Raw genomic sequence first — 55,539 nt, forward strand, 5'->3', positions numbered from 1 at the left:
CGCCCGCCGCCCGCCGCCGAAGTGTCACTTTCTGCGGTTCAACCGAGGAAAGTGCCACTCTCGCGGCGCCGGAACGGCCGGGGAGCCGGCACGGTCGCTGCGCCGGTCCGGTCGGGGAGCCGGCCGCGAGGTCCTAGGCTGGTGAGGTGACAACCTCGACCGAGCTTCCGGCCGACCTGCAGGACGCTCTGCTGGCGGCCGCCCGAGCACCGCGACTGCTGGTCGCCTCGGACTACGACGGCACCATGTCCCCGATCGTGTCGGATCCGGCGGCGGCGTTCCCGAACCCCATCGCCGTCGCCGCCCTGCGTGATCTGGGCCTGCTGCCCGATACCTCCGCCGCCCTGATCTCGGGCCGCCCCCGCGCGGTCCTGGCGCAGTTGTCCGGACTCGACGGTGACGTCGAACTGGTCGGCAGCCACGGATCGGAGTTCGCGGAGGGGTTCGTCCAGGAGATCGACGCCGACCGCGCCTCGCTGCTCGACCGGGTGGTCGCCGACCTCTATCGAGCGGCCGAGTCCGAGCCCGGCGCCACGGTCGAGGTCAAGCCCGCCGGTGCCACCCTGCACGTCCGCAACGTCACGGACGAGGAGCGCGGCGACGTGCTGCTCGACATCGTGCGGATGGGTTCGGCCCAGTGGCCGGGCGTACATCCCACCGAAGGCAAGCGGGTGATCGAACTGTCGGTGATCGACACCGACAAAGGCTACGCGGTCGACGTGCTGCGCGAACGCGTCGGCGCCGATATCGCGATCTTCTTCGGTGACGACGTCACCGACGAGAAGGCGTTCCGGCGGCTGGGATCGGACGATGTCGGCGTGAAGGTCGGTGACGGGGAGACCGCCGCGAACTATCGGGTGGCCTCGGTGGACCAGGTCGCCGAATCGCTCGCTCTGCTGCTCGACGAGCGCCGCGCCGCGATCGGGTCCGCGCAACCGCGCTGAGCGCGGCTTCGGGGACCGGATCCATCGGGTCAGGCGGCCCCGCGCAGGTCGTCCTCGAGGCCGCGCCGCAACGTCCACCGGGTGTCCTCGTCGATGACGGCGTCGATCACCGGGTCGTCGGCGCCCAGGATCCCGAGCACGATATGACCGGTGTCGATGCGATTGTCTTTCAGCCGCAACGCTTCCCGCAGCGACATCTCGAGGGACCTCTTCGCCGTCCGCGCGAACGGGAGGTGCGAGCGGCGGCGCGACCGGGGCGCCGGCCGATCGGCGGCGTCGAAGGTTCCGCCACCGAAGCGCTCGTCGATCGCGCGGCGGATGCGGTCGACGTCGATGCCGATCGCACCGAGCAGGCGCGGATCGTCGGCGTCGACATCGGCGGGGGCGGCCGCCGCGGAGCGCAGGGCCGCGGCGGTCAGACCGGCCTCGCGCAGCCGGTCGACGGTGGCGGTATCGCCCTCGAAGACGGCCAGCAGCAGGTGGATCGGCTCGATGCGCGCGGCGCCGAGCTCCACGGCGATCTCCTGCGCGTCGACGGTCAGGTGTCGGGCATCGGCAGTGAATCGTTCGAACATGCGATCATCCACGCTTTCCGTGTTTCTGGTGCACGGCCTGGCGGCTGACGCCGAGCGGCGAGGCGATGTCCTGCCAGGACCATCCCCGGGCGCGCGCGTTGTCGACCTGGATGACCTCCAGGCGATCGGCGAGTCTGCGCAGCGCTTGTACGGTCCGCAGGCCCTCGGCCGGGTCCTGCGCCGCCGCTGCGGCCGTGAACGTATCGGAATCGGTCACCCCGTCAATCTACGTTGACACCATCGGGGCGTCAACCAAAATTGACACACACCGGCCCGGCCCGGCTAAAGGCAGAGTTCAGGAGTAGGCGGGGATCAGTAGTAGGTCAGCCGCCGACCGCCCGGCACGATTCCCGTGGTCCGCCCCACGATCAGTTTCGCCGGCAGCATCTCGACGCGTTCGACGCCGGAGTGCGACTGCTGCAGGATCATTCGCCCGGCGACCCGCCCCTTCTCCAGGGAGTTCTGCCAGACGGTGGTCACCCCCGCGCGGCGCGCCTCCTCGATACCGTCGAAGCCGCTGACCGACATATCGCCGGGCACCGACAGCCCCGCGACCCGGGCGAATTCGATCGCTCCGAGCGCCAGGACATCCGAGGTGCACAGCAGCGCCGTCGGGGTGGTCGCCCCGGCGCAGATGCGCGCCGCCGCCGCACGCCCACCGGCGACCGAGTTGTCGAAACTCTCGTGGATGACGACGGCGGCCGGATCCATCCCCGCGGCGGCCACCGCATCGAGGATCCCGCCGATACGCTCACGTTGTACGTGGAATTTGGTCTGCGCCAACCGGTTCGGTCCGACCGGACCATCGCTGCGGCCGCGGGCCAGGCGCATGCACAGCACGCCGATCCGCCGATGCCCCAGCTCGAGGAGGTGCTCGGCGGCCGATCGCATCGCGGCGCGATCGTCGATGCCGACCACGCTGGCGCCGGGCACATCTCGCGGCTGGTCGCAGATCACCAGGGGAATACGGCGGTCCTGTGCGGCGGCGACGTGCGGATCGTCGTCGGAGGTCGAGTAGATCACCAGCGCATCGACGGCCGCCTGGCCGATCGTGGTCGCCGCCCGCTCGGCATCCGAGGTGCGGTCGATCGGCAGCAGCAGCAAGCCCTTTCGATCCGCCTCCGCGGACTCGGCGACACCGGCGAGGAAGGAGACCGCGGACGGGTCGCTGAACGCGTAGCCGAGCATCTCGGTCAGCATCACCCCGACGACCCCGGCCCGCCGGGTGCGCAGCGAGCGCGCCAGCGGATTCGGACCCGGATAGCCGTGCCGCTTCGCCGCGCCGAGGATCCGCTCGCGCAGGGCGGGTGAGAGCTGATCGGGGCGGTTGTACGCGTTGGACACCGTGGTCCGCGACACGTTGAGTTCGGCCGCCAGGGTCGCCAAGGTGACGGGGCGACGCGGTTGACTCGACCTCGGCATGAGTAGACGGTAGTAGCCCTCGCGAGATCACAAAAGTCGAGAGGTCTAAAATCGCTAACGGAAACGGTTTCCATTACTGATTATCTCGGGAGGATCGATGCGCACAGCGCGTCATATCGTCGGGCGGCGCGCTCTCGCAGCCCTGTTCACGGTGGGGGCGGTGACCGTCGCGGCGGCCTGCGGATCGAGCTCCGGTTCCTCCGATACCGCCGCCGACAGCGGCACCGGGGACCTGACGATCGTCGCCTCGACCAACGTCTGGGGTGCGGTCGCCGAAGCGGTCGCGGGTGACGGGGTGACCGTCGAGTCGTTGATTCGCGACCCGAGCGCCGATCCGCATTCCTACGAGGCGAGCGCCTCGGACGCCGCGGAGCTGACCGACGCCGATCTGGTGGTCGTCAACGGCGGCGGCTACGACAGCTTCGCGACCAGCTTCGTCGCCGACCGCGACAGCTCCACCGTCGTCGACGTCTCGGCGCTGGTCGCCGGTCAGGCCGGCCACGACGCGGCCTCCGAGAACTCGGGAACGGCCGCCGCCGCGGCGACGACCACCGCCGACGACCACGACCACGACCACGCGAGCGAGACCGCCGGAGCGGACGACCACGCCGAGGACGACCACGCCGGCCACGATCATTCCGACCCGTCGACCAATGAGCACTACTGGTACGACCCGACGATCGTCGCCGCCGTCGCCAACGACATCGCCGACAAGCTCGCGGGCCTCGACGCGGCCGAGGCCGACACCTACCGGGCCAACGCGGCGCAGTTCGTCGACAGCCTCTCCGCGGTGACCGCGCAGCTCGAGTCGATCGCCGCCCGTCACTCCGGCGCGCAGGTCCTGCAGACCGAGCCGGTCGCCACCCGCATGCTGCTCGCCGCCGGACTCGACGATGTGACCCCGGGCGAGTTCCAGAACGCGATCGAGGACGGCTCCGACCCGTCGGCCGCCTCGCTGGCGGAGACCGAGGCCCTCGCGTCGTCGCCCGATGTGCGCGCGCTGGTATACAACACCCAGACCACCGACGCGGTCACCACCCGCATCCGCAGCACCGCCGAGGCCGCCGGCCTGCCGATCGTCGAGGTGACCGAGACCCTGCCCGACGGCGTCAGCTTCGTCGACTGGCAGCTCGCGGCCGCCACCGCGTTGGGCAATGCCCTCGACACCGAACGGTGAACCGACTGACATGAGCGCGATCGAGTTGACCGATGCCGCCCTCGCCTACGGGCATCGGACTCTCTGGCACGACCTGAACGTCGCCGTCGAACCCGGCGAATTTGTTGCGGTGCTCGGGCCGAACGGCAGCGGCAAGACCTCGCTGCTGCGCGTCCTGCTCGGCGAGAAGGACCTCGCCTCGGGCACCGCGGCGATCGACGGCGCCCCGGTCGGGGTGGGCAATCCGCGGGTCGGCTACGTCCCGCAGCAGCGCCCGCTCGACCCGCAGACGCCGCTGCGGGGCCGGGATCTGCTGGGGCTGGCCTGGGACGGCCACCGTTGGGGCATCGGTCTGCGCGGACGCAGGCGCCGGCGCGCGGAGGTCGACGCCGCGATCGCCCGGATCGACGCCGGCTCCTTCGCCGACGCCCCGGTGGGCACGCTCTCCGGCGGCGAACTCCAACGCCTGCGGGTCGCCGGCGCCCTGATCGGCGACCCGTCGGTGCTGCTCTGCGACGAGCCGCTGCTGAGCCTGGACCCGGCCAACCAGGAACGGGTGATCGAGCTGATCGATCGCCGCCGGCGCAGCGACGGGACGGCGGTGCTCTTCGTCACCCACGAGATCAATCCGATCCTGCCGGTGGTCGACAGGGTGCTCTATCTGGCCAACGGCCAGTTCCGGATCGGCCCGCCGCGCGAGGTGATCACCTCCGAGGTGCTCAGCGAGCTGTACCACACCGATGTCGAGGTGCTCGACGTGCGCGGCCGGCTGATCGTCGTCGGCACCGGCGACAACATCGACGTACTCGGCTCCTCGGGCCACCACCATCACCACGAACCGTCCACCGAGGAATCCACCCGATGAACCAACGACTGCAGGACATGCTGTCGAGCTTCGGCGACGTCCAGGCGACGATCGACCTGTTGCAGTACGACTTCGTGCGCAGTGCGCTGCTCGCCGCGGCGGTCCTGGCGCTGGTGGCGGGCGTCCTCGGCCCACTGATCGTCAGCCGCCAGTGGTCGTTCGCGGTGCACGGCTCGAGCGAGCTGTCGCTGACCGGCGCTTCGGCGGCGCTGCTGCTCGGTGTCGCGGTCGGCCCGGGCGCGATCGTCGGTTCGGTGCTCGCCGCCGTCGTCTTCGCGCTGCTGGGCAATCGGGCCCGCGAACGCGACTCGACGATCGGCGTGATCATGTCGTTCGGGCTCGGACTGTCGGTGCTGTTCCTGTGGCTCTACCCGGGCCGCACCGGGACGAGCTTCTCGCTGCTGGTCGGCCAGATCGTCGGGGTCGGCACCAGCGAGCTGACGTCGTTGATCGTCGCGGCGACGATCGTGCTGATCGTCTCGGTGTTCATCTACCGGCCGCTGCTCTACGCGAGCACCGACCCGGAGGTCGCCGCCGCCCGCGGTGTGCCGGTCCGCAGCCTGGGGCTGGTCTTCGCGGTGCTGGTCGGCGTGGCCTGCGCGCTCGGCGTGCAGATCGTCGGGGCGCTGCTGGTGCTGTCGTTGCTGATCACCCCGGCCGCCGCCGCGGCGCGGCTGACCGCCGACCCGGTGCGCACCACGATCCTGGCGATCATCTTCGCCGAGGTCGCGGCCGTCGGCGGCATCCTGTTGTCGCTCGCGCCCGGCGTTCCGGTCTCGACCTTCGTCACCACCATCTCGTTCCTGATCTACCTGATCTGCCGGATGGTCGGACCGCGGCTGATGAATCGGCGGCGGGATCCGGTCGCCGCCGTGCCGGTAAAGGGGTGACGTTCCGGCCGGTCCCAACCCGCTAAGCTCTGGCAACACTTCTACGGAGTCGCGGGACGTGAGGAGACATGCGGTGGACGAGCTCGCCCCCGGCACGGTCTTCGCGGGCTTCACCATCGAACAGTCGCTCGGCGTGGGTGGCATGGGCACGGTCTATCTGGCCCGCCACCCGCGCATCCCGCGCAAGGTCGCGCTCAAGCTGCTGCATCGTTCGCTGACCGACGACGACTACGCGCGCACCCTCTTCGAACGCGAAGCCGATCACGCGGCCCGCCTCGACCACCCGAATATCGTCGCGGTCCTCGATCGCGGCAACGAGTCCGGCCAGCTGTGGATCGCGATGCAGTATGTCGACGGCATCAACGCGGCCGCGGCGGTCCGGGACGAACCGATGGATCCGCAGCGGGCGGTCGAGGTGATCCGGGACATCGCCTCGGCGCTCGACTACGCCCACGAGCAGGGCGTCCTGCACCGCGACGTCAAGCCGGCGAATATCCTGCTCGAACAGACCCGATCGGCTCGCCCCGGCCGGGTGCTGCTCGCCGACTTCGGTATCGCGAAGGCCCTCACCGAGACCAACCAGCACACGAAGACCGGGATGCTGGTCGCCAGCCTGCAGTACGCCGCGCCCGAACAGTTCGAGGCCGCGCAGCTGGACCGTCGGGCGGATGTCTATTCGCTCGGGTGCACGCTGTTTCACCTGCTGACCGGTCGGCCGCCGTATCCCGGGTCGGCGCTGCCGAAACTGATGAACGCTCACCTGCACGGGTCGATCCCGGCGCCGAGTTACTTCGGGGTGGGCGTGCCCGTTCCCTTCGACCGGGTGATCGAACACGCCCTGGCCAAGAAGCGGACCGATCGTTTCGACAGCGCGTCCGAGCTCGCCCGAGCCGCCGCGGCCGCCCTGGTACCGGCGACCGCCCCGGCGCCGGCCCCGCCGATCTCGGCGCCCTTCCCGGTCATGCCGACCACCCCCGCCCTGCCGAACAGCCCAGCAGTGCCGAACACCCCGCCGATGCCCAACACGTCCGTGCCGTCGACGCAGGTAGCATCCACCGCTGCGGTGCAGCCGATTCCGCCTAACCGATTCGCCGACCACGGGGTCGATCCGACCACGGTGGTCACCGTCAACGGTCTGCCGGCGGCCGCGTCTTCGCCGGTGCCGACCGGCGGGCGGGGTCGGCGTCTGGGCGCGGTGGCGGCAGCGGCGCTGGTGGTACTCGCCGTCATCGCCGGCGCGGTCTGGTTCATGAACCGGTCGGGCGGCACCGAGGAGCCTCCGGCGGTCGCCTCGACGTCGCTCCAGGGCGCGGACGGCGCCACCTATACCGTCGCCGGCGACATACTCGACAAGTACGACTCGTTGACCGACGCCCAGCGCGCGGATCTCGGCCTGCCGATGTCCGACGAGAAGGCGAATCCCGACGGGATATTCCAGTGGTTCGTCGGTGGCGTCATCATCCGGCAAACGGGCCGGGAGGCCCACGTCGTGTGGGGGGAGATCCGCAACAGATGGAACGAACTGGGTGGCAGCCAGGGGGAACTCGGCTATCCGACCAGCGACGAACTCGACATCGGCGGGGCGAAGGTGTCGACGTTCGAACGCGGCACGGTGACCTTCGCGAACGGCGAAACAACCGTCGATACGTGGGGACGGTGATCCGTTGATCGCGGCGCTGCGATCGGCCCGCGCGCCGCGGGGCCGATCGCGGCCCGCGGACCACCGATCGTCAACACAGCGGCAACTCGGATTTTCCCGGGCAGATACCTGCCGCTTGCCGATTCCGGGAACACTCTGCGCGTGCGAGTAGCCATCGTCGCCGAGTCGTTCCTGCCGACCGTCAACGGCGTCGCGAATTCCGTGGTGCGAATTCTCGACGCCCTCGAGCGTCGCGGCCATGAAGCGCTCGTCGTTGCCCCGGATACCCCGTCCGGGCTGCCCCCGGCGGATCGGGAGTACCGCGGGGTACCGGTCGTGCGATGCCGCGCGACGATGGTGCCGAAGGTGTCCTCGCTGCCGGTCGCGGTGCCGCCGCGCAATCTGCCGGCGATCATCCGCCGCTTCGAGCCCGACGTCGTCCACGCGGCCTCGCCGTTCGTGCTCGGTGCGGCGGGCGTGCTGATCGCCCACCGACAGCGTATTCCGACGATCGCGGTCTACCAGACCGACGTCGCCGGCTTCGCGGAGAGCTACGGTCTGGGCACCGCGGGGTGGGCCGCCTGGCGGTGGACCGCCTATGTGCACCGCCGCGCCACCCGCACCCTGGCGCCGTCGACCACCGCGCTCGACGCGTTGATCCGCAACGGCATCCCCAACAGCCACCGCTGGGCCGAGGGGGTCGATTCGACGCTCTTCCGCCCCTCGGCCCGCTCTCCCGAACTGCTCGAGCGTTTCGGCCGTCGGTCCGGCAAGCTCGTGGTCGGCTTCGTCGGCCGGCTCGCCCCGGAGAAGCATGTCGAACGGCTCCGGCCGCTCGCCGACGATCCGTCGATCCAGTTGGTGATCGTCGGTGACGGGCCCGAACGCGCCCGGCTCGAACGCGAGCTGCCGACCGCGCTGTTCATGGGCCAGTTGCTCGGCGAGGATCTCGCCGCCGCCTACGCGTCCTTCGACGTCTTCGTGCACCCGGGCGAGCACGAGACCTACTGCCAGACCGTGCAGGAAGCGCTGTCGTCCGGGGTGCCGGTGATCGCGCCGGACGCCGGTGGCCCGCGGGATCTGGTCACCCACTGCCGCGACGGGTTCCTGCTGCCGGTCGACCGCTTCGAGCAGCTGCTGCCCGCCACGGTGGCCGGTCTGGCCGACCCGGCGGTGCGGGAACGATTGGGCGGCGCGGCCCGGCGCAGCGTGCTGCCGCGCACCTGGCCCGCGGTCTGCGACGAATTGCTCGACCACTACCAGGAGGTGCGGGCCCTGCCGGTCCGCCGTCGTCGCGCCGCCTGATCGATCGCCGCCCCGGCGGGGGTTCAGCCGCGTCGCTGCCGGGCGATCTCCGAGAGGACAACCCCGGCGGCGACCGAGGCGTTGAGCGACTCGGTGGGGCCGACCATCGGGATCGACACGATGCTGTCGCAGGTTTCACCGACCAGTCGGGACAGGCCCTTGCCCTCGGAGCCGACCACGACCACCGTCGGGGTGGAGGCGTCGAGTTCGTCGATGGTGATGTCCCCGCCGGCGTCGAGGCCGACGACCTGGAAGCCCTTGCGCTGCCAGTCGACCAGCGTGCGGGTCAGGTTGGTCGCCCGGGCGATCGGCACGCGGGCGGCGGCGCCGGCGCTGGTGCGCCAGGTGACCGCGGTGACGCTCGCGCTGCGGCGCTGCGGGATGACCACCCCGTCGCCGCCGAACGCGGCCACCGAGCGCACGATGGCGCCGAGGTTGCGGGGATCGGAGATATTGTCCAGCGCGACCAGCAGCCCCGGAGAGCGGCTGTCGAGGGCGCGCTGGAGCAGGTCGTCGGGATGCGCGTAGCGGTACGGCGGGATCTGCAGGGCCACACCCTGGTGCAGTCCGCCGTTCGCCAGCCGATCGAGCTCGTTGCGGGAGACCTCGAGGATCGACATCCCGGCATCGGCGGCCATCCGCACGCTGTCGGTCAGCCGTTCGTCGCTCTCGGTGCCCAGCGCGACGTAGAGCGCCGTTGCCGGCACGCCCGCACGTAGGCATTCGACCACCGGGTTGCGTCCGAGGACCAACTCGGGGGCGTCGTCGTCGCGACGGCCCGCGGGCCGGCCGGGGCGCGGGCGCTGGTCGCCGGCCTGGGCGCGCGCCTTTCGGTACGCCGGATGGTTGGGCCGATCCTTGGCGGCCGGGGTCGCGCCGCGACCCTCCAGACCGCGGCGACGCTGGCCGCCGGAGCCGACGACACTGCCCTTCTTGGTGCCGTCCTTGCGGATGGCGCCCTTGCGATTCGAATTACCCGCCATCACCCACGCTCCCGCAACGACCACTTGGCGCCATCCGCGGTGTCGGTGATCTCGACGCCGGCACGTTCGAGCCGCGCTCGAATGTGATCCGCGGTGGCGTAGTCCTTTTCGGCGCGAGCCTTCGCCCGCGCGGCCAGATCGTCGGCGATCAACCGGTCCAAGCTGGCCATCTCGGCCGAGTTACCCTGCTGCCGCGGCCAATTGGGCGCGAGCGGATCGACTCCGAGGACTGCGATCATCGTCCGTACCTCGGAGGCGGCCTCCAGCGCACCGGAGGTATCGCCGGCGTCGAGCAGCCGGTTGCCGTCGCGGCGGCGGGTGTGAATCTCCGCCAGGGCCCGCGGGACGGCGAGGTCGTCGTCCATGGCGGCCCGGAATCCCGGTGTCACATCGGACAGTTCGATGTCGCCGACCTGCTCGGTCACCCGGAGCAGGAACGATTCGATGCTCTGGAAGGCCTCGGCCGACTCGCGCAGCGCCTCCGGAGAGTATTCGAGCATCGACCGGTAGTGGGCGCTGCCGAGGTAGTAGCGCAACTCCTGCGGCCGCACCATCTGCAGCACATTCGGCACCGACGCGACGTTGCCGATCGACTTCGACATCTTCTCGCCGCTCATCGTGACCCAGCCGTTGTGCAGCCAGAATCGCGCGAAGGGATCGCCGGCGGCGGTCGACTGGGCGACCTCGTTCTCGTGGTGCGGGAACAGCAGGTCCAGGCCGCCGCAGTGGATGTCGAACTCGGGGCCGAGGTAGGTGCGCGACATCGCCGAGCACTCGATATGCCAGCCCGGGCGGCCGGGGCCCCAGGGCGAGGGCCAGAACGGCTCGCCGGGCTTGGCGCCCTTCCACAGGGTGAAGTCCCGCGCATCGCGCTTGCCGACGCCCGCGCTCTCGCCCTGGTGGACGTCGTCGATGCGGTGACCGGAGAGGCTGCCGTAGGCGGGCCAGGACAGCACGTCGAAGTAGACGTCGCCGGCCGCGGCGTAGGCGTGCCCGGAGTCGATCAGCCGGGCGATCAGCTCGAGGATCTGCGTGATGTGCCCGGTCGCGCGCGGTTCGACCGACGCCGGCAGCACCCCGAGGGTGTCGTAGGCGTGGGTGAACGCGCGCTCGTAGGTGGCGGCCCACTCCCACCACGGCCGACCGTTCTCGGCCGCCTTGGTCAGGATCTTGTCGTCGATGTCGGTGACATTGCGCACGAAGGCGACGTCGAGGCCCCCGGCGTGCAGCCACCGACGCAGGATGTCGAAGACGACCGCCGAACGCAGGTGGCCGATATGCGGATCGGCCTGCACGGTGGCGCCACACAGGTACACCGAGGCATGACCGGCCACGCGAGGGATGAACTCGCGTAACTCTCCGCTCCCGGTGTCGAACAAGTGCAACGTCACGACGGGTGAGTCTACAGTTGCGCCGGTTGCTCGATGACCAGCGCGGTGGCCATCGCGGCGATGCCCTCGCCGCGGCCGGTGAGCCCCAGTCCGTCGGTGGTGGTGGCCGAGACCGAGACCGGCGCGCCGAGGGCCTCGGTCAGCACCGCCTGGGCCTCGCTGCGGCGCGGGCCGATCCGGGGCCGGTTGCCGATGACCTGTACCGCGGCGTTGAGCACCCGGTAGCCGGCCGATTCGACCAGCCGCCGCGTCTCGCCGAGCATCTCGACGCCGGTGACGCCCTTCCATTCCGGGCGGTCGACGCCGAAGACCGAGCCGACGTCGCCGAGGCCGGCCGCCGACAGGGCGGCGTCGCACAACGCATGGGCGGCGACGTCACCGTCGGAATGCCCGACGCAGCCGGGCTCGCCCGGGAATTCCAACCCGACCAGCCGGCAGGGCCGATCCCGGTCCACTCGATGTACATCGGTTCCTATGCCCACGCGCACGTGTCACTCCCGGGGTTGTTGCCGACAGACATGTTCAGACGGGAGTCGACGCCGGCTTCCACAGGCCCCGCTCCACGAGTGATTGTGCCAATACAAGATCGATCGGCGTAGTGATCTTGAACGCCAGCGGGTCGCCCGGCACGACGTGAACGGCGACACCGAGGCGTTCGACCAGGGTCGCGTCGTCCGTGGCATCGGCCGCACCGGACGCGTGGGCGGCGGCCAGCAGGTCGGCGGCGAAGGCTTGGGGGGTTTGAATGGCGCGCAGCTGCGCGCGTGGGGGCGTTCCGGTGACGACGCCCGCGGGATCGACGGTCTTGATCGTGTCGGTGACGGGGAGTCCGGGGATGACCGCCCGGGCACCGTCGACGGCGGTGGTGACCACTCGCCGGATCAGATCGGGCGGGGTCAGGGCGCGTGCCGCGTCGTGCACGATGATCACATCGGCCGCGCCGGCCGCGGCGAGCCCGTTGCGCACCGAATCGTGCCGTTCGGTGCCACCGGAGACGACGGTGATCGTCTCCGGCAGCAGCGATCGGGCTCTGTCGATCAGGTCGGCCGGGGCCGCCACGATCACGATGTCGACGCATCCCGATTCGAGCAGTCCGTCGACCGACCACTCCAATAGGGTCCTACCGGCCAAAGGCACGAATGCCTTCGGCCCGGCACCCAGCCGGGTGCCACCTCCGGCCGCGGGAACGAGGGCCGCGACCGTTGTCCGTCCGGGCATCCCGCGTCAGGACGCGGGGACCAGGACCTCGTCCAGGATCAGTTCGGCGGCGGCGTCGTCGGTGCTCTCGGCGAGCGCCAGTTCGCCGACCAGAACCTGGCGAGCCTTCGCCAGCATGCGCTTCTCACCCGCGGACAGTCCGCGGTCCTGCTCGCGACGCCAGAGGTCGCGAACGACCTCGGCGACCTTGTTCACGTCGCCGGAGGCCAACTTCTCGAGGTTCGCCTTGTAGCGGCGGGACCAGTTGGTCGGCTCCTCGGTATGCGGTGCGCGCAGCACCTCGAAAACCTTGTCCAAACCTTCTCGATCGACCACGTCGCGTACGCCGACGTATTCCGCGTTCGCGGCAGGCACTCGGACGGTCAGGTCGCCCTGTGCAACCTTCAGGACCAGGTATTCCTTCTGCTCGCCCTTGATCGTGCGAGTCTCGATTGCTTCGATCAGCGCCGCTCCGTGGTGGGGGTAAACGACGGTGTCTCCGACCTTGAAAATCATATGTCCCGTGCCCCTTTCGATAGGGTCAGTTTAACACGCACAGTTTCCGGGCGGCCGACCAACAGCGCAGGTCAGGGGCACCGCGGAGCCCAACAAGGGGGTTGACAGCCCGGGGGATCCATGCTGCGGAACCCAATCGACCGGGCAGCCGGACACCTGCCGAAACGGCGATTTCCGTTTCGCTCCACCACATCCCGGCGCACGGCGACCCTCCCCCACCGCACCGGTGGCCGGGCCGACCCGAGCGCCCGCACATCGGGCCTCGATGACCTGCGCGGAATACGCGTCCACCGGATTCGAAGTCACGGATTTCGGACCACCTCGTGCACCCAGATCCGGGCACTACTACTCTGCGTGGTACACGTACCCGGCACTTTCCGGAACGGCCGCCGCGATGGAGGAAGCCAGTGACCGTATCCCGCCCCGCACCTCGACGGGCGTCGACAGCGAAGAGTTATCGCCACATCCTCGCGACAACCGGACCGCGCATCGTGCTGGCTCTCAGCGCCGGCGCGTTGCTCGCCGGTTGCGGCGCGGGTCAGATCACCCAGACCGCCAACCAGCTCCCGGCGGTCAACGGGGCCGAGTTCAGCGACTCCGATATCGCACTGCGCAATGTGCACATCGTGCTGACCGCGGCCGAGCCGATCGTCCCGGCCGACGAGGAAACCACCTCGGCGACGACCACCTCGGAGACGACAACCGAGGCGGAACCGACCACCACGGAGGCCGGCACCGACGAGACGGCGACGACCACGTCCGCCGCGCCGGCCGCCGCCGGCCAGCTGTTGGTGTTCACCGCGGTCAACCAGGCCACGGACACCACCGACCGCCTGGTGACGATCGAGACCGACGCCGCCGACCAGGTCGTCATCTCGCCGCCGTCGGGTGACGCCCTCGAGCTGCGCCCGCAGGCTTCGCTGACCACCCAGAGCAACTCCGGCACCGGCGCCGCCCTCGCGGCGAGCACCGAGGGTTCGGCCGAGGCGAGCAGCCCCGTCACGGTGACCCTGGTGGGCACCACCGACGCCGTGCGGCCCGGCCTGACCGTTCCGGTGACGTTCGTCTTCGAGCGCGCCGGCGCCCTCGAGGTCAACGTTCCGGTCGACGGCGGCCCGCTGCTCGAACGCAACGAGGACGCCATCCTCGAGGATCACGGACCGCTCAGCGGACCGAACGCCGGAGGCGGCCACTGATCTCGCCGGGGCGAGCAGCGGTCGTCCGCTCCTCGCCCCGGCGGTGACCACACGAAAAGGCTCGGGTCGGCAATGCCGACCCGAGCCTTTCGTTTCGCCCGATGACCTCGTACGAGACGGGGTGATCTCAGAGGCGCAGCTGGCCCTCGATCTTGGTGAGCTGGTAGCGGGCCATCGCCAGGTTGGCGCGCGCCCGCGAGAGCACGAGGTACAGGAAGACGCTCGGGTCGGCCTCGGTCACCCGGATGATGTGGAACTGCTTGCCCAGGGTGATCAGGATGTCCTCGACGGACTCGTTGAGCTCGAGCTCGCTGATCGTGCGCAGCTTGGCCTGAACGACCGAGCTGTTACCGGCGGCGGCGATGCTCAGATCGAAGCCGGGGTCGCCACCAACAGCCATCGCCATGCCGCTCTTGGAGTCGACGATCGCGAATCCGAGGGCACCTTCGATGCCGAGGGCCTTGTTGGTCGCGTCGTGGTAGTTGCTCATCGGTAGGGTCACTTTCTCCGGGTTCGTTGGGTCTTCATCGGTCGTGCTCGTCTCCGGCGGCGCCGGAGGCGTTTGGATACGGCTCGTCTCCGCGGTCGGAGACGTCCGTTCGAGGTCGGAGTTGTCGCGCAGCACGTCGTTGTCGAGCAGGACGTCGTCCCGCAGCACGTCGCGCGCGACGTTGTCCCGCGCGACGCCGTCGTCCGGTAGGACGTCGTTGTCCAACAGCATGTTGTTGTCGAGCAGCACGCCGTTGTCGACCAGGACGTGGTTGGCCGGCGAGACGTCGTTGTCCAACAACCTGTCGTTGTCCAACAACCTGTCGTTGTCGATCAGGACGTCGTTGTCGAGCAGGACGTCGTCGTCGCGCAACCTGGTGGTGTCGCGCAGCGCGTTGTCGATCAACTCCGCACCGGATGTGGCCGCATCCTCGTCCGCCCCGAGAGGACGAAGATCCGCGTTGTCGGGGTCGCCGACGATTTCCGGCAGGAATCTGCGGGAATCCGGGATGACCGGGTCCCCACCCCTGCGAGCCGGTGGCGGTTCGATGGCCGCCGGCGCAAGCGCACGAGGCGCCCGAACCGATGGCAGCGACGGGTGGTCCGTGGCGACCGGGTAGCGCGGGCCACGGCTTCGTCCCGGCGGCGTGAGCACGGTTTCCCGTGCCGCGGGAATCGGATTGCGCAGGATCGGAATCTGATCCTCCGCCTCGGTGCGCAACGCATGCCGCGCCGGCCGAGCGGTACGGCGACCGTCCCCGACCGACCCGTTCGTGGGCTGCACGGACGAGCCGTTCACCCGCAGCGCTGCCGCCGCGATCCCCTCCTCCGCCTGAGGCTGCCGCCGCGGCAGCGGAGGTCGACTCGTGTCGTCGACCTCCTGCAGGGTTCGCTTCCGGTTCTCAGGACCGTCGTTATGGTCGACAATGGCGGCATTTGCCACATTGAACCGCTCTTCGTCTCCCGATTTCCGCCACCAAGCCACGAGGCATCTTCACATACTTCCTCAGGTTTGGTCAAAGGCAGGGTTCAGCGACCCCAGCAAAGGAAGTTAGCCTCACAACAGACAACTTGTTCATGTTTTTGTCCCACATTGGGCACGGAGCCCATTGTTGACCGGAATAATTCCGGGAATCGGTCCAACCTGTCGGGATCTGCCGAGTATTCGCAGGTGAAAGCCCCGGACGCGCTTCGTCGTGCCCCCGGGACAGCCGAGATCACCGTCCGGAGTACCCCGCGTAGTTCGCCATGACCACCGCCGGCACATCGCCCGCGGGCAGAATCGGGCCGACCCACCGATTCGAATCACACAAATGGCATGCGCATGCGGAACAGGGCTCCGTCACGACGTCGACAGACGCCCGGTAGTGCGACTTCACAATTCCGTAGAATTGACGTCGACTCCAATTCGGCCGGGGCCGGCGGGCGAGAGACCCACAGCGCCAACAGCAACCACCTGGACAGTTGACCGAATCGTAGCGGGACGTGCCGCGGCACGACGGTCGGAGCCGGATGTCGGACCCCGACCGTAGGGTCACCACCGTGGCCAAACCGAGAACCGAGTACCGCTGCGCCCAGTGCGCCCACACGGTCGCGAAGTGGGTGGGTCGCTGCCCGTCCTGCGGCGAGTGGGGCTCGATCGGCGAGGCCGCCGGCCGCGCACCGTCCGCCGCGACCCCGCTGGACCGGGTGGATGCCGCCGGTACGGTCGCGGTCGGCACCGGGATCGGGGAGCTCGACCGGGTGCTGGGCGGCGGGGTCGTACCCGGCTCGGTGATCCTGCTCGCCGGGGAGCCGGGCGTCGGCAAGTCGACGCTGCTGCTCGAGGTGGTGCGGCGGTGGGCCGACCGGGACGAGTCGGCCCGCGCGCTGTACGTGACCGGGGAGGAATCCGCCGGCCAGGTGCGGCTGCGCGCCGATCGCACCGGCGGAGCGCATCATCGGGTGCTGCTGGCGGCGGAGACCGACCTCGATACCGTCCTGGGCCACGTGGAGAAGATCCGCCCCTCGCTGCTGGTGGTCGACTCGGTGCAGACGATCAGCGCGGCCGGGGTCGAGGGCACGCTCGGCGGGGTCTCCCGGGTCAAGGCGGTCACCGCCGCGATCACCTCCCTGGCCAAGAGCACCGGCGTCGCGGTGATCCTGGTCGGCCACGTCACCAAGGAGGGCGCCGTCGCCGGCCCGCGGACGCTCGAGCACCTGGTGGACGTGGTGCTCAGTTTCGAGGGTGAGCGACATTCGACGCTGCGACTGATCCGCGGCATCAAGAACCGGTACGGCTCGGTGGACGAGATCGGCTGCTTCGAGATGCACGAACGCGGTATCCGGCAGGTATCGGATCCCTCCCGTATGTTCCTGCACCACCGCGGCAAACCGGTCCCCGGCACCGCGGTCGTCGTCACCACCGAGGGACGTCGGCCGGTGCCCGGCGAGGTGCAGGCGTTGCTGGCCCCATCGGCCGGCGGTTCGCCGCGGCGCGCGATCAGCGGGCTCGACAGCGGCCGGTTGGCGATGATTCTGGCCGTCCTGGGCAGCGCGGGGATCGATTCGAGCAAGCACGAGGTCTACGCGGCGACGGTCGGGGGGATGCGCACCACCGAGCCGGCCGCCGATCTGGGAATCGCCCTGGCGGTCGCCTCGGCGGCGAGCGGTCGGCCGCTGCCGGCGGGGACGGTCGTGATCGGCGAGGTCGGCCTGGCCGGTGAGATCCGGGCGGTCACCGCCCTCGAACGCCGGCTCGCCGAAGCGCAGCGCCTCGGCTTCACCGCCGCGATCGTGCCGTCCGCCAACCAATCGTCGGCCGATCGCGCGTCCTCCGATCGAGCGGCCACCCGCGGCAGCCGCGCCGGCGGGATCCGCCTGCGGCCGGTGGACACGATGCTCGACGCCCTGGCCGCCGTCGGCATCAACGGCAGACGAGGGCGGCCGGCGGCCGACTCCCCGTCCGAGGGCACCCGGTACGAGGGCACCCAGTTCGAGGACACCCGGTTCGAAGGCGCACAGCCGGGCGCGGGCGACCGGTCGGCGGTCCGCGCCATCGGGTGACCCACCGGGCGATCGGGTACCCCGCCCCGGCTACCGGGTGATCAGCTTCGACAGCACGATCGCCGAGCGGGTGTGATCGACCGACGCGGCGGTCCGCACCCGCTCGAGCGCCTCCTCGAGCGCACCGACGTCGCGGGCGCGCATGAAGACGATCGCGTCGGCCTCGCCGGTCACCGTGCCCGCCTCGACCACCTCGGGGACCCCCTCGAGGATGCGCTGCAGGGCGCGCGGCGAGACGGTGCCGCGGCAGAACAACTCGACGTGCGCCTCGATCACCGACCCCTCGATCCGCGGATCGACCCGCACGGTGAAGCCGCGGATCACCCCGTCGGCCACCATGCGGTCGACCCGCCGCTTGACGGCGCTGGCCGACAGACCGACCTGCTCGCCGATGTCGCCGTAGCCGGCGCGCGCATTGGCCCGCAGCCGCTCGATGATGCCCGCATCAACCGGATCCATGTGCAAAAAATTATCTCCATACCCCCTAACGACGCAATAAATCGCCGCTCGGGTCCGGAAATACGCGCGATTTCCCTGCGACCATGTGAGACATGAAGCCAGTTCTCACCGACACGATCACCGCACCCGCTCCCTCCGGCACCGCTGCGGTGCGGTCCGAGCAGGCGACCACCTTCTCGGTGTTGATGTGCCCGCCGACCCACTTCACGGTGCAGTACGCCATCAATCCGTGGATGAACCCGGATATCCCGACCGACACCGCCGCCGCGAACCGGCAGTGGCAGGAGCTGCGCGAGACCTACCTGCGGCTGGGCTACGACGTACAGGTCGTCGAGCCGGTGGCCGGCCTGGTCGATATGGTCTTCGCCGCCAACGGCGGATTCACCCTGGACGGCAAGGCCTACGGCGCACGATTCCTGCACGCCGAGCGGGCCCCCGAGGGCGACGCCTATCTGCGCTGGTTCGAGCAGTCCGGATTCGACGTCCACCGCCCCCGGTACACCAACGAGGGCGAGGGCGACTTCCTGCTCTGCGGCGAGACGATCCTCGCCGGGCACGGCTTCCGCACCTCCACCGAGGCACACGACGAGGTCCGCGGGATCTTCGACCGCGAGGTCGTGAGCCTGCGACTGATCGACCCGGCCTACTACCACCTCGACACCGCGCTGACCGTGCTCGACGGCCGGACGATCGCCTACCTGCCGGCGGCCTTCGACGAAGCCGGCCGCGCCGAACTGGCCCACCGCTACCCGGACGCGATCCTGGTCGACGAGGCCGAGGCCGCGGTCCTGGGGCTCAACGCCGTCAGCGACGGGCATACCGTGATCCATGCGCCGCAGGCCCGGAAGTTCGCGGCCGACCTGCGCGCCCGCGGCTTCGAGACCGTCGGAGTCGCCCTGCCGGAGCTGCTGCTCGGCGGCGGCGGTATCAAGTGCTGCACGCAGGAGCTTCGCCGATGACCACTCTGGAGGTGTCGATGACGACCGAACGGACCACAGCGGAGATCGACCGCGTCGAACGTCACGCCGCGCACAACTACCATCCGCTGCCGGTCGTGGTGGCCGAGGCGTCCGGCGCTCGGGTGACCGACGTCGACGGCAAGAGTTACCTCGACTGTCTGGCCGCGTACTCCGCGGTCAACTTCGGGCACGGCAATCCGCGGCTGATCGCGGCGGCGAAGGCCCAGCTCGACCGGGTCACCCTGACCAGCCGGGCCTTCCACTCGGCCACCCTCGGCCCCTTCGTCGAGGAGCTCGCGCGGTTGGCGGGCAAGGACATGGTCCTGCCGATGAATACCGGCGCCGAAGCGGTCGAGTCCGGCATCAAGGTCGCCCGCCGTTGGGCTTACCGGGTGAAGGGGGTGCCCGCCGACCAGGCGCAGATCATCGTCGCCGAGGGCAACTTCCACGGCCGCACGACGACGATCGTCTCGTTCAGCGACGACCCCGACGCCCGCGCGGACTTCGGGCCCTTCACGCCGGGCTTCGTGCACGTCCCCTACGGCGACGCCGATGCGATCGCCGCGGCGATCACCCCGAATACGGCCGCGGTCCTGCTCGAACCGATCCAGGGTGAGGCCGGGGTGATGATCCCGCCGGACGACTACCTGCCGCGGGTGCGGGAGATCACCGCCGCCGCGAACGTGCTGATGATCGCCGACGAGATCCAGTCCGGGCTCGGGCGGACCGGCGAGACCTTCCGCTGCGACGCTCTCGGTGTCGTCCCCGATATGTACCTGCTGGGCAAGGCGCTCGGCGGCGGGATCGTGCCGGTATCGGCGGTCGTCGCCAACAGCGACGTCCTCGGCGTTCTGACACCGGGCTCGCACGGCTCGACCTTCGGCGGGAATCCGCTGGCGGCCGCCGTCGGCCTCGAGGTGGTACGGATGCTCGCCGACGGCGCCCTACAGGCCCGCGCCCGCGAGCTGGGTGAGCGGCTGCAGCGCGGCCTCGACAAGCTGATCGGCCACGGCGTCACCGAGGTGCGACGGGCCGGCCTGTGGGCGGGTATCGACATCGATCCGGCGGTCGGCACCGCCCGCGACGTCTGCCTGCGGCTGATGGAGGCGGGCATCCTGGCCAAGGACACCCATGGTCAGACCGTCCGACTGGCCCCGCCCATCGTGATCGACGAGGACGATATCGACCTGCTGATCGAACGGTTCGGCGCCGCGGTGGGCGCCGCCTGAGCGGATTCGCTCAGGTGATGCGGAACTGCTCGGCGGACGACTTGAGGTCGCCGAGCTGACCGATCACTTCGAAGTCTCCGGCGCCGACCGGGGTGCGCGGTGCCTGGCATCCCGGTTCGGACGTCGCTCCGGACCACTGCACGGTGAACTTCGCCTGCTGGCCGGGCTCGAGAACCCGAACATCGGACTCGCCGGCCGGGAAGCAGTCGAGGCTCGACCAGAGGCGCCGATCGTCGGGTGTGTAGACGAGGACCTGCTGCATGCCCGAGCCGAGGTCCCGCTCGCAGGGCGCGTTCGCGATATTGGTGATCACGACGGTGAATCCGATCGGCGAACCGTCGGCATAGCTGCCGTTGTCCGGGATCGCCTTGATCGCCAACGACTGGTCGGTGCACGCCGCGGTGGTGCTGCCCTCGGGCGCGGGAGCCGGGACGGCGCCGTCGGCAACCGCCTGATCGGGGGCCGGCGCGGGCGCCGCGGCGGAGCCGCTGTCGGGAGCCGGTCCGCCGACCGACCCGCCGGTGATCGCATCATCCGGCGGGAAGCTGACCTCGGGACCGGCCGAGGACGTGGTGGTTCCGTCGGTCGAGTCCGTGGAGCCGCTTCCCTCGGGGGCGGTGGTGGTCGAGGTGATCGATGTCGAATCCGAGGACGAACCGGCGGCCGTGACGTCGGCGCCGCCCGCGGTCAGATAGACCGCACCTCCGACAACTCCCGCGGTGACCACTGCGACGGCCGCCAACGCCGCCGCCCGACGGCGACGGTAGATATGCGGCGGCAACGGGCCCCGAGGTTCGAGCACACCCTCACGTTAAGGCGCGGCGACCGTCGATCCGGTCATCCGGAGCCGGCGTGTCGCTTTCGGTGCCCGATTTTCCGCCGGGTCGGAATCAATCCGCCTGGATCTCGATCGCCTCGACCACGTCGGGATCACCGATGTCGCCGATCACCTTGCGCACGATCGCTCGGCCGTCGACGAGGTTGTAGGTCAACCCGACGATCGCGACACGGCCGTCGCGCACGGCGGCATCGATGATCGTCGAACGGGACAGCAGCAGCTTGGCGGTCTCGAGGACGTGGTCGGCGCCGATCTCGTCGGGATGCTTGTAGCCCAGCCGACGGGCGGTCAGCACCGACGGGGTCATGCGCTCGACGATGTCGCGGATGAATCCGCCGGGCACCTCGCCGTTGTCGACCGCGTCGATCGTCGCCTTGACCGCTCCGCAGCTGTCGTGGCCGAGGATCGCGATCAGGGAGCAGCCGAGCTCCTCGACGCCGAACTCGATCGAGCCGAGCACCGCGGTGTCGATCAGGTGACCGGCGGTCCGCACGACGAACATGTCGCCCAGGCCCTGGTCGAAGATCAGCTCGGCGGCGACCCGCGAGTCGGCGCAGCCGAAGAGCACCGAGCTCGGGCTCTGTCCGGCGGCCAGCGCGGCCCGCTGTTCGGGTGTCGGGCGTGGTTGGGTGAAGTTGCCCTCGACGAAACGAAGGTTGCCTTCACGAAGCTTCTTCCACGCCTCTGCGGGCGTCGCGGCGGACATGTTCTGCATTCTGCCTCGACCGGCAGCGGGCGGCGACCGAGATCGCAAACAACGCGCCGCACACCACCCGATGGGGCAGCACCGGACGGGACGCGGCACCATCGAGACCGTGATCGAGCAGCGAGCGGCGGGCCGCGGACCGAACCCCTCGGGGGGAATCGACGCGCGGCTGCTGATCGACTGGTTCCGCCGCACCGCACGCGATCTGCCCTGGCGCGCACCCGGCACCACCGGCTGGCAGGTATTGGTCAGCGAGATCATGCTGCAGCAGACGCCGGTGGTTCGCGTCCAACCGATCTGGCTGGACTGGATGCGCCGCTGGCCCACCCCGTCGGCGCTCGCCGCGTCGACCGCCGCCGAGACCGTGCGCGCCTGGGGCAAGCTCGGCTATCCGCGCCGCGCCCTGCGCCTGCACGAATGCGCCGGTGCGATCGCGCGCGACCATCGGGACGTCGTTCCGGACGATGTCGAGACCCTCCTGGCGTTGCCGGGGATCGGCGACTACACCGCTCGCGCGGTGGTCTGCTTCGCCTACGGTCGTCGGGCGCCCGTCGTCGATACGAATGTGCGCCGCGTGGTGGCGCGGGCGGTGCACGGCGAGGCGGTCGCCGAGGGCGCGACCGGCAAACGGCATCTCGCGGAGGTCGCCGCGATGCTGCCCGCGCGGGCGGATCGGGCGGCGGTCTTCTCGGCGGCGTTGATGGAGCTCGGTGCGCTGGTCTGCACCGCCCGCTCCCCCGCCTGCGCCGAATGCCCGATCGCCGCCGACTGCCGGTGGCTGGCCGCGGGCCGACCGGACGCGGGCAAACCGGCTCGCCCGGCCCAGCGGTACGCCGGCACCGATCGTCAGGTGCGCGGGCGGCTGCTCGACGTGGTGCGCGGCTCGAACGAGCCGGTGACGAAGACCGCGCTCGACGCCGCCTGGACGTCCGACCCCGGCCAGCGGGAGCGGGCGCTGGTGTCGCTGCTCGAGGACGGCCTGCTCGGCCAGGACGACACCGGGCGGTTCACCCTCGCCGGCGGCTGACCCGCCGCCGGCGTCGGGCTCGGATCAGCGGTCGAGGACCTGCGAGATCAGCCACTGCCCGTCGACCTGCTCGAGCTGGGCGGCGACCGGGGTCACCACGAAGCCCTGGTCGACGCCGTCGATCACCGCGTTGACGGTGACGCTGGCCACGATCTCCGCGCGGTCGCCGTCGAGCAGGGTGATCGCGGTCGGGTCGACGATCGCGGTCGCCGATGCCTTGACCTGGTTGGCGAAGTCCTTCGTGGCCTGCGCGGTCACGTCGTACTGCTCGCGCATATCGCCGGTCAATACCCCGCGGGCGTTGTCCTGGTCCTGGTCGATCGTTTCGTAGTTGTAGGACAGCACGGTCGCGAGGCCGTTCTTGGCGGCGTCGAGGACCTCGCCGGTAGCCGCCGAGTCCACCCAGGCCTGGTTGCCGGTGTGCACGCCGGGTCGGATCGCGGCCACGACGATCAGTCCGACCAGGACCGCGGCCACCGCGACGAGCGCCCAGATCGACCGCCGGATCGGACCGCGCTTGGTGCGCGAGACGATGACGGGTGGGACGACCGGCAGGTCCGGCTCGTCCCCACCGGCCCGTTCATCCGCGCCGGCGATCCCGGACTCGGCGATCCCGGTCTTCGCGAGGTCGACCGCCTTGTCCTCGACCGCCTTGTTCTCGACCGTCTTGTCCTCGACCGACATCTTCGTCTCGACCGGCGGGACGACCGTCTCCGGGGCGACGGGCGACGCGGGGGCCGCGTCGACCGGCGAGGTCGTCACCGTGGTCTCGGTCCGGCGGCTGCCGGCGACCCGCGGACGACGCGCCGGATGGCCGCCGACCGGACGTCGACGCTCGGGGGCGAACCGGGGGTTCTTGCGGTCGGACTCGGTCACGGTGTCCCCGTTTCCGCCGGTGCTTGCTGGTCGGTGGGGGCCTGCTGATCGGCGGGCGCCTGCTGGTCCGGGGCGGCCGCCGCGCCGGCCGGGTTGTTGAGCGAGATCGCATTGCCCAGTTGAGCGATCTGCGAGGCCCGCCAGGCACCGTCGACGTTCTGCATATCGAGGCTGACGGTCAGCCGCGTCATCGCCGGCTCCGCCAGTTCGGGACGAGCCGTGGACACGTCGAGCACCACGAGGGCCTCGGCGGTGCCGTCGTCGTAGTCGAACGCCGACAGGCCGGCCCGATGGGCGGTAGCGGTCACGGTGACCCCGCTGCCGGAGAACATCTGCTCGAACTGACCGCGCGACTCGTTGAGACCATTGGTCAGCTCGTCGCCGGTGATCGACGACGCGATATTCGCGAAGGTGTCGTCGAGGTTGTTCGGATCGACGGAGTTGAGGTTGATCGCGGCTTGCCTCGCCCCGGTCAGTGCCGCATCGCTCGCATTGGCGATCCGCGTCTGCTGCAGCGCCTGGACCCAGCCGAATACGAGGAATCCGGCGACGACGGCAAGAACCACGACCAGCGCGGCGAGCGCGACCAGCGGCCACGCCGAGCGCCTGGCGCCTGTCCCGGATGTATCTGTCACGGATGCCTCCACCACCGGATCGACGGTACCGGCCTCGTCACCGGTGTCGGCCGGTGCCCCAACGACGGTCATCGGGTGGTGACTCCCATCAGGAACGCGAGCTGCGCCGCGATCGGTCGCAGGTCGAGCTTGTCCGGATCCCGCTTGGGGGTGTTGTCCCAGGGCTGCGGAATCTCGGGATCGGCGTAGATGATGCGCGAGGCCGACCGCACGCCGGTGGCCGAGCCGAACGGAACCCGGCAGTCGGCGTTCAGGTTGATCGGATAGTCCTGCAGGGTCGGATCGAAGCTCGGATCGGCGGCCTTCTGCTGGGCGATGATCGCCGCGGTGCCCTCGTAGCCGACGGTGCACGGCGGCGGGTTGTTGGTCTCGAAGATGATGCCCTGATGGATCGTGCCGTCGCCGGGGGTGACCGACGTGGCGGCCGCCAGTCCCAGCGCGGGCAGCAGGGTCAGCAGCGGCCGCAGCGCGATCGACCGGGGCGCGAGCGCCTCGACCAGACCGGCGATATTGCCGAGGCTGGTGGTCAGGCCCGGGCCGGCCTGATCGATCAACGCACCGACCTCCTGCGCGGCGGGGGTGCCGTTGTCGATCAGTCGCCGCAGGTCGGGGTCGTTGTTGCGCAGTTGCTCGGTGATCAACACCAGGTCCGAGCTGAACTGGGCGATCGACCCCGACTGCTCGGCCTGGGTGGCCAGGAATGGTTGGCCGCTGTTGATCAGGGTCATCGTCTGCGGCAGGTACTGCACGCCGTCGGCGGAGAGCGAATCGAGGGACTCGACCAGGCGGATCAGGTCGTTGTCCTTGCCGTCGAGCGCGGTGCCCAGTTGGGTGACCAGGGTGTGCAGATCGTCGACCGGAACAGAGGTCGCCAGGTTCTGCACGTCGGAGAAGAGGTCCTGGACGGGCACCGGGATCGTGGTATTCGGCTGCCCGTCGACCTCGCGCGGGATCACCGAATTGTTCTCGAGGTACGGCCCGGCATCGGTGGTCGGCACGATGTCGACGAATTGCTCGCCGATCGCCGAACGGTTGACCACGCTCGCCTCGGTCTGCGCGGGGATGTCCGGGCCGCCGCTGTCGAGCAGCAACTCCACCCGCACGCCGTCGTCGATCAGGCTGAGCTGACCGACCCGGCCGACCGGAACGCCGCGGTAGGTGACCTCGGCGTTCTCGAAGATGCCGCCGGAGTCGGTGAAGTCGGCGTAGACGGTATAGCGGCCGAAGCCCAGCAGATTCGGCAGCCGCACGTAGTTGGCGCCGACGTAGACCAGTCCGAGCACGGCGACCAGCAGGAAGGCGCCGAGCTGTACGGTGACCAATTTCGATCTCACGGCTGACCTCCCGTCGTGTCCTGTGGTGTCGGTGTCCCGATGCCGGGAATATTCAGGCCCAGCGCGCCCGGCTGGAGACCGAACTGTTCCAGGACGCCCTCGAGCGGATCGAGCGGGCTGGTGACCGGCACCGGCGCGGCCGCCTGCTGCCCCGGCGGCTGCGGGACCAGCTGGTTGATATTGGGCAGGATCGGCACCAGCGAGACCGTCGGCCAGCCGGGGCGCGGCCCATTGCCGTTGTAGTACGGGTTCGACGGGTCGATCGGCGGCTGATAGCTACCGGCCGGCGGCGGCATGTACGCCGGTTCCTGCTTGCCGACACCGAGGTTGGACAGCAGGTTGCCGATCTGCAGGTCGACGCTGATGAACAGGTTGACCGAGTTGCCCAGCACCGTCTTCTCCACCCCGTCGGGGAAGGGGAAGGTCGGCAGCAGCGCCAGGTCGGTGACCAGGGCGTCGCCGTTGGCGGCGAGCGCCTGCAGGGTCGGGCGCAGCGCCCGCAGGTCGCGGATCAGCCCCTCCTTGGACTGCTCGACGACGTCGGTGCCGACGGTGCCGAGGCGGTCGAGGCCGGCCAGCAATTCGACGAACTGCGGTCGCTGCTCGTCGAGGACCTGCATCGTCTGTGGCAGCTCGTTGAGGATGCCGTTGATCTGTTGCTCCTGATCGGCGAGGTTGCGCGACAACGTGTCGAGGCCCTCGAAGGCGGTGGTGATCGAGTCCCGCTGCTGGTTGAGCGAGGAGATCAGGATGTTCGCCTGGTCGAGCAGGCCCTTGAAGCGGTCGGTGCGCCCGTCGAGGGCGACGTTGAGCTCCTGGATGATCGGGGCCAGCTGGGCGACGCCGCCGCCGTTGATCACCAGCGACAGGGCGCCGAGCAGCTGCTCGATGTCGGTCGAGGTGGACGTGCGATCGATCGGGATCACGGCCCCGTCGGCGAGCGTCCCGGAGGCCGCGGTATCGGTGGGCGCGGTCAGCTCGATGAACTTCTCGCCCAGCAGGTTGGTCTGCTGCACCGAGGCGACCGCGTTCGCGGGCAGCTGGACGGTGCGGTCGACCAGCAGCTCGACCTCCGCGGTCCAGCCCTGGTTCGGGACGCTCAACGACTGGACCCGGCCGACCGAGACCCCGTCGACCTTGACCGTCGTCTGTGGCACCAGATCGAGCACGTCCTGGAACTCCACCTTGATGTGCATCGGATCGGTGCCGACGTCGGCACCGCCGGGCAGCGGGATCCCGTAGATGCCCTGGGAACCGCAACCGGTGGCCACCGCGGCGGTGACCAGCACCGCCACCGCCACGCTCGCGTGCCGCCTCATCGGGTACCCCCACCGGAGTTGACCAGATAGTCGAAGACCGTGCTGCCGCCGAGACGGTCGGACGGGGTACCCGGAACGGTGCCGGGTACGACGTACCGCTGGATCTCGTCGGCCGACAGGATGCCGAAGGGCAGCACCATGTCCGGCGGATGGTTCTCGGTGACGACCTGATCGAGCAGCATGCCGCAGTTGTCGACCAGCGGCGCCATCTGGCGGCCGAGCGCCTCGAACTGCGGATCGCCGGGGCGCAGATTGGACAGATCCATGATGTTGCAGAACAACTGCTTGGGGTCCTGCAGTTCGTTGAAGTTCAGCCGGGACGTCAGGGTGCCGGAGTCCGAGTCGTAGGAGTTGACCACGTTGTTGATCGCCAGCGGCAGCAGGGTCACCGCGTCGATGAGGTTCTGCCGACCGTCCATCAGGGTCTGGCTGACCGGGGCGAGGGCGTTGGCATTGTCGGCGACCACGTCCCGGTTGTTGCGCACGAATTCGGCCAGATCGGCCAGGGTGACCGAGAGCTGCTGGATCGCCGCGTTGAAGCTCTCCCGCTCACCGACGAGGAAGCCGGACAGCGACGCGAGCTGGGTATTGAATGCGCGCACCTGCTGGTCGCCGGCGGCGAGGGCATCGACGAAGCGACTGAGGTTGTCGATCGTGCCGTAGAGGTCCCCGCGGCTGTTGTTGATCGCGTCGACCGCGGCGGTCAGCTCGGTGATCGCCGAGCCGAGCGCCTCGCCGTTGCCGTCGAGGTTCTGCGCGCCGACCTCGACCAGATCCGAGAGCGCGCCGTTGGCGTTGGCCCCGTTGGGGCCGAGTGCCTCGGCGAGCTCGGAGACGCTGGCGTAGAGCTGGTCGACCTCGACCGGCACGTGGGTGTGCTCGATCTCGGTCCCCGAGGAGATCTCCGGACCATCCCGGTAGACGTCCAACTGCACGTAGCGGTCGGACACCACCGACGGGGTGATCTGGTAGGCCTGCGTATCGGCCGGCACCTTGATGCCGCGATCGATCCGCATGTCGACCCGTACGCGGTCGCCCTCCGGTTCGACCGACGTGACCGAACCGACCGGGACGCCGAGCATCCGCACATCGGAGCCGGAGTACAGGCCGACGGTCTTGTCGAAGTAGGCGTACAGATCCTTGGTGCCCAGCCGGGTGAAGGCCCACCAGCCCACACCGGCGGCGGCGATCACCACCAGCAATGCGACCAGGCCGAGGACCACCGTCCGTCCGAGACCGCTGACGGCGGCCATCACTGTCCCCCTCCCGGGCTGCGCACCGGGTCGACACCCAGTTGACGGATCGGTTCGCGATATCCCGGCACGTCCGGCAGTCCGGGCGGGAAGACGTTGACGATCATCTGGTCGAACCACCGGCCGTTGCCGACGATGTTGGTGTACAGCCGCACGAACGGCGCGTACATCTCGATCGCCCGGGCGATGTTGTCGTTGTTGTTCTGCAGGATCTGCACCACCCCGTGGAGCTGCTGCAGGGCGGGGTTGATCTGGGCCTCGTTGTCCCGGATCAGACCGGTCAACTCGTCCGACAGTCGCTTGGTACCGGTCAGCAGCTGCGCGATCGCCTGCTGGCGGGCGTTGAGCTCGTCGAGCAGCCCGCCGGCGTCGGTGATCAGGGTCATGATCACCTGGTTGCGGTCGGCGAGGATCTCGGTGGTCCGGTCGGTCGCTTCGAGCAGCGACCGCAACTCGTCGTCGCGCGACGAGATCGTCTGCGACAGTTGGGTGATGCCGTCGAGTCCGGCGCGGATGCTGTCCGGCGTCTCCGAGAACGCCTGGGCGAGGGTCTCCATCGAGGTGGCGAGCTGCTGCTGATCGATCTGACCGACGGTGCTCGACACCTCCTGGAAGGCCGCGACCACGTCGTACGGGGATGTCGTGCGCTCCAACGGGATCACCCCGCGGTAGCCGAGCGTGCGATCACCGGAGGGGTCGATCGCCAGGAACTTCTGACCGAGGATCGTCTTGATCTGGATCGACGCCGAACTGGTGTCGCCGATCTCGACGTCCTGGACGTCGAAGTCGACCTTGACCCGGTCGCCCTCGAGTTCGACCGAGGCGACCTGGCCGACCTTCACCCCGGCCACGCGCACCTCGTTGCCCGGTCGCAACCCGGCGGCCTCGCTGAATTCGGCCGAATAGCGGCTACCGGCACCGAGATAGGGCAGGTCGGAGATCGAGGCGGCCGAGATGGTGGCCAACAGGATCAGCACGATGCCCAGTGCACCCGCGGCGGGTGCGGAACGACGGGTACTCATGAAATTCCACCCCCCGAGCAGCGCGGCGCGGAGTTGGTATAGAGCGGTTGGTTGATCGTCGGCAGGCCGGTCGGCAGATTCAGCTGGGGTGCGTAGCCCGGGCCGGCGGTCACGTCGATACCGCAGAGGTAGAACTGGAACCACGAACCGTTCGATGCCACCCGAATCAACTTCTCCAACTTGACCGGAAGATTTTGCAGGATCGCGTTCACATCGTCGGACCGGGCGTTGATCGTGCCGCCGAGGGTGTTGATCGACGCGACCGACGACTGGATGGCCGGCCGGGTCGGTTCGAGCAGGTCGGCGGTGGCATTGGTCAGCCCCGCCATCGCGGTCACCGCCTGGCCGACCGTGCCGCGCTCGGCGGCGAGGCCGGAGATCAGCGCCTGCGTATTGGTGATCATCGAGTCGAACTGTTCGTCGTGCTCGTTGAAGTTCGTCAGCACGACGTTGAGGTTGTCGATGACGCTGCCGATCACCGCGTCCCGGTCCGCCAGGGTCGAGGTCAGGCTCGCGGTATTGCGGACCAGCGAGCCGATCGTGCCGCCCTCCCCCTGGAAGACCTGGATGATCTCGAAGGAGAGCTTGTCGACGTCGTCGGCGCTCAGCGTTTGGAAGATCGGCCGCAGCCCGTTGAACAGGGTGGTCAGGTTGACCGCGGGCCGGGTCTGCTCGATCGGAATCGTGCCGCCGCCGTTGATCTTGCGGCCCTGATTGCCGGTGCCCTCCTCCAGCGCGATGTAGCGCGCGCCGATCAGGTTCCGGAAGCGCAGCTTGGCGACCACCGACTCCGGCAGCCAATCGCGCTCGGCGAGGGTGAAGGTGACCTTCGCCTTGTCGCCGTCGTAGAGCTCGACCGAATCGACCTGCCCGACGCGCACTCCGGCGATCCGCACCTCGTCGCGCGGGTTGAGGGAGGTCGCGTCCGAGAAGATCGCGTTGAACTTCGTGCCGCCCACGCCCGAGGTATTCGCGATCGTCAGACCGAGGGTCGCGGTCGCGACGATCGTGGCGACCGCGAAGATCCCCAGCTTGATGATGGGAGCGAGTAGACCCCTCATCGTTCGGACACCTCCGCCCCGCGCAGAACCGGGGCGCCGACGAGCGTCGCCCAGGACGGGATGTCCTGCGGGTCCTGTCCGGTCGCTCGGGCGTAGATCACCGCAAGGGTGTCGCGTTCCATATCCGATCCCGCATAGGAGGTCGCCGAATCGGCCGCCGGCATCGCCGAGCCGAGCGGATTGGGCAGGTAGTTGATCGTCGCCGGACCGCGGTTGCTCATCGGCACCTGGTAGGAGCCGTCGTTGTAACTGCCTCCCGGGTAGTGCGGGAAGAAGCGACCGGGCTGCACGACGTTGTCGAAGCAGGAGGCGCCGCGATCCTCGAACAGGCGCGGCTCGTCCTGGTTCGGCAGGTAGCGGCCGCGCGGATTGACGAAGGTGATCGTGGTGCGCACACCCGGCAGTCCGGTTCCCTCACCGAGGATGCGTCGGGCCTCCTCGCGGATCGGCACGAAGTTCTGGAGCATGCAGCCGAATGTCGGCGAGAACTCGGCGAACAGTTCCAGGGCCTCGGTCGAGTCGTTGGCGATGGTGATGATCGAGTTGCGGTTGGCCTCCAGGAAGGCCGCGCTGCTGTTCGCGGTCGTCGTCGCCGTCGCGAGCAGGGTGTCGATCGCGCCGCGCTGCTGGACGATCGTCTGCCCGGTGGTACGGAAGTTGTCCAGGGCCCGGACCAGGTTGGGACCGGCATCGGCGTACGTCTGGGCGGCGACCGCGAAGTTGCGGATGTCGTCCTCGAGCGCCGGCAACGAGGTGTTGACCTCGCTGAAGATCGTGGTGATCCGGTCGATCGTCTCGCCGATCTGCTCACCGCGTCCCTGCAGGACGTTGGCGAGCGCGCCGAGGGTATTCGACAGATCCTCCGGCGGGACCGCCTCCAGCAGCGGCAGCACGCTGTCGAAGAGCTGGCCGACCTCGAGCGCGTTGCCGCGCGGGTCCTCGGTGATGATGTCGCCCGCCCGGATCGGGCCGGACGCATCGGCGGTGCTCGAGGTGGTCAACGCGATATACCGCTCACCGAAGAGGGTTTTGGGCAGCAGTCGGGCGGTCACGTCCGCGGGGATCTGGTCGACCTTCGACGGATCGAGCGCGATCTCGGAGATCGCCTGCCCGTTCTCCACCCGGGTGCCGCGAACCTCGCCGACGGTCATACCGCGCAGCTTGACGTCCGCATTGGCGGGCAGGGCGTAGCCGACCGAGTTGGCGTGCAGCTCGATCTTGACCACCGGCGTGAAGACCTTGTTGTAGCTGGCGATCGAGCCGGCGACGAACAGGCCGACCACCAGGAAGAACGCCAACCCGAGCAGCCGCCGACCGACGGTGGCGCTCATCCGGCGACCCGAACCGTGGTCGAGGTGCCCCAGATCGCCAGCGACAGGAAGAAGTTGAGGACGGCGACCACCACGATCGCGGTGCGCACCGCGCGACCGACGGCGACGCCGACGCCCGCGGGGCCGCCGGAGGCGGTGTACCCGTAGTAGCAGTGGATCATGATGATCACGAACGCGAAGACCAGCACTTTCGCGAACGACCAGAGCACGTCCTCCGGTGGGAGGAAGAGCGAGAAGTAGTGGTCATAGGAGCCGGTCGACTGACCGTTGACGGTCGTCGATATCGCACGTGACGCCAGGTAGGCCGAGAGCAGGCCGACCACGTACAGCGGGATGACCGCGATGAATCCGGCGATCATGCGGGTGGTGACCAGGAAGGGCACCGACGGCACCGCCATCACCTCGAGCGCGTCGATCTCCTCGGAGATGCGCATCGCGCCGAGCTGCGCGGTGAAACCGCTGCCGACGGTCGCCGACAGCGCCAGCGCGGCGACGACGGGCGCGAGTTCGCGGGTGTTGACGTAGGCGGACAGGAAGCCGGTCAACACGGAGCTGCCGAGTTGTTCGAGCGCCGCGTAGCCCTGCAGACCGACGACGACGCCGGTGAAGCCGGACATCATCAGGATCACGCCGATCGTGCCGCCGATCACGGCGAGCGCGCCGGAGCCGAAGGTCACCTCGGCGAGCAGCCGCAGCGTCTCCTTGCGGTAGTGCACCGCCACCCGCGGAATCCAGGCGATCGCGCGACCGTAGAACGACATCTGTTCGCCGGCGCGGTCGAGCACCCCCAGAGGAGCATCGACGAGCTTCTTGGCCTGCCGAAGGGCCTGATCGCCCCGGCCGGATGAGATAACCACGTCAGGCACCCCTCGCCGGAACCGCTTGCAGGTAGACCATCGTCAGAATGAGATTGGCGAAGAACAGCAGCAGGAAGGTGATGACGACCGTCTGATTGACGGCCTCACCGACCCCCTTCGGTCCGGAGCCCGGGTTGAGTCCCTTGTAGCAGGCGATCACGCCGGCGATGACGCCGAAGACCGCCGCCTTGATCTCGGCCACCCACAGATCGGGCAGCTGAGCGAGCGCCGAGAAGGACGCCAGGTAGGCGCCGGGCGTACCGCCCTGCAGCAACACGTTGAAGACATAGCCGCCGGCGACGCCGACGACCGCGACCAAGCCGTTGAGCAGCAGCGCCACCAGGATCATCGCCAGCACGCGCGGTACGACCAGGCGCTGGACCGGGTCGATGCCCAGCACCTTCATCGCGTCGATCTCCTCGCGGATCGTGCGCGAGCCGAGGTCGGCGGTCACCGCGGAGCCGGCCGCGCCGGCGACCAGGAGGGCGGTCACGATCGGACTACCCTGCTGGACCACCGCGAGCACGCTGGCCGCGCCGGTGAACGACTCGGCGCCCAACTGCTTGATCAGCGAGCCGGTCTGCAGGGAGACCACCGCGCCGAACGGGATGGCGACCAACGCCGTCGGCAGGATGGTGACGCTGGCGATGAACCAGGCCTGTTCGATGAATTCGCGGAACTGGAAGGGCCGTTGAAAGGTCTTGCGCGCGACGTCGACGGCCAGTTCGACGATATTTCCGGCCTGGGTGAGCGCAGCGGTACCCGACTTGGCGATCCGACCCTGTCCCACCCGTACTTTCATGGATGTCATGGATATGGGTCACTATCTCCAGTCGCTCGATCCACCGGCTTCGGATCTGTCGTCGCGCGGTGCGCCCTGCTCGTCGCGGTAACCGTGTCGAGGTCCGGCGTCGACGGTCTGCCCGTCGTCCTTGCGCAATACGAGGGTCGGCGGTTCATCGGCCGAACCGTCGGCATACGCATCCCCCGTCTCGCGCGAGTAATAGGACTCGTCCTGCTGGTAGGCGCCGTCCTGCTGATAGTCGTGCTCCTGCGGGTACTGATCGTCGTGGCGGTCGGCGTCGTACTGATCCGAACCGTAGTGGGCGTCGGAATGGCGCTCGTACCCGGGCATCCCCGCGTCGGCGAAGTCCTCGACGATGATCTCCTGCGCCGCCGGCGGCAGCGTGTGCAGGATCTCGGCGACACGCTCGCGGCGACGGTCGACCGCCGTCCGGTGCGGCATTCCCGGACTCGGCTCCATCTGCGGCACGATGCCGACGAAGTCGTCGACACCGCCGTCGGGGCGGCCGGCGTCGACCTGCGCCTGCTCCTCCCGCATCTGCGCCTCGTCCTTCTCCTCGGACATGCCGATCGGGCCGATCTTCGAGCCGCGCAGGAACTGCTTGACCACCGGCTCCTCCGAGGTGAGCAGCACCTCGCGGGGACCGAACATCACCAGATGGCGGCGGAAGAGCATGCCGATGTTGTCCGGGACGGTGCGGGCGACGGCGATGTTGTGCGTGACGATCAGCATCGTCGCGTCGATCTGCGCGTTGATGTCCATGAACAGCTGGCTGATATAGGTGGTGCGGACCGGGTCGAGACCGGAGTCGGGCTCGTCGATCAGGATGATCTGCGGGTCCATCACCAGCGCCCGGGCCAGTCCGGCGCGCTTGCGCATACCGCCGGAGATCTCGCCGGGCAGCTTCTTCTCGGCGCCGATCAGACCGACGACCTCGAGGTTCTCCATCACCTTCTTGCGGATATCGGGCTCGCTGAGCTTCGTATGCTCGCGCAGCACGAAGGCGACGTTGTCGTAGAGGTTCATCGACCCGAACAGCGCGCCGTCCTGGAACAGCACGCCGAAGAGCTTGCGGATCTCGTAGAGCTCCTTGGTGGAGCACTGCAGGATGTCGGTGCCGTCGATGATGATCTGGCCCTCTTCGGGGCGCAGCAGACCGATCAGCGACTTCAGGAAGACGGACTTGCCGGTACCGGACGGGCCGAGCAGCACGCTGACCTCACCCGAGGGGAGGGTCAGGGTGAGATCGTTCCAAATCTTCTGAACTCCGAATGATTTGGTCAGGTTCCTGACTTCGACTTCGACGCCCACACCGCTCCTTATAGGTCGCACCCGCACCCCCGCCGGGGGTGTGGGTGAGAACACTGTAGCCCATTGCGTGTACCGCACGTCGCAGATATCCCCGGTTGCCGGCGAGCCTCGATCCGCGCGTCGAGCCCAGCGACCGGCGATCGACGTTTATCGGCTTTGACCTGGCCTTTTGCGCACTACCAACCGTTTGATCGACACCTCAAATACCTCCCGCACGGAGACCGAACGACCGAACGGTCTACTTTTCGTGGCCAGAGATCGACGGGTCATTTCGGCGGTTCGGTCCCGAAACGGGAAATGATTGAATGCGGACGAAAACCGGTCCGATTCGTGAATATTGACATTTGCCAACCGCTGATCCACGCAAATCCCACCGAATCTCACCCGATTGCCCGGTGCGACGAAAGGCGAACAAAACACACACAAAAAGAGGGCCGCACGTCGGTGACGTGCGGCCCTCTCGGGGTGGTACTCGGCTGACGCCGGTGACCGTCCTACTTGACGGTGACCTTGGCGCCGGCAGCCTCGAGCTTCTCCTTGGCGGCCTCGGCGGCGGCCTTGTCGACCTTCTCCAGGATCGCCTTCGGGGCGCTCTCGACGAGGTCCTTGGCTTCCTTCAGGCCCAGGCCGGAGACGACCTCGCGGACGACCTTGATGACCTGGATCTTCTTGTCGCCGGCGCCCTCGAGGACGACGTCGAACTCGTCCTGCTCCTCGGCGGCGGCGGCATCGCCGGCGGCCGGGGCGGCACCCGCGGCGGCAACGGCGACCGGGGCGGCAGCGGTGACCTCGAAGGTCTCCTCGAACTGCTTGACGAACTCCGAGAGCTCGAGCAGGGTCATTTCCTTGAACGCGTCGAGCAACTCATCGGTGCTGAGCTTCGCCATGGTGGCGGTCCTTCCTGTACGTGTTCCGCGGGGATATCCGCAGGTGGTGTTCGTGTGGGTCTAGCGGTACTGCAATCTGCGGACGGGTCACTCCGCCGCGGCGGGTGCGCCCTCTGCGGCCTTCTTCTCCTGCAGCGCGGCGGCCAGGCGGGCCACCTGCGAAGCGGGAGCGTTGAACAGCCCGGCAGCCTTCGCCAGGTTGCCCTTCATCGCGCCGGCCAGCTTGGCCAGCAGAACCTCGCGCGATTCGAGTTCGGCGATCGCCTCGACCTCGGCGACGGACAGCGCAGCGCCGTCCATGTAGCCGCCCTTGATCACCAGCGCCTTGTTGTCCTTGGAGAACTTCTTGAGCGCCTTGGCTGCGTCTACCGGCTCGCCGCCGATGAACGCGATCGCGGTGGGCCCGACGAACAGATCGTCGAGTCCTTCGACGCCGGCTTCCGCGGCCGCACGCTTGACCAGCGTGTTCTTGGCGACGGCGTAGGTGGCGTCCGACCCGAGTGCGCGACGCAGTTCGGTCAGATTCCCCACGGACAGGCCACGGTATTCCGTGACAACCGCGGCAGTGGAGTTCTTGAACTGTTCGGCGATCTCTGCGACCGCAGCGACCTTCTGTGCATTTGCCATACGTCGCCTCCTCTCGTGTGTCAGTGCCGGCCGGAAGGACCGAGAAACACGTAACGCCCCGCGCAGACGCGACGGGGCGTGAGAACAGGCGCACGATGCAAGAACACGTACACGGTTCCCAGTCCTCGTTCCGCCTGCGTGGGCCGTCGAACGTATCGTTCGAACCTTCGATCGTGTACCCGTGAGGCACACGACGACCGACGGTCTTCGGTGGAGCTTTGGTTGGGTGCTCGCCTCCGGCGGGCTCTCGCATGATCGAGAGGGCCCTGCGCGTGGCGACCGTCAACCAGCATAACCGACGGTCGGGTGCAAACCCAAACCGCCCGGGGTTCAATCGGGGAATGACCTCTCTGCCGCCGCTCGTCAAGCCGCCGCGGCGTACCCGTCGCGACCCGACCGGCGGCGACGCGGCGCGCGAATGGCGCGAACTGGTCGACCAACCGCCGATGTACCCGCGGATCAGCATCGAGGCGAACGTCGAGATCCCGATGAGCGACGGGGTGACCATCCGCACCTACGTCTGCCGCCCGGCCGACGAATCCGGCCGCCCGATCGATGCCCCGTTCCCGACGGTCGTCAACATCACGCCCTACAACAAGCGGATCATCAAAGCGGTCGACTCGATCCTCACCGCGCCGATCCTGGGCCCCACGCTGCGGAAGCTGTCGGCGGATGTCGACTTCAGCGGCACCCGGTTCGAGGGCATCACCGAGATCACCCGGGTGATCGCCGGCGGCGCGGCCGATCTGCTGACGATCAACCGGCATCTGGTGCGCAGCGGCTATGTGCAGTTGATCGCCGATGCCCGCGGGACCGGGGCGTCGACCGGCGTCTGGGACATCCTGCACGAACGCGAGCAACTCGACTCGCTCGAGATCATCGAGTGGGCGCGGACCCAACCGTGGAGCAACGGCCGACTCGGTATGGCGGGCATCTCCTATTCGGCGATCAACGCCCTGCAGGCCGCCGGGCACCGACCGGCGGGACTGGACGCGATCTTCGCCGTCGAGGGCTCGGAGAACATCCTGCGCGAGTTGTTCGCGACCGGCGGTATCCCGTCCGGGTTCATCCCGATGTGGATGGCGACGGTCAACGCGTTCAAATGGCTGCCGACCCTGCCGCCGGGGCGGGCCGGCATCGACTGGCTGCGCGCCCGGCTCTCCTCTCCGGCGACCTCCCTGGGCGAGTTGGCCCGCGGTTACGTCACCGGCGACGACTACCGGCTCTACGACGGCACCTTCTTCGACGCGGTCGGCCCACTGGTCGAGCGGATCGATGTGCCGACCTTCCTCTACGGCTGCTGGCACGACGTCTTCGCCGGCGCCGGGCCGAATCTCTACCGGCGGTTGCGATTGCGCTCCGGCCGCAAGCAGTTGCTGATGGGCGACGGTTACCACGCCAATCCGGGGATCGGCTTCGGGCAGGACGGCTTCCCGCCGCGCCTGGACGTCCTGGAACGAGCGTGGTTCGACCGGTGGTTGCGCGATATCCCCAATGGGGTCGACACCTACGGCCCGGTCACCGTCCGCCGACAGGGATCCGGCTGGGTGTCGATGACCACCTACCCCGCTCCCTATACCCGCCAGCGTCGGCTCTTCCTGTCCGCGACGCCGTCCGGTTCGGCCGACCACGCCCGCCACGACGGCTCCCTGATCGACGCCCCGGAGTACTCGCCCGCGATGCCGATCGATATCCGGCCCGGCCTGCGATCGATCTTCTCCCGCGACACCACGCAGACCTTCGCCGGTCTGCCGGCGGTCTTCGGCGGGCCGTTCACCTACGACGCGCGCTTCCCGGAGCGCGACGCGCTGACCTTCTCGACGCCGCCGGTGCCGACCCGCACGGTGATCTCGGGCGGGATGAACCTGCGCCTGAACACCGTCGCCCACGCGCACGAGACGCTGTGGGTGGTCTGGCTGTGCGACGTCTCCCCCGACGGGTCGTCGCGGCAGATCAGCGACGGCGCCCTGCTCGCCTCCCGGCGGGCCGTCGACGAGGTGCACAGCGAGTACGCTGCCGACGGCGAGTTCCTCGCGGCCCGCCAGCTGTTGACCCGCGCGGCGCTGCTGCCGGTCGTCCCGGAGGTACCCACCATTCTCGAGATTCCGCTCTTCGCGACCGACGCCGTCCTCGAACCCGGACACCGGCTGCGGATCGACATCCTGGCGGGCGCCCCGCCGCGATATCTGCCGACGCTGCGCGATCTGGCACGCACCCGGCTGGCCCGCCAGACGGTCCTGATCGATCGCGAGCAGCCCAGCTTCCTGACCCTGCGGGCGACCGGTTCGCTGGGAGCGCCGGTGGTGTCCCCCGACCTTCCCGAACTCGACCTTCCCGAACTCGACCTTCCCGAACCGGACGACACCACCACGGAGGTTTCCCTGTGACCATCGACATCACCGAACCGTTGTCCGGGGTGGCGAAGGTCGGCGAGATCGAGCTGGCCTGGCAGCAATTCGGCGACCCGGACGCGCCGCCGATCGTGCTGATCATGGGCTTCGGCGCGCAGTCGGTGCGCTGGCCGGACACCTTCTGCCGACGCCTCGCGGACCCCGGGTATCGGGTGATCCGTTTCGACAATCGCGATATCGGTCTGTCGACGATCCTCGACGGGGTGCGCGCGCCGATGCTCGATCCCGCTCGTATGGCGCGGCATTGGCTGGGTCTGCCCAGTCCGGCGCCGTACACGCTGGCCGATATGGCCGACGACACCGTGGGCCTGTTCGACGCGCTCGACCTCGATCGGGTGCACCTGATCGGCGAATCGATGGGCGGCATGATCGCGCAGATCGTCGCGGCGGAGCACCCGGAGCGCATCCGGTCGTTGGGGATCGTGCACTCCTCGACCCTGCAGCCGTTCCTGCCGCCGCCGCGGCCGGCCGCGATCCGCGCGATGACCACCGGGCCGACCGACCCGAGCGATCCGGAGTCGATCCTTCACCAGGGTGCACGCGCGACGATGGTGATCGGCAGCCCCGGCTTTCCGCGGCCGTACGAGGAGCACCTGGAGGTGGCCCGCGCCTCGTACGAGCGCTCGTACCATCCGGCCGGCATCATCCGACAGCTCGCGGCGCTGACCGGGGCGGGCAGCCTGCTCCCCCACAGCCGTCGCATCTCCGCTCCGACGGTCGTGCTGCACGGCAAGGCCGACCCGTTGGTGCCGATCGCTTGCGGCCGCGCGGTCGCCCGGGCGATTCCGGACGCCCGTCTGGTGACGATCCCCGGCTGGGGCCACGATCTGCCCGAGCCGTTGCATCGGCGCCTGACCGACGAGCTGCTGACCGTCATCACCCCGGCATAGCCGCGCCGGCCGGGCGGCGCCGTCGGCCGGCTCAGCCGACGGTCGCGCGCAGAAAGTCGAGCACCCGGGCGGTCACCCGCCGCTCGATCGGCTCGTGGAACAGGTCGTGCCCGGCGTCGGGGAAGACCTCGACAGCGACGGCCCGATCGCCGATCGCGTCCAGCAGCGGATCGAGCGGCGTCATGCGATCGTCGGCGCCGTGCACGAACAGCGTCGGCAGCGCGGTCAATCGGTCGAGCGCCTCGGGGCCGACCGCCTTGGCGGGCGTTCCGCACAGGATCGCCGCCTCCCAGGTCCCGCCGGTCGCGACATCCGCGATCACCGTCGCCGCACCCAGTGAATGCCCCAGCACCGCCCGCGGCCGGCCGAGGGTGCCGGCCAACAGCCGCAGGTCGCCCGCCGATACCGATGGGTCGGGTCGCTCGGTATCGCCCTCGCTCAGCCCGTGGCCCGCCAGGTCCAGCCCGTGGACCGCGATACCGGCGCCGGTCAGCCGCCGGGCGACGTGGTGATAGAGGGCGCTGTGCTGGCCGCGGCCGTGCACGATCACCAGATCGCACCACGCCGGGGTCGTCCCGGCCGGCCACGAGCGATAGTGCACCTGACCGGTGCTCCCCGGGTAGAACGGCATGCCCCGAGTGTCACACCGCCCACCGCTCGGCGCGACCTCGGGTACATTTACGAACATGACTACTAGAACGTCTATTCTAAATCGCGCGGGCTGGACAACGATCACCCCGCCGACGCTGATCAACGTCCATCGCCGCCGCGTCGAGGTCCCCGAGGCCGCTCGGCAACTCCTTCGGCAGGTCCACCTCCCCGAGTCCGGGGTATGGCCGACCGACGGCTGGCCGCCGCTGATCCTCGATCGTGGTCTCGAGCCGGGCTCGACCGGCGGGCACGGACCGATCCGCTATGCGGTGGCCCGGGTCGACCCCGATCGGCTGCGCTTCGTCTTCTCCCCCGCGTCCGGTATCGACGGCTTCCACGAATTTCGGGTCGACGAGATTCGGGGCGGGCAGTTTCGGGGCGGACAGGACGGGGACGGCGCCGAGTTGGTCCACGAACTGCGCATCGAGGGACCCACCCGCTTCCTGCGCGCGGCGATCATCCCGCTGCACGATGCGCTGATCGAGGACCTGCTGGACAACGTCGACGCCCTGTTGACCGGCGCGCCGCCGCCGAGGCGCCGCTGGTCGCTACGCGTCCGCGTCCTGCGCCGCTTCCTCGAGGTCACCCAAACACGAAACCGGCGGGCCACCGGAAGCAGCGCTTCCCGGTGACCCGCCGGTTCGTTGATCGGGGTCCTGGTCGTCAGGCCCTCGCTACCGAGGTCGTCAGACCGCGGCCTCATCCTCGAGAAGGTTGCGCGTCCGGTTCGGATCCACCGGGATGCCCGGTCCGGTGGTCGTCGTGAACGTGATCTTCTTCAGGTAGCGGCCCTTGGCCGTCGACGGCTTCGCACGCAGGATCTCGTCCAGCGCGGCAGCGTAGTTCTCCACCAGCTTGGCGTCGTCGAAGGACGCCTTGCCGATGACGAAGTGCAGGTTGGCCTGCTTGTCGACGCGGAAGTTGATCTTTCCGCCCTTGATGTCGCTGACCGCCTTGGTGACGTCGGGCGTCACGGTGCCGGTCTTCGGGTTCGGCATGAGACCACGCGGGCCCAGGACGCGCGCGATGCGGCCGACCTTGGCCATCTGGTCCGGGGTGGCGATCGCGGCGTCGAAGTCGAGCCAGCCGCCCTGGATGCGCTCGATCAGATCCTCCGCGCCCACGACGTCGGCGCCGGCGGCCTCGGCCTCTGCGGCCTTCTCGCCCACCGCGAAGACGATGACGCGAGCGGTCTTACCGGTGCCGTTGGGGAGGTTGACGGTGCCGCGCACCATCTGGTCGGCCTTGCGGGGATCGACGCCCAGGCGCAGAGCGACCTCGACGGTGGCGTCGAACTTGCTCGACGCGGTCTCCTTGGCCAAGCGGGTGGCCTCGAGCGGCGAGTAGAGCTGATCGAAGTCGATCTTCTCGGCCGCGGCCAGGTATGCCTTGCTGCGTTTTGCCATGATGTGCTGTTCCTTCTATCGGTTCAGATGTGGTTCGCGGGCCTGGCCGGCCCTTCCACGTGAGCTCGAAAGAGCTCAGCCCTCGACGGTGATACCCATCGAACGGGCGGTGCCGGCGATGATCTTCGCGGCAGCCTCGACGTCGTTCGCGTTGAGGTCTTCCTGCTTCGTCTTCGCGATCTCGCGCACCTGATCCATGGTCACCTTGGCGACCTTGGTCTTGTGCGGCTCGCCGGAGCCCTTCTGCACACCCGCGGCCTTCAGCAGCAGCTTCGCCGCCGGCGGGGTCTTGAGCTTGAAGTCGAACGAGCGATCCTCGTAGACGGAGATCTCCACCGGGATGACGTTGCCGCGCTGCGACTCGGTCGCGGCGTTGTACGCCTTGCAGAACTCCATGATGTTGACGCCGTGCTGGCCCAGCGCGGGGCCGACCGGCGGTGCCGGGTTGGCTTGCCCGGCCTGGATCTGAAGTTTGATCAGACCCGCGAGCTTCTTCTTCTTGGGGGGCATCTTGCTTCCTTGTATCGGTGTATTTTCCTGCGGATATCAACAACCGGGGGACCCGATTCGTTCCGCAAGTCTGTGGGGCCGCGTCCGCGACCCGCTCGACCGGACCGATCAGATCTTGGTGACCTGACCGAACCCGAGTTCGACGGGGGTTTCGCGACCGAAGATCGACACGAGCACCTTGAGCTTCTGCTGCTCGGCGTTGACCTCGCTGATGCTCGCCGGCAGCGTCGCGAACGGGCCGTCCATGACGGTGACCGACTCGCCGACCTCGAAGTCGACCTCGACAACCGGCTTCGCCGATGCGGCGGCGGCCGAATCGCCACCGGCCTGCGCGGCGGCGGGGGCCTTCTTGCGGGACTGCTGCGGCAGCAGGAACTTGACGACGTCGTTGAGGGTCAACGCCGACGGGCGCGAGGTCGCACCGACAAATCCGGTGACGCCGGGCGTATTGCGCACCGCACCCCAGGACTCGTCGTTGAGCTCCATGCGCACCAGGATGTAGCCGGGCAGGACCTTGCGGTTGACCTGCTTGCGCTGGCCGTTCTTGATCTCGGTGACCTCTTCGGTGGGCACCTCGACCTGGAAGATGTAATCGCCGACGTCGAGATTCTGGACGCGGGTCTCGAGGTTGGTCTTCACCTTGTTCTCGTAACCGGCGTACGAGTGGATGACGTACCAGTCGCCGGGCAGCTTGCGCAGCGTCGACTTCAGCTCCTCGGCCGGGTCGACCTCGACCTCGGGGGCGGCCTCCGCGACCGGCTCCGCCTCGTCGCTCGTCACGACGGCGTCATCGGCATCCGCGTCATCGGTGTCGTCGACGTCCGCAGCTTCGGCATCCGCGTCATCGGCCCAGGTATCCGCGTCGAGGTCGGCGTCGACCGCCGCGTCCTCGGAATCGGACACCGTCTCGACGGCCTCCACCTGGAAGTCGTCGAGCTCGTTCTCGGGCGTGCTCACTAGCTGCTCGCTTTCTGCGTTCGTCATCGGTACGGGTCCTCGCGTCGGCCGCGGCCTCAGCCGAAGATCCAGCGCACGGCCTCGAGGAAGACCACGTCCAGACCGCCGATGTACGCGGTCATGAAGGAGACGAAGACCAATACGACGATCGTGTAGGTGACCATCTGACGGCGGTTCGGCCAAATGACCTTCCGCAGTTCCGCGATCACCTGGCGGAAGAACTGAATCAGCCGGCGGAAGACATTGCCCTCCGTCGTGGCCACCTGGCGTCCCCGGCCGGCCGCCCGCGTCGCGGTTGCGACGGCGATGGCCTCGGTCGAGGGATCGTCGGCTTCGGTCGGTGCCGAACGACGGCGACCCCGAGCCGGCTTGCCGGTCGGGGTGCCGGAACGACGCGACGCTGCGGCCGAGTCTGCTTTCCCGGTCGACTCGGGATCGTTGCCCGTCGACTCGGGATCGCGTGGCTCGCTCACCGTGTCATTCCTCCCAACCGTTGCGGCCCACCGGTGGGAATCCGCTCGATGTCTTCTTCCGGTGCAGGGGCGACAGGACTTGAACCTGCAACCTGCGGTTTTGGAGACCGCTGCTCTGCCAGTTGAGCTACGCCCCTTCGGCCGGTTGGCCGATCCGAGCCGATCAGGACCGACCCTTCGGGCCGATCCGAGGGATCGGTGACATAAATCCGCGCGCCGTCGCCGAGTATTCGGAGAGCGGCGCGCAGCACAAACAATGCCGCCTGATCAAGCTCGGAAGTTCAGTGTACGTCACGACTGCGTCGGGACCGAAATCCGGTCAGGGCAACCGTACGCCGGCGGTGGCACGACCGAAAATCCGCTTGCCGTCGGACGTCGCGGTGATCGCGATCGTGGCGACTCGCGTCTCCTCGTCGATCGACTTGACCTTACCGCTGAAGGTCACCACCGCGGGCCGATCCGCGGGCACGACAACCATGCTGGTGAACCGCACGTTGTACGACACCACGCGGCCGGGATCGCCGGCCCAATCGGTGACGAAGCCCGCGCCGAGACCCATGGTCAACATGCCGTGCGCGACCACGCCGGGAAGCCCGGCGAGCGCGGCGATGTGGTCGGAATAGTGGATCGGGTTGGGATCGCCGGCCGCGCCGGCGTAGTTCACCAGGTCCCCACGGGTGATCGGCATGTCGACGGCGGGCAGCTCCCCACCGACGACAACCTCACGGAGGTCAGAGGCCGCCATACATCATCACACCCTCCACGGCCTCGAGCAGCTCGGCATTCGACTCGCCGTCGGTGCGCGCGGCCAGGGTGGTGACCGTGGTCATCACCGCTTCGCCGGTGCGCTCGTCGTAGACGTCGTTGCGGGTCACCAACAGGTCGCTGCCGGCCAGCTGCCGGAACGACTCGAAGGTCACGTCGAAAACCAGTCGATCACCGGCCACCACGGGTCGGTGAAATTCGAGCTGTTGATCGGTCTGCAGCACCTGACTGAGGTCGTAGACCGCGATGACCTCCTCGAACAGCTTGCGCTGCGCGAGGCCACCCATGATCGCGACCATCGTCGGCGGAGCGACGATCGCCTCGTGTCCGAGGTCGGCCGCGGCCTGCTCATCCCAATGCGCGGGATGGTAGGCGCGGACGGCGCGAGCGAACTGACGGATCGACTCGGCGCCGACCTCGTACACACTCTCCGAACGGTAGTGATGTCCGACCACCGCGCGGACCGCTTCGGCCCGGGAGGCCGCCGTATCCGCGGGGGCGTTGTCGAGAGCGCTATCGGTCACCGGAGAAAGTCCACTCGTCGCCGACGAACCAGAATCAGCGGGTTTCCCGGTGGCCACGGTGCGTGCCGCAGTTCGGGCAGAACTTCTTCAGTTCCAGCCGATCGGGGTCGTTGCGCCGATTCTTCTTGGTGATGTAATTGCGATGCTTGCAGACCTCGCACGCCAAGGTGATCTTGGGGCGAACGTCGGTTGACGAAGCCATCCCAGGTGCCTACTTTCCATGTCCCTGCGGCCGGATGCGCCGGCGGCCGCCTCCGGTTGTTCCCGGACCTGCCCGAGACCAACGATGGAGAACGCCGCGGTGTTCCCGTCGGAATGGTGTTTCGGCCGGGGACAGTCGGGCGTCGCTCCGAGGGCTGCGTGTGTTACCCGACGACGAACACCTCGACGCACCGACAACCGTGAGTAGCGGTGACCGGACTCGAACCGGCGACGCAACGATTATGAGTCGTTTGCTCTACCAACTGAGCTACACCGCCCTGGTGTCGATCCTCGGGATCGACCCGCGAACCCTCCGAGCCCCCTAACGGAATCGAACCGTTGACCTTTTCCTTACCATGGAAACGCTCTGCCGACTGAGCTAAGGGGGCGTGGCCGGTGGGTGCTTCGAGCACCCTTGGGCCTCCAGAAGAGTACACACCCGGCCCGGTCGGAACCAAATCCGGTGGTCCGGGGGCGGAACCCTCCGTCGACAACAACGGCCCCCGAGCCGCGTTACCGCTGATCGAGGGCCGTTGCCGGCGATGTGGCAGGTGTAGGATTCGAACCTACGTAGGCGTAAGCCGACGGATTTACAGTCCGCTCCCATTGGCCGCTCGGGCAACCTGCCGTGCGCTGCTGCGCGCCTAGCAGAATACAACCACACCACCCCGGCGATGCAAACCGCCTGCACCGAGGCCCTTTTGCGGCCTCGAGGAGCCGAGCTTTCCGGCTTCCCCCGACGGTCCGGTAGGTTGATACGACGCCAACAGCTTGCTTCAGCCTCGAGGAGTCCGGGTGGCCGATTCGTCGTTCGATGTCGTCAGCAAGGTCGACCGACAGGAGGTCGACAACGCGCTCAATCAGACCGTCAAGGAGTTGGGCACCCGCTACGACTTCCGCGGGACCGATGCCGCCATCGAGTGGTCCGGCCAGGAGACGATCGTCCTGACGGCCAACAGCGAGGAGCGGGTCACCGCCGCGCTCGAGGTCTTCAAGGAGAAGCTGATCCGACGGGACATCTCGCTCAAGGCGTTCGACGCCGGCGATCCCGCATCCTCCGGCAAGTCGTACAAGATCACCGGCTCGCTGGTCGAGGGCATCACCTCGGAGAACGCGAAGAAGATCGCCAAGAAGATCCGCGACGAGGGCCCCAAGGGCGTCAAGGCGCAGATCCAGGGCGACGAGCTGCGGGTCAGCAGCAAGAAGCGCGACGATCTGCAGGCGGTGATCTCGCTGCTCAAGAACGACGATTTCGGGATCGCCCTGCAGTTCGTCAACTACCGCTGAGCCGCTCGATGACCGCCGCGCGCGTGCGCCTGTTCGCCGACGAGTTGACCGTCGGAGCGTCCTTCCCGTTCGAACCGTACGAGGTGACCGAACGCGAGATCCTCGACTTCGCCGGACGGTGGGATCCGCAGTGGTTCCACCTCGAGCCGGTCGCGGCGCGCAGCGGCCCCTTCCAGGGCCTGATCGCCAGCGGAATCCAGACCCTGGCGATCGCCCAGCGCCTGTCGGTCCTGGCGGCCTACGGCCACTGGCAGGTGATCGCCGGCCGCGAGTTGCACTCGCTCCGATTCCGCCGGCCGGTGCGCCCCGGGATGACGTTGACCGGCGCGGTCGAGATCACCGCGATCACCCCCGATCGACCCGCCCCCGGTCGCGCCGACCGCTCGCTGGTCTCCGTCGCGATCGACCTGATCGATTCCGGGGCGACCGACCCCCGCGGCAGCACGGTTCTGTCCGGTGCGATGGACATGTTTGTCGCGCGGCGATCGACCGCTTCGTAGGCGTCGTACCCGAGTAGGCTCCGGTTCGCCCGGCGTACAGCCCGCGCCGATCCCGGCCTGTGCCGGTCCGCGCACACCTCGTCTCGGAGGTATCCGTGAGTTCGCTCTCCCCCACGTCGACGGCCGCGAAGATCACGACCGAACCGCAATATGTCGAGGCGCCGCTGAGCGTTGCCGCGACCTTTCTGGTGCTGACCATCAACGACGGCGACGCCGCCCTGGCGACCGCCCGAGCGGTGGTGGCCGCGACCGGCGACCTGATCAAAGACATTCGCAGCCGCTCGCTGCACGGCAATTTCACCTGCAATGTCGGGATTTCCCGGCGCGTCTGGGACGGTCTGACCGCCGGCGCGCCGCTCCCCGCGGAACTGGCCGAATTCCGGGAGATCAAAGGAGCCGAGCACACCGCGGTCTCCACCCCCGGTGACCTGCTCTATCACATCCGCTCGGAGTCGGCGGACCTCAACGTCGAATTCGAGAAGCTGCTGCTGGAGGCATTCGGCGGCGCGGTGACCACCGTCGACGAGGTCACCGGCTTCCGCTACTTCGACGGGCGTGATCTGCTCGAGTTCATCGACGGCACCGCCAACCCCGAGGGCGCCGACCTCGCGGTATCGACCCTGGTCGGCGACGAGGATCCCGCCTATGCGGGCGGCAGCTATGTCGTCATCCAGAAGTACCTGCACAACCTCGGCGACTGGCGCAGGGAGTCGACCGAGACGCAGGAGCAGATCATCGGCCGGACCAAGTTCGACAACGTCGAGCTACCGGATGCGACCGAGGGACAGAAGTCCCACAAGACGCTGTGCACGATCACCGACGCCGCCGGCGAACACGACATCCTGCGCGACAACATGCCCTTCGCCCGCCCCGGCCGCGGTGAGTACGGCACGTACTTCATCGGCTACTCGCGGCACGTCTGGGTGATCGAGAAGATGCTCGAGCGCATGTTCATCGGCGATCCCCCACCGCTGCACGACCGCATTCTCGACTTCTCGACCGCGGTCACCGGGGCGAGCTTCTTCGTCCCGCCGCGCGCCTTCCTCGCCGGCCTCGGCTGATCACGCCTCAGCGCCCGTCCGGCCCGGCCCGATCGGGTTCGCGGGCGGCGGGCAGCACCCCGAGGGCGAAGATCGCGGTGACCCCGACGATCAGCAGGGCGCGCAGCAGCCCGATGTGGTCGCCCAGGAAGCCGAGCAGCGGCGGGCCGGCGAGGAAGGCGGTGTAGCCGATGGTCGCCACCACGCTCATCCGGGCGGACGCGCGTTCCGGGTCGTCGGCGGCGGCGCTCATGCCGACCGGGAAGCCCAGGCTCGCGCCGAGTCCCCAGATCGCCGCGCCGACGAAGGCCAGGACCGGGCCGCCGAAGGAGACCAGCAGGGCGCCGACGATCGCGCAGGCGAAGAGCACCCGCAGCACCGCGACCCGCCCGTAGCGATCGAGCAGCCCGGTGCCGACCACGCGGCCGAGGGTCATCGCGATCAGGAACGTCGCGTAGCCGAGCACGCCGACCCAGCGCGGCAGGTCGTAGCCCTCGGCGAGCGCGGTGGCCAGCCAGTCGTTGGCGGTGCCCTCGGTGAACGCCGCGGCCAGCACGATCAGACCGATCAGCAGGGTGCGCGGCCGTGTCCACTCCGACCGGCCACCGCCACCCGCCGGCTCCTCGACGCGCTCGTCGACGAGGAAGTCTCGGCGGAACCAGCCGGCGAGCGCGCAGTAGAGCGCGACGATCACCGCGAGGTGCACCAGCAGCGATATCTCGAAGCCGCTGGCGAGCGCGCCGATCAGTGCGCCGAGCACCGTGCCCACGCTGAAGGCGGCGTGGAATCGCGGCATGATCGAGCGGCCGAGTCGACGTTCGACCAGCGCGGCCTGCAGGTTCATCGACACGTCGTAGATCCCGTTGGACATGCCGGCGACGAAGAAGCCGACCACCAGCACCGGCAGCGAGTGCAGAACGCTGATCGCGGTGCCGATCACCAGCAGGCCGACCGACATGCCGAAGCCTGCGGTCACCAGCACCCGGGAGCTGCCGAAGCGGCCGACCAACCGGCCCGAGATCGGTAGACCGATCATCGCGCCGGCGGAGACCGCGAGCAGCGCGGCGCCGAGCGACCCCGGTGTCAGATTCAGCGCGGCGCGGATGTCGGGGATGCGCGAGAGGAATCCGACCAGCAACATGCCGTTGATCCCGAACGCGGCGTACACGCTGTTGCGCGCGGCGATCACCTCGCGATCGGCCGCGCTGCCCACCCCGTCGATGCCGGTCGCGTTCATCCCCCACCCCTTCCGCCGCATTGCTCGCCGAACGCGACCCCGCTCTCGCAGCTCACCCCACACAGTGCCATACCACCGCCCCGATTCCCGAAGTCAAAGACGCTTGACACGATGACAAGTGAGTTTTACATTCGGGATATGACAAGCAAGCTTTCCATCACGACCTCCGAGGGAAAGGCAGGGGCCGTCATGACCACACCCCGTCCGGCTCACCGTTATCTGCGCGATCTGGCGATCGCGATCGTCGTCTACTGCGCCCTGCTCGCCCTGTCGCTCTTTCTGATCGGCCGGGTATCCGAGGGCATCGTCCAATGGCTGGTGATGATGATTCCGCTGCCCGCGCTGGTAGCGGTGGCCGTTGCGGTGCTGCGCCAGATCCGCGGCAGCGACGAATTGGAATCCCGGATCACCATCGAGGCGATGGCGATCGGATTCGCGATCGGCTCGCTGGCGACCTTCACCTACGGCCTGCTGCAGATCGCCGGTGCGCCGAATCTGTCGTGGACGCTGGTCTGGCCGGTCTACGCGGCCGGCTGGATCATCGGCACGGCGGTCGTCCGGCTGCGGTACTGACATCCGCCGGTACCCGAGATGGACAACATCGTTCGCCGGCTGCGCACCGAGCGCGGCTGGACCCAGGCGGAACTGGCCGAACACCTAGGCGTCAGCCGCCAGACGGTCAACTCCCTCGAGAAGGGCCGCTACGACCCCAGCCTCCCGCTGGCCTTCCGGATCGCGCGAGTCCTGGGCAGGCCGATCGAGGAGATCTTCCTCGACGAGCAGTAACGTCACCACCCGTGGATCCCTCGAGCCGCGGCATCCTGTTCCCGGCCCGCCTGCCGACCTTCCGGCGCATCGAGCCGGCGGCGGCATTGGCCGAGGTCGTGCGGTGGTTCTGGATTCCGGAATGGGATATCGCACCCGGCCGGGTCTCCCGCCAACATGTGGTCGCCTTCCCCGCGTGCAACCTGGTGATCGGCTCCGACGAGGTCGGTCTGGCCGGGCCGTCGACCACCGCCGGCCATCGGGATCTGGTCGGTACGGGGTGGGTGGTCGGAGCTCTCCTGCGGCCCGCGGCCACCGCGGCCTTCGTCGACGACCCGGCCGCGATCCGGGACTCCTACCAGCCGGTCGATCTGCCGACCCCGGTGATCGATGCGGTGCGCACCGCGATGGCCGGGCCGGCGCCGCAGCGCTACGACGCCGCGATCGCCGCGTTCGGAGGCTGGCTGTCCGAAACGGTGCCGCCGCCGCAGGCCGAGGCGGTGCTGGCCAACCGCATGGCCGACCTGCTCGACGCCGACCCGACCGTCCGCACGGTCGAGGACGCCGCCGCCCGTCTGCACACCTCCGCACGCACGCTGCAACGGCTGGCGAAGCGGTACGTCGGGCTCTCCCCCGGCGCGATGATCCGACGCCGCCGTCTACAGGAGGCGGCCGAGCGGGTGCGCACCGAGCCGACGCTCGATCTCGCAGTGGTGGCCGCCGACCTCGGCTACGCCGACCACGCCCATCTGACCAAGGACTTCCGCACGGTGCTCGGCTTCACCCCGAGCGCCTACCGGGCCGCCGAACCGCCCCGCACCGACTCCTGATCGGACCCCACCGGCCCGGCCGATCGCTCGATCTCGATCAATGACCGGCCGTGCAACTGCGCCTCCCGTGCCGCCAGGCCGCCGCGCACGCCGAACAGCCGCTTCGTCCACACCAGGTAGACGACCAGGAAGACGTTGACCACCAGCGCGGCGACCCGCAGGAAGGTGATCCGGTCGATCAACTCGTAGACCTCGAAGGGAATGAATATCGAGGTCGCGACCACCGCGACGTATTCGCCCCAGCGTTTGCCGGACCACAAGCCGATCGCCTCGACCAGTTCGAGCGCACCGAGCGCGAGGACGAACAACCCGATCCCGAGGATCGTCGAGGTGCCGGCGTTGAGCACCGACTCGATGCGATGCATCATCGGCAGATCGCCGATCGTGACACCCAACCGGTCGGCGATCGGCTGCAATAGCGGCACATAGGACTCGACCGTCGACTGCAGGTGCGCGCGCTGCCCCTGGAACCACCAGATCCCGGCGGCCAGGGCGATCAGGATCACCCCGCGCAGCAGCCGTTCGACGGCGAGAACCCGCAGGATGACCAAGTCCCGCAGGGCGGCGCCGCGCAGCACCATCGGGGCCTGGTCGGCGGGCCCGCTCCCGTGCGGCTCGCCGAGTACGTAGTCCCCGCAGCGCAGGCATCGCCAGGCGGTCCCGCGCGGGGCCTCGACCGACAGCCGCCCGGCCAGATCGGCCTCGGTCGGGGCATAGGTGACGTGCCCACGAATCCCGCAGGCCACCAGGTCGAAACCGTCGCGCACGTCGCGAGCGCTCATGTCGGCAAATCTACGCTCGCCGCCGTCAGGCGGTTTGTTTGCGCACCAGGGTGAAGATGCCCGCGGAGGCGACCACCAGCAGGCCGGTCGCGATCATCGAGGCGGTCGCCGCGCCGGCGTCGAAGGCGGTCGCGGCCGCGGTGACCAGATCCGACGAGGCCGGCTCGGGCAGCGTCCGGGCGACGTCGACCGCGCCGGCGAGGGTTTCGCGGGCGGCGGCGGCCTGCTCAGCGTCGATACCGGCCGGCGGCTGCAGGGTGCCGCGGTAGATGCCGGTCAGCACGCCGCCGAGGACGGTGACCCCCAGGACGGTGCCCAGCTCGTAGGCGGTCTCCGAGACCGCGGCGGCCGCGCCGGCCTTGGTGGGCGGCACATTGGCCAACATGATGTCGTTCGAGGTGGTGCCGGTCGCGCCGGAGCCGATCCCGATCAGCAGGTAGGCGATCGCGATGGTGGCGATGGTGGCGCTGCCGCTGGTCGCCGCGGTGAGCGCGTAGGCGGTCGCGGCCAGCAGCAGGCCGGTGACCAGGGCGATCCCCGGGCGCACATATCGCACGATCCGCACGACGGCGAAGCCGACGATCACGTTGGCGATCGCGCCGGGCACCAGGGCCCAGGCGGCCTGGAAGGGCGTCAATCCCGCGATCAACTGCAGGTGCTGGGCGGCGAAGAAGAGGAAGCCGGTGATGCCCATCAGGTTGACCAGGTTGGCCAGGATCGAGCCGGTGAATCCGGGGTTGCGGAACAGGCGGATGTCGAGCATCGGGTTCTCCCGGTGCAGCAGCCGGTACGCGAGCAGCGCGCCGGAACCGACCCCGATCAGCAGTCCGGCGACGGCGATGACGTCGACCCCGTGACCGGCGACGTGCTTGATCGCGTAGACCATCGGGGCGAGGGTGGTCGCCGACAGCACGATCGAGCCGATGTCGACGGGCCCCGGGTCCGGGTCGCGGTACTCGTCGATCAGCTTGGGTGCGCCGAGCAGCAGCGGGATCGACAGCGGCACGGCCAGCAGGAAGATCGCCGGCCAGCCGAAGCCGCCGACCAGCCAGCCGCCGATGATCGGGCCGAGCGCGGCGCCGGAGGCGAAGCCGGTGGTCAGCACGGCGATCGCGATACGTCGCCGGCTGCGATCGTGGAACATCGAGCGGACCAGCGAGTGTGTGGCGGGCAGGATGACCGCGCCGAAGACGCCGGTGGCGATGCGCGCGGCGAGCAGCAGTTCCGCGGTGGGCGCGAAGGCCGCGCCGATCGACGCCAGGGCGAAGCCGCCGACGCCGACCATCAGGGTGCGGCGCCGGCCCAGGCGGTCGCCGAGATTGCCGCCGGCGACCAGCAGGCTGCACAGGACCAGCGGGTAGACGTCGATCAACCACAGTTGCTGGGTCGCGGTCGGCTGCAGGTCGGCGGCGATCGCCGGCAGCGCGAAGTTGAGCACGGTGTTGTCGATCGTCACCAACAGCACGGGAAGTAGGAGCAGCCCGACGGCCACCCATGCGCGATTCCCGGCCCGTGCGGCGGGAGCGATATCAACAGTCACCGCGCTACTGTACCGGACGTCCGGTGCAGTCCATGGTGAATCTCGTTACCATGGCCCGATGGAGCCGGAGAGCACGACGCGGGAGACCATCCTCGACGCCTTTCGCGACCTCGTGGTCGAGGACGGGGAGCGAGCGGCGACCATCGCGGCGACCGCCGCGCGCGCGGGTGTCTCCAAGGGCGGATTGTTCTACCACTTCCCCAGCCGTGACGCCCTCGCCGACGCCTTGATCCTGCGCCTGGCCGCGGTCAACGCCCAGCACTGCGAACGCATCCGCACCGCCGCCGAGGGGCCGATCGCCTACTTCCTGCGCGACGCGATCGCCCTGGGCACCCCGCTCGACCTGGCGTTGACCGCCGTCACCCGGCTCGACCAGTCCGGCCGCCATCCCGAGGCGCGACCCGCCCTCGAAGCGGTGGTCAACCAGTGGCGCGACACCCTGACCGACGTTCTCGGCGATCCGGTGGTCGCCCGCATCGTCCAGGTCCTCGGCGACGGACTGTTCTTCAACAGCAGCCTCGCCGGCTCGTCCGACGCGGTGGTCGCCTCGCGGGTCACCCCGGACGAACTCGAGCACATGATCGCCACGATCGAGTCGATGTCCGCGCCTTCGCCGTCGCACCCCTGACCCCGGAGGACGTCCCGAACGTGCGACAGGTCACACCAACGTAGTAGATACGTGCTCACATGCGCACGCATATTATCTGCGTATGCGTGAAGATAACCGATCATGCAGCTTCGGACCCGATAGCGCGTACGTCGATCTGGCGGCCGAGGTCTTCCGGCTGCTCTCGGACCCGACCAGGATCCGGATCATCCTCGCCCTGCGCGACCACGGGGAGCTGTCGGTCAACCAGCTCGCCGAGGTGATCGGCAAGACGCCGACCACGACGTCCCAGCACCTGGCCAAGATGCGCTGGGGCCGGGTGGTCGGGGTACGCCAGGACGGCACCCGGGTCTTCTACCGACTGATCGACGACGAGGCCCGCGAACTGGTGGCACTGGCGGTCTTCCACGCCGAACGCGCCCTGGGTGACGGCACCGCGCACGAGCGGGCCGGCGTGCCCGCGGACGCGGTTCCCACCGCGCCGCGCTGCCCGGTCGCCCGCCCGACCGGCCCGAATACGAACGAGGAGACCGCCCCGTGACCGCCCTGCGAACCGATCCCACCGCCGATCGGAAAGCGATCGCGCCGCCGTCGATCCTGCGCACCGGATGGCGCCTGCCGGAGGTGCGGTGGGCGTCGATCGCACTGGTGTTGTTCCTGGTCGGCTGGGGTCTGCAGCTCGCCGGCACCCCTGCCTGGATGTGGTGGACGGCCTACCTGGTCTGCTACGCCACCGGCGGCTGGGAGCCGGCTCTCGCCGGCTTGCGGGCGCTGCGGGAACGCACTCTGGACGTCGACCTGCTGATGATCGTCGCGGCGATCGCGGCGGCGGCGATCGGTCAGGTCTTCGACGGCGCCCTGCTGATCGTCATCTTCGCGACCTCCGGCGCGCTGGAGGTCGTGGTCACCCAACGAACCGCCCAATCGGTAACCGCCCTGCTCGGCCTGGCCCCGGAGCAGGCGACCCGCCTCGACCCGGACGGCTCCACCCACACGGTCGAGTGCGCCGATCTGGTGGTCGGCGATCGGATTCTGGTGCGCCCCGGCGAACGGGTCGGCGCCGACGGCGTGGTGATCGACGGCTACAGCGAGGTCGACCAGCAGGCGGTGACCGGCGAGTCGGTGCCGGTCGCCCGCGGCGTGGGCGACGAGGTGCTCTCGGGCACGGTCAACGGCACGGGCGCGCTGACCGTGCGGGTCGAACGGGCGGCATCGGAGTCGGTGATCGCCCGGATCGTCGCGCTGGTCGAGGAGGCCTCGCAGTCGAAGGCGGCGACCCAGCTGTTCATCGACCGGGTCGAGCAGGTGTACTCGTTCACCGTCGTCGCCGCGACGCTGCTGGTCCTGGGGATTCCGCTGCTGTTCGGCAGCCCCTTCGAGGAGGCGCTGCTGCGGGCGATCGTGTTCATGATCGTCGCCTCCCCCTGCGCGGTGGTGCTCTCGACGATGCCACCGCTGCTCGCCTCGATCGCCAACGCGGGCCGGCACGGGGTGCTGGTCAAGTCCGCCGCGGTGATGGAGTCGATCGGCCGCACGACGCTGGTTGCCTTCGACAAGACCGGCACGCTGACCGAGGGGCGGCCGGAGGTCGCGGCGATCCGGTCGTTGGGCGAGCGGTCCCCGGCCGAGATTCTGGCGGCGGCCGCGGCGGTCGAACGGCTCAGCGAACATCCGTTGGGGCGGGCCATCGTCGATGCCGCGGATACCCCGATCGGAGCGGTCGACGATTTCCGGGCGATGCCCGGCCGCGGGGTGACCGGCCTGGTCGACGGTCGACGGGTGACCGTCGAACGCGCCGGCGACCAGGCGAACGGCACCCCGGAGAACGGCGACCACGCAACCGTGGTGCGCGTGACGATAGACGGCCGCGCCGAGGGGCTGATCGAACTGGTCGACCGGGTGCGCGACGAGGCGGCCGGTGCGGTGCGCGATCTCGCCGACATCACCGCCGGTCCGACGATCATGGTGACCGGCGATCACACGACGACCGCGCGGATGGTGGCCGAGCGCACCG

Annotated in this window: 59 protein-coding genes and 4 tRNA genes (1 of these 63 only partly in view); 23 read left to right on the top strand and 40 right to left on the bottom strand. The window is 69.1% G+C overall.

Annotation, left to right across the window (positions count from 1 at the left end):
* Nucleotides 1-146: 146 nt before the first annotated feature.
* The gene (gene otsB, locus MB1_RS21170) at nucleotides 147-944 is read left to right on the top strand and encodes a trehalose-phosphatase (protein ID WP_066912352.1); all 798 of its coding nucleotides are present in this window, start codon (nucleotides 147-149) and stop codon (nucleotides 942-944) included.
* A gap of 29 nt (nucleotides 945-973) precedes the next feature.
* Here the strand turns inward: otsB and MB1_RS21175 are convergent, their stop codons facing one another.
* The 3 genes from MB1_RS21175 to MB1_RS21185 all read right to left on the bottom strand — a co-directional run bounded on the left by MB1_RS21175 (nucleotide 974) and on the right by MB1_RS21185 (nucleotide 2,941).
* Nucleotides 974-1,519: a Clp protease N-terminal domain-containing protein gene (locus tag MB1_RS21175; RefSeq protein WP_066912355.1), complete on the bottom strand. Its 546-nt coding sequence runs from the start codon at nucleotides 1,517-1,519 to the stop codon at nucleotides 974-976.
* A 4-nt stretch (nucleotides 1,520-1,523) separates the two neighbouring features.
* Nucleotides 1,524-1,736, bottom strand: coding sequence for a hypothetical protein (locus MB1_RS21180; protein ID WP_066912358.1), 213 nt, complete (start codon nucleotides 1,734-1,736; stop codon nucleotides 1,524-1,526).
* Between the two features lie 95 nt (nucleotides 1,737-1,831).
* The gene (locus tag MB1_RS21185; RefSeq protein ID WP_066912362.1) at nucleotides 1,832-2,941 is read right to left on the bottom strand and encodes a LacI family DNA-binding transcriptional regulator; all 1,110 of its coding nucleotides are present in this window, start codon (nucleotides 2,939-2,941) and stop codon (nucleotides 1,832-1,834) included.
* A gap of 97 nt (nucleotides 2,942-3,038) precedes the next feature.
* Here MB1_RS21185 and MB1_RS21190 point away from each other — a divergent pair, with 97 nt between their 5' ends.
* The 5 genes from MB1_RS21190 (at nucleotide 3,039) to MB1_RS21210 (ending at nucleotide 8,796) form a co-directional block, all read left to right on the top strand.
* The gene (locus MB1_RS21190; protein ID WP_066912365.1) at nucleotides 3,039-4,118 is read left to right on the top strand and encodes a metal ABC transporter solute-binding protein, Zn/Mn family; all 1,080 of its coding nucleotides are present in this window, start codon (nucleotides 3,039-3,041) and stop codon (nucleotides 4,116-4,118) included.
* A gap of 10 nt (nucleotides 4,119-4,128) precedes the next feature.
* Entirely contained in the window at nucleotides 4,129-4,962 is an 834-nt protein-coding gene (locus MB1_RS21195; protein ID WP_066912368.1) for a metal ABC transporter ATP-binding protein, read from the top strand.
* Entirely contained in the window at nucleotides 4,959-5,852 is an 894-nt protein-coding gene (locus MB1_RS21200; RefSeq protein WP_066912371.1) for a metal ABC transporter permease, read from the top strand. The genes MB1_RS21195 and MB1_RS21200 overlap by 4 nt, the downstream gene beginning before the upstream one ends.
* Before the next feature lie 73 nt (nucleotides 5,853-5,925).
* Nucleotides 5,926-7,512: a protein kinase domain-containing protein gene (locus MB1_RS21205; RefSeq protein ID WP_066912374.1), complete on the top strand. Its 1,587-nt coding sequence runs from the start codon at nucleotides 5,926-5,928 to the stop codon at nucleotides 7,510-7,512.
* Between the two features lie 141 nt (nucleotides 7,513-7,653).
* Nucleotides 7,654-8,796, top strand: a complete 1,143-nt coding sequence (locus MB1_RS21210; RefSeq protein ID WP_066912377.1) for a glycosyltransferase family 4 protein — start codon at nucleotides 7,654-7,656, stop codon at nucleotides 8,794-8,796.
* Between the two features lie 23 nt (nucleotides 8,797-8,819).
* Here MB1_RS21210 and rlmB read toward each other — a convergent pair whose 3' ends face one another.
* The 5 genes from rlmB to MB1_RS21235 are packed head-to-tail and all read right to left on the bottom strand — an operon-like array spanning nucleotide 8,820 to nucleotide 12,883.
* Entirely contained in the window at nucleotides 8,820-9,779 is a 960-nt protein-coding gene (gene rlmB, locus MB1_RS21215) for a 23S rRNA (guanosine(2251)-2'-O)-methyltransferase RlmB (protein ID WP_066912572.1), read from the bottom strand.
* Nucleotides 9,779-11,170: a cysteine--tRNA ligase gene (gene cysS, locus MB1_RS21220; RefSeq protein ID WP_066912381.1), complete on the bottom strand. Its 1,392-nt coding sequence runs from the start codon at nucleotides 11,168-11,170 to the stop codon at nucleotides 9,779-9,781. The genes rlmB and cysS overlap by 1 nt, the downstream gene beginning before the upstream one ends.
* Before the next feature lie 11 nt (nucleotides 11,171-11,181).
* Complete coding sequence (gene ispF / locus MB1_RS26355) at nucleotides 11,182-11,658, bottom strand: 2-C-methyl-D-erythritol 2,4-cyclodiphosphate synthase (protein ID WP_066912384.1); 477 nt, start codon at nucleotides 11,656-11,658, stop codon at nucleotides 11,182-11,184.
* A 34-nt stretch (nucleotides 11,659-11,692) separates the two neighbouring features.
* On the bottom strand, nucleotides 11,693-12,388 hold the full coding sequence (gene ispD, locus MB1_RS21230; RefSeq protein ID WP_066912386.1) for a 2-C-methyl-D-erythritol 4-phosphate cytidylyltransferase: 696 nt from the start codon (nucleotides 12,386-12,388) through the stop codon (nucleotides 11,693-11,695).
* A gap of 6 nt (nucleotides 12,389-12,394) precedes the next feature.
* Nucleotides 12,395-12,883: a CarD family transcriptional regulator gene (locus tag MB1_RS21235; RefSeq protein WP_066912389.1), complete on the bottom strand. Its 489-nt coding sequence runs from the start codon at nucleotides 12,881-12,883 to the stop codon at nucleotides 12,395-12,397.
* Between the two features lie 407 nt (nucleotides 12,884-13,290).
* On the opposite strand from MB1_RS21235, the gene MB1_RS25785 reads away from it, so the two are divergent.
* Complete coding sequence (locus MB1_RS25785) at nucleotides 13,291-14,079, top strand: copper chaperone PCu(A)C domain-containing protein (RefSeq protein ID WP_157084233.1); 789 nt, start codon at nucleotides 13,291-13,293, stop codon at nucleotides 14,077-14,079.
* A gap of 127 nt (nucleotides 14,080-14,206) precedes the next feature.
* On the opposite strand, the gene MB1_RS26990 is transcribed toward MB1_RS25785, so the two are convergent.
* Nucleotides 14,207-14,974, bottom strand: coding sequence for a roadblock/LC7 domain-containing protein (locus MB1_RS26990; protein ID WP_369406881.1), 768 nt, complete (start codon nucleotides 14,972-14,974; stop codon nucleotides 14,207-14,209).
* A 1,136-nt stretch (nucleotides 14,975-16,110) separates the two neighbouring features.
* Between MB1_RS26990 and radA the strand changes: the two genes are divergently transcribed.
* Nucleotides 16,111-17,613 (top strand): DNA repair protein RadA, encoded by a 1,503-nt coding sequence (gene radA / locus MB1_RS21250; protein WP_084352392.1) that lies wholly within the window; start codon nucleotides 16,111-16,113, stop codon nucleotides 17,611-17,613.
* A gap of 30 nt (nucleotides 17,614-17,643) precedes the next feature.
* Here radA and MB1_RS21255 read toward each other — a convergent pair whose 3' ends face one another.
* Nucleotides 17,644-18,072, bottom strand: a complete 429-nt coding sequence (locus tag MB1_RS21255) for an Lrp/AsnC family transcriptional regulator (protein WP_066912396.1) — start codon at nucleotides 18,070-18,072, stop codon at nucleotides 17,644-17,646.
* 92 nt (nucleotides 18,073-18,164) lie between these two features.
* On the opposite strand from MB1_RS21255, the gene ddaH reads away from it, so the two are divergent.
* Together ddaH and rocD are read left to right on the top strand one after the other, a co-directional pair.
* Nucleotides 18,165-19,031: a dimethylargininase gene (gene ddaH / locus MB1_RS21260; RefSeq protein ID WP_084352372.1), complete on the top strand. Its 867-nt coding sequence runs from the start codon at nucleotides 18,165-18,167 to the stop codon at nucleotides 19,029-19,031.
* Nucleotides 19,028-20,260 carry an ornithine--oxo-acid transaminase gene (gene rocD, locus MB1_RS21265; RefSeq protein WP_084352374.1) on the top strand — a complete coding sequence of 411 codons (1,233 nt, stop codon included), beginning with the start codon at nucleotides 19,028-19,030 and terminating at the stop codon, nucleotides 20,258-20,260. Before ddaH ends, rocD begins: the two co-directional genes overlap by 4 nt.
* Before the next feature lie 10 nt (nucleotides 20,261-20,270).
* On the opposite strand, the gene MB1_RS21270 is transcribed toward rocD, so the two are convergent.
* Together MB1_RS21270 and MB1_RS21275 are read right to left on the bottom strand one after the other, a co-directional pair.
* Nucleotides 20,271-21,062, bottom strand: coding sequence for a hypothetical protein (locus MB1_RS21270; RefSeq protein ID WP_066912399.1), 792 nt, complete (start codon nucleotides 21,060-21,062; stop codon nucleotides 20,271-20,273).
* An 88-nt stretch (nucleotides 21,063-21,150) separates the two neighbouring features.
* A complete protein-coding gene (locus MB1_RS21275; protein WP_066912580.1) occupies nucleotides 21,151-21,804 on the bottom strand; it encodes a carbonic anhydrase in 654 nt (217 codons plus the stop codon).
* A gap of 109 nt (nucleotides 21,805-21,913) precedes the next feature.
* Here MB1_RS21275 and MB1_RS21280 point away from each other — a divergent pair, with 109 nt between their 5' ends.
* Nucleotides 21,914-22,831 carry an iron-sulfur binding domain-containing protein gene (locus tag MB1_RS21280; protein ID WP_281190338.1) on the top strand — a complete coding sequence of 306 codons (918 nt, stop codon included), beginning with the start codon at nucleotides 21,914-21,916 and terminating at the stop codon, nucleotides 22,829-22,831.
* A gap of 24 nt (nucleotides 22,832-22,855) precedes the next feature.
* Here the strand turns inward: MB1_RS21280 and MB1_RS21285 are convergent, their stop codons facing one another.
* From MB1_RS21285 to rplJ, 13 genes are all read right to left on the bottom strand, one after another.
* Entirely contained in the window at nucleotides 22,856-23,707 is an 852-nt protein-coding gene (locus MB1_RS21285; protein ID WP_066912402.1) for a hypothetical protein, read from the bottom strand.
* Nucleotides 23,704-24,414, bottom strand: a complete 711-nt coding sequence (locus MB1_RS21290; RefSeq protein ID WP_066912406.1) for a hypothetical protein — start codon at nucleotides 24,412-24,414, stop codon at nucleotides 23,704-23,706. Before MB1_RS21290 ends, MB1_RS21285 begins: the two co-directional genes overlap by 4 nt.
* Complete coding sequence (locus MB1_RS21295) at nucleotides 24,411-25,676, bottom strand: MCE family protein (RefSeq protein WP_066912409.1); 1,266 nt, start codon at nucleotides 25,674-25,676, stop codon at nucleotides 24,411-24,413. Before MB1_RS21295 ends, MB1_RS21290 begins: the two co-directional genes overlap by 4 nt.
* A complete protein-coding gene (locus MB1_RS21300) occupies nucleotides 25,673-26,995 on the bottom strand; it encodes an MCE family protein (RefSeq protein WP_084352378.1) in 1,323 nt (440 codons plus the stop codon). Before MB1_RS21300 ends, MB1_RS21295 begins: the two co-directional genes overlap by 4 nt.
* Nucleotides 26,992-28,248, bottom strand: coding sequence for an MCE family protein (locus MB1_RS21305; RefSeq protein WP_066912416.1), 1,257 nt, complete (start codon nucleotides 28,246-28,248; stop codon nucleotides 26,992-26,994). The genes MB1_RS21300 and MB1_RS21305 overlap by 4 nt, the downstream gene beginning before the upstream one ends.
* Nucleotides 28,248-29,270 (bottom strand): MCE family protein, encoded by a 1,023-nt coding sequence (locus MB1_RS21310; protein ID WP_066912419.1) that lies wholly within the window; start codon nucleotides 29,268-29,270, stop codon nucleotides 28,248-28,250. Before MB1_RS21310 ends, MB1_RS21305 begins: the two co-directional genes overlap by 1 nt.
* Entirely contained in the window at nucleotides 29,267-30,331 is a 1,065-nt protein-coding gene (locus MB1_RS21315) for an MCE family protein (protein WP_066912422.1), read from the bottom strand. Before MB1_RS21315 ends, MB1_RS21310 begins: the two co-directional genes overlap by 4 nt.
* Entirely contained in the window at nucleotides 30,328-31,662 is a 1,335-nt protein-coding gene (locus tag MB1_RS21320) for an MCE family protein (RefSeq protein WP_066912425.1), read from the bottom strand. Before MB1_RS21320 ends, MB1_RS21315 begins: the two co-directional genes overlap by 4 nt.
* Complete coding sequence (locus tag MB1_RS21325) at nucleotides 31,659-32,519, bottom strand: MlaE family ABC transporter permease (RefSeq protein ID WP_066912428.1); 861 nt, start codon at nucleotides 32,517-32,519, stop codon at nucleotides 31,659-31,661. Before MB1_RS21325 ends, MB1_RS21320 begins: the two co-directional genes overlap by 4 nt.
* A 1-nt stretch (nucleotide 32,520) precedes the next feature.
* Nucleotides 32,521-33,321: an MlaE family ABC transporter permease gene (locus MB1_RS21330; protein WP_157084237.1), complete on the bottom strand. Its 801-nt coding sequence runs from the start codon at nucleotides 33,319-33,321 to the stop codon at nucleotides 32,521-32,523.
* 21 nt (nucleotides 33,322-33,342) lie between these two features.
* The gene (locus MB1_RS21335; RefSeq protein WP_245650302.1) at nucleotides 33,343-34,635 is read right to left on the bottom strand and encodes an ABC transporter ATP-binding protein; all 1,293 of its coding nucleotides are present in this window, start codon (nucleotides 34,633-34,635) and stop codon (nucleotides 33,343-33,345) included.
* Between the two features lie 494 nt (nucleotides 34,636-35,129).
* A complete protein-coding gene (gene rplL / locus MB1_RS21340; RefSeq protein ID WP_066912434.1) occupies nucleotides 35,130-35,522 on the bottom strand; it encodes a 50S ribosomal protein L7/L12 in 393 nt (130 codons plus the stop codon).
* A gap of 87 nt (nucleotides 35,523-35,609) precedes the next feature.
* Entirely contained in the window at nucleotides 35,610-36,149 is a 540-nt protein-coding gene (gene rplJ / locus MB1_RS21345; RefSeq protein WP_066912437.1) for a 50S ribosomal protein L10, read from the bottom strand.
* 341 nt (nucleotides 36,150-36,490) lie between these two features.
* On the opposite strand from rplJ, the gene MB1_RS21350 reads away from it, so the two are divergent.
* Together MB1_RS21350 and MB1_RS21355 are read left to right on the top strand one after the other, a co-directional pair.
* A complete protein-coding gene (locus MB1_RS21350) occupies nucleotides 36,491-38,536 on the top strand; it encodes a CocE/NonD family hydrolase (RefSeq protein ID WP_084352380.1) in 2,046 nt (681 codons plus the stop codon).
* Nucleotides 38,533-39,450, top strand: a complete 918-nt coding sequence (locus MB1_RS21355) for an alpha/beta fold hydrolase (protein WP_245650303.1) — start codon at nucleotides 38,533-38,535, stop codon at nucleotides 39,448-39,450. The genes MB1_RS21350 and MB1_RS21355 overlap by 4 nt, the downstream gene beginning before the upstream one ends.
* A 31-nt stretch (nucleotides 39,451-39,481) precedes the next feature.
* On the opposite strand, the gene MB1_RS21360 is transcribed toward MB1_RS21355, so the two are convergent.
* Nucleotides 39,482-40,081: an alpha/beta hydrolase gene (locus MB1_RS21360; protein ID WP_066912440.1), complete on the bottom strand. Its 600-nt coding sequence runs from the start codon at nucleotides 40,079-40,081 to the stop codon at nucleotides 39,482-39,484.
* Between the two features lie 55 nt (nucleotides 40,082-40,136).
* Here MB1_RS21360 and MB1_RS25790 point away from each other — a divergent pair, with 55 nt between their 5' ends.
* Nucleotides 40,137-40,733: an SRPBCC family protein gene (locus tag MB1_RS25790; protein ID WP_157084239.1), complete on the top strand. Its 597-nt coding sequence runs from the start codon at nucleotides 40,137-40,139 to the stop codon at nucleotides 40,731-40,733.
* A 54-nt stretch (nucleotides 40,734-40,787) separates the two neighbouring features.
* On the opposite strand, the gene rplA is transcribed toward MB1_RS25790, so the two are convergent.
* The 11 genes from rplA to MB1_RS21420 all read right to left on the bottom strand — a co-directional run bounded on the left by rplA (nucleotide 40,788) and on the right by MB1_RS21420 (nucleotide 45,565).
* Nucleotides 40,788-41,507, bottom strand: coding sequence for a 50S ribosomal protein L1 (gene rplA / locus MB1_RS21370; RefSeq protein ID WP_066912445.1), 720 nt, complete (start codon nucleotides 41,505-41,507; stop codon nucleotides 40,788-40,790).
* Nucleotides 41,508-41,582: 75 nt separating this feature from the next.
* Nucleotides 41,583-42,017: a 50S ribosomal protein L11 gene (gene rplK, locus MB1_RS21375; protein WP_066912448.1), complete on the bottom strand. Its 435-nt coding sequence runs from the start codon at nucleotides 42,015-42,017 to the stop codon at nucleotides 41,583-41,585.
* A gap of 108 nt (nucleotides 42,018-42,125) precedes the next feature.
* Entirely contained in the window at nucleotides 42,126-42,974 is an 849-nt protein-coding gene (gene nusG / locus MB1_RS21380) for a transcription termination/antitermination protein NusG (protein WP_066912457.1), read from the bottom strand.
* A gap of 56 nt (nucleotides 42,975-43,030) precedes the next feature.
* Entirely contained in the window at nucleotides 43,031-43,447 is a 417-nt protein-coding gene (secE, locus tag MB1_RS21385) for a preprotein translocase subunit SecE (RefSeq protein ID WP_084352382.1), read from the bottom strand.
* 64 nt (nucleotides 43,448-43,511) lie between these two features.
* Nucleotides 43,512-43,584: transfer RNA gene (locus MB1_RS21390), tRNA-Trp, on the bottom strand.
* 182 nt (nucleotides 43,585-43,766) lie between these two features.
* Nucleotides 43,767-44,192, bottom strand: a complete 426-nt coding sequence (locus MB1_RS21395) for a MaoC/PaaZ C-terminal domain-containing protein (RefSeq protein ID WP_066912473.1) — start codon at nucleotides 44,190-44,192, stop codon at nucleotides 43,767-43,769.
* The gene (gene hadA, locus MB1_RS21400; RefSeq protein ID WP_066912476.1) at nucleotides 44,179-44,736 is read right to left on the bottom strand and encodes a (3R)-hydroxyacyl-ACP dehydratase subunit HadA; all 558 of its coding nucleotides are present in this window, start codon (nucleotides 44,734-44,736) and stop codon (nucleotides 44,179-44,181) included. The genes MB1_RS21395 and hadA overlap by 14 nt, the downstream gene beginning before the upstream one ends.
* 34 nt (nucleotides 44,737-44,770) lie before the next feature.
* Entirely contained in the window at nucleotides 44,771-44,938 is a 168-nt protein-coding gene (gene rpmG, locus MB1_RS21405) for a 50S ribosomal protein L33 (protein WP_066912479.1), read from the bottom strand.
* A 204-nt stretch (nucleotides 44,939-45,142) separates the two neighbouring features.
* Nucleotides 45,143-45,215: transfer RNA gene (locus tag MB1_RS21410), tRNA-Met, on the bottom strand.
* Between the two features lie 38 nt (nucleotides 45,216-45,253).
* Nucleotides 45,254-45,326: transfer RNA gene (locus tag MB1_RS21415), tRNA-Thr, on the bottom strand.
* A gap of 156 nt (nucleotides 45,327-45,482) precedes the next feature.
* Nucleotides 45,483-45,565: transfer RNA gene (locus MB1_RS21420), tRNA-Tyr, on the bottom strand.
* Nucleotides 45,566-45,732: 167 nt separating this feature from the next.
* Between MB1_RS21420 and MB1_RS21425 the strand changes: the two genes are divergently transcribed.
* The 3 genes from MB1_RS21425 (at nucleotide 45,733) to MB1_RS21435 (ending at nucleotide 47,785) form a co-directional block, all read left to right on the top strand.
* A complete protein-coding gene (locus tag MB1_RS21425; protein ID WP_066912481.1) occupies nucleotides 45,733-46,224 on the top strand; it encodes a YajQ family cyclic di-GMP-binding protein in 492 nt (163 codons plus the stop codon).
* A gap of 8 nt (nucleotides 46,225-46,232) precedes the next feature.
* Nucleotides 46,233-46,724 (top strand): MaoC/PaaZ C-terminal domain-containing protein, encoded by a 492-nt coding sequence (locus MB1_RS21430; RefSeq protein WP_066912484.1) that lies wholly within the window; start codon nucleotides 46,233-46,235, stop codon nucleotides 46,722-46,724.
* 95 nt (nucleotides 46,725-46,819) lie between these two features.
* Complete coding sequence (locus MB1_RS21435) at nucleotides 46,820-47,785, top strand: Dyp-type peroxidase (RefSeq protein ID WP_245650304.1); 966 nt, start codon at nucleotides 46,820-46,822, stop codon at nucleotides 47,783-47,785.
* A 7-nt stretch (nucleotides 47,786-47,792) separates the two neighbouring features.
* On the opposite strand, the gene MB1_RS26680 is transcribed toward MB1_RS21435, so the two are convergent.
* Nucleotides 47,793-49,001: an MFS transporter gene (locus tag MB1_RS26680; protein WP_066912487.1), complete on the bottom strand. Its 1,209-nt coding sequence runs from the start codon at nucleotides 48,999-49,001 to the stop codon at nucleotides 47,793-47,795.
* A gap of 189 nt (nucleotides 49,002-49,190) precedes the next feature.
* Here MB1_RS26680 and MB1_RS21445 point away from each other — a divergent pair, with 189 nt between their 5' ends.
* From MB1_RS21445 to MB1_RS21455, 3 genes are read left to right on the top strand one after another with little or no spacing between them, the layout of a single operon-like run.
* Nucleotides 49,191-49,574, top strand: a complete 384-nt coding sequence (locus MB1_RS21445; RefSeq protein WP_066912489.1) for a hypothetical protein — start codon at nucleotides 49,191-49,193, stop codon at nucleotides 49,572-49,574.
* Between the two features lie 18 nt (nucleotides 49,575-49,592).
* Entirely contained in the window at nucleotides 49,593-49,787 is a 195-nt protein-coding gene (locus tag MB1_RS21450) for a helix-turn-helix transcriptional regulator (protein WP_066912491.1), read from the top strand.
* Between the two features lie 11 nt (nucleotides 49,788-49,798).
* Nucleotides 49,799-50,596 (top strand): AraC family transcriptional regulator, encoded by a 798-nt coding sequence (locus tag MB1_RS21455; protein WP_245650305.1) that lies wholly within the window; start codon nucleotides 49,799-49,801, stop codon nucleotides 50,594-50,596.
* On the opposite strand, the gene MB1_RS21460 is transcribed toward MB1_RS21455, so the two are convergent.
* Nucleotides 50,560-51,378, bottom strand: a complete 819-nt coding sequence (locus MB1_RS21460; RefSeq protein WP_066912493.1) for a DUF2127 domain-containing protein — start codon at nucleotides 51,376-51,378, stop codon at nucleotides 50,560-50,562. The two genes, MB1_RS21455 and MB1_RS21460, sit on opposite strands and share 37 nt — an antisense overlap.
* A gap of 25 nt (nucleotides 51,379-51,403) precedes the next feature.
* Nucleotides 51,404-52,918, bottom strand: coding sequence for an MFS transporter (locus MB1_RS21465; RefSeq protein WP_066912496.1), 1,515 nt, complete (start codon nucleotides 52,916-52,918; stop codon nucleotides 51,404-51,406).
* Nucleotides 52,919-52,976: 58 nt separating this feature from the next.
* Between MB1_RS21465 and MB1_RS21470 the strand changes: the two genes are divergently transcribed.
* The 3 genes from MB1_RS21470 to MB1_RS21480 form a co-directional block, all read left to right on the top strand.
* The gene (locus tag MB1_RS21470) at nucleotides 52,977-53,546 is read left to right on the top strand and encodes a TetR/AcrR family transcriptional regulator (protein WP_066912499.1); all 570 of its coding nucleotides are present in this window, start codon (nucleotides 52,977-52,979) and stop codon (nucleotides 53,544-53,546) included.
* 82 nt (nucleotides 53,547-53,628) lie between these two features.
* Nucleotides 53,629-54,066: an ArsR/SmtB family transcription factor gene (locus tag MB1_RS21475; protein ID WP_066912503.1), complete on the top strand. Its 438-nt coding sequence runs from the start codon at nucleotides 53,629-53,631 to the stop codon at nucleotides 54,064-54,066.
* Nucleotides 54,063-55,539, top strand: the 5' portion of a protein-coding gene (locus tag MB1_RS21480; protein WP_066912506.1) for a heavy metal translocating P-type ATPase. The gene runs 491 nt beyond the window's last position; 1,477 of the gene's 1,968 nt are visible here — the first part of the coding sequence; the start codon lies at nucleotides 54,063-54,065; the stop codon falls past the right edge of the window. The genes MB1_RS21475 and MB1_RS21480 overlap by 4 nt, the downstream gene beginning before the upstream one ends.

Source organism: Millisia brevis NBRC 105863, from assembly GCF_001552615.1.
In the GTDB taxonomy this organism is placed as follows: domain Bacteria; phylum Actinomycetota; class Actinomycetes; order Mycobacteriales; family Mycobacteriaceae; genus Millisia; species Millisia brevis.

Bases quoted from the DNA above. Each gene is read 5' to 3' on its own strand.
- MB1_RS21175 (WP_066912355.1), bottom strand. From the start codon at position 1,519: ATGTTCGAACGATTCACTGCCGATGCCCGACACCTGACCGTCGACGCG.
- MB1_RS21185 (WP_066912362.1), bottom strand. From the start codon at position 2,941: ATGCCGAGGTCGAGTCAACCGCGTCGCCCCGTCACCTTGGCGACCCTG.
- MB1_RS21190 (WP_066912365.1), top strand. From the start codon at position 3,039: ATGCGCACAGCGCGTCATATCGTCGGGCGGCGCGCTCTCGCAGCCCTG.
- MB1_RS21195 (WP_066912368.1), top strand. From the start codon at position 4,129: ATGAGCGCGATCGAGTTGACCGATGCCGCCCTCGCCTACGGGCATCGG.
- MB1_RS21200 (WP_066912371.1), top strand. From the start codon at position 4,959: ATGAACCAACGACTGCAGGACATGCTGTCGAGCTTCGGCGACGTCCAG.
- rlmB (WP_066912572.1), bottom strand. From the start codon at position 9,779: ATGGCGGGTAATTCGAATCGCAAGGGCGCCATCCGCAAGGACGGCACC.
- ispD (WP_066912386.1), bottom strand. From the start codon at position 12,388: ATGCCCGGACGGACAACGGTCGCGGCCCTCGTTCCCGCGGCCGGAGGT.
- MB1_RS21235 (WP_066912389.1), bottom strand. From the start codon at position 12,883: ATGATTTTCAAGGTCGGAGACACCGTCGTTTACCCCCACCACGGAGCG.
- MB1_RS21255 (WP_066912396.1), bottom strand. From the start codon at position 18,072: ATGGATCCGGTTGATGCGGGCATCATCGAGCGGCTGCGGGCCAATGCG.
- ddaH (WP_084352372.1), top strand. From the start codon at position 18,165: ATGAAGCCAGTTCTCACCGACACGATCACCGCACCCGCTCCCTCCGGC.
- rocD (WP_084352374.1), top strand. From the start codon at position 19,028: ATGACCACTCTGGAGGTGTCGATGACGACCGAACGGACCACAGCGGAG.
- MB1_RS21275 (WP_066912580.1), bottom strand. From the start codon at position 21,804: ATGTCCGCCGCGACGCCCGCAGAGGCGTGGAAGAAGCTTCGTGAAGGC.
- MB1_RS21290 (WP_066912406.1), bottom strand. From the start codon at position 24,414: ATGACCGTCGTTGGGGCACCGGCCGACACCGGTGACGAGGCCGGTACC.
- MB1_RS21300 (WP_084352378.1), bottom strand. From the start codon at position 26,995: ATGAGGCGGCACGCGAGCGTGGCGGTGGCGGTGCTGGTCACCGCCGCG.
- MB1_RS21305 (WP_066912416.1), bottom strand. From the start codon at position 28,248: ATGGCCGCCGTCAGCGGTCTCGGACGGACGGTGGTCCTCGGCCTGGTC.
- MB1_RS21310 (WP_066912419.1), bottom strand. From the start codon at position 29,270: ATGAGTACCCGTCGTTCCGCACCCGCCGCGGGTGCACTGGGCATCGTG.
- MB1_RS21315 (WP_066912422.1), bottom strand. From the start codon at position 30,331: ATGAGGGGTCTACTCGCTCCCATCATCAAGCTGGGGATCTTCGCGGTC.
- MB1_RS21320 (WP_066912425.1), bottom strand. From the start codon at position 31,662: ATGAGCGCCACCGTCGGTCGGCGGCTGCTCGGGTTGGCGTTCTTCCTG.
- MB1_RS21330 (WP_157084237.1), bottom strand. From the start codon at position 33,321: ATGAAAGTACGGGTGGGACAGGGTCGGATCGCCAAGTCGGGTACCGCT.
- rplL (WP_066912434.1), bottom strand. From the start codon at position 35,522: ATGGCGAAGCTCAGCACCGATGAGTTGCTCGACGCGTTCAAGGAAATG.
- rplJ (WP_066912437.1), bottom strand. From the start codon at position 36,149: ATGGCAAATGCACAGAAGGTCGCTGCGGTCGCAGAGATCGCCGAACAG.
- MB1_RS21350 (WP_084352380.1), top strand. From the start codon at position 36,491: ATGACCTCTCTGCCGCCGCTCGTCAAGCCGCCGCGGCGTACCCGTCGC.
- MB1_RS21360 (WP_066912440.1), bottom strand. From the start codon at position 40,081: ATGCCGTTCTACCCGGGGAGCACCGGTCAGGTGCACTATCGCTCGTGG.
- MB1_RS25790 (WP_157084239.1), top strand. From the start codon at position 40,137: ATGACTACTAGAACGTCTATTCTAAATCGCGCGGGCTGGACAACGATC.
- rplA (WP_066912445.1), bottom strand. From the start codon at position 41,507: ATGGCAAAACGCAGCAAGGCATACCTGGCCGCGGCCGAGAAGATCGAC.
- rplK (WP_066912448.1), bottom strand. From the start codon at position 42,017: ATGCCCCCCAAGAAGAAGAAGCTCGCGGGTCTGATCAAACTTCAGATC.
- MB1_RS21395 (WP_066912473.1), bottom strand. From the start codon at position 44,192: ATGGCGGCCTCTGACCTCCGTGAGGTTGTCGTCGGTGGGGAGCTGCCC.
- rpmG (WP_066912479.1), bottom strand. From the start codon at position 44,938: ATGGCTTCGTCAACCGACGTTCGCCCCAAGATCACCTTGGCGTGCGAG.
- MB1_RS21430 (WP_066912484.1), top strand. From the start codon at position 46,233: ATGACCGCCGCGCGCGTGCGCCTGTTCGCCGACGAGTTGACCGTCGGA.
- MB1_RS26680 (WP_066912487.1), bottom strand. From the start codon at position 49,001: ATGAACGCGACCGGCATCGACGGGGTGGGCAGCGCGGCCGATCGCGAG.
- MB1_RS21445 (WP_066912489.1), top strand. From the start codon at position 49,191: ATGACCACACCCCGTCCGGCTCACCGTTATCTGCGCGATCTGGCGATC.
- MB1_RS21450 (WP_066912491.1), top strand. From the start codon at position 49,593: ATGGACAACATCGTTCGCCGGCTGCGCACCGAGCGCGGCTGGACCCAG.
- MB1_RS21460 (WP_066912493.1), bottom strand. From the start codon at position 51,378: ATGAGCGCTCGCGACGTGCGCGACGGTTTCGACCTGGTGGCCTGCGGG.
- MB1_RS21470 (WP_066912499.1), top strand. From the start codon at position 52,977: ATGGAGCCGGAGAGCACGACGCGGGAGACCATCCTCGACGCCTTTCGC.
- MB1_RS21475 (WP_066912503.1), top strand. From the start codon at position 53,629: ATGCGTGAAGATAACCGATCATGCAGCTTCGGACCCGATAGCGCGTAC.